This window comes from Stenotrophomonas sp. P5_A8, assembly GCF_056400545.1.
In genome coordinates, this window is the sequence record NZ_JBFULB010000005.1 from 1 (window position 1) to 41,238 (window position 41,238).

General features: G+C 66.9%; 42 protein-coding genes and 1 riboswitch. Of the genes, 18 read left to right on the forward strand and 24 right to left on the reverse strand.

Going from position 1 to position 41,238, the window contains the following annotated elements:
• Positions 1–785, forward strand: a 785-nt coding sequence (locus tag AC1DQP_RS00630; protein ID WP_478050942.1) for an autotransporter outer membrane beta-barrel domain-containing protein, incomplete at its 5' end; no start/stop codon positions are given.
• A gap of 249 nt (positions 786–1,034) precedes the next feature.
• On the forward strand, positions 1,035–3,419 hold the full coding sequence (locus AC1DQP_RS00635; protein WP_478050943.1) for an autotransporter family protein: 2,385 nt from the start codon (positions 1,035–1,037) through the stop codon (positions 3,417–3,419).
• 211 nt (positions 3,420–3,630) lie between these two features.
• Here the strand turns inward: AC1DQP_RS00635 and AC1DQP_RS00640 are convergent, their stop codons facing one another.
• On the reverse strand, positions 3,631–3,993 hold the full coding sequence (locus AC1DQP_RS00640) for a DUF805 domain-containing protein (RefSeq protein ID WP_478050951.1): 363 nt from the start codon (positions 3,991–3,993) through the stop codon (positions 3,631–3,633).
• Positions 3,994–4,331: 338 nt separating this feature from the next.
• Positions 4,332–5,300 carry a phage portal protein gene (locus AC1DQP_RS00645; RefSeq protein WP_478050952.1) on the reverse strand — a complete coding sequence of 323 codons (969 nt, stop codon included), beginning with the start codon at positions 5,298–5,300 and terminating at the stop codon, positions 4,332–4,334.
• A gap of 225 nt (positions 5,301–5,525) precedes the next feature.
• On the opposite strand from AC1DQP_RS00645, the gene AC1DQP_RS00650 reads away from it, so the two are divergent.
• The 4 genes from AC1DQP_RS00650 (at position 5,526) to AC1DQP_RS00665 (ending at position 6,485) form a co-directional block, all read left to right on the forward strand.
• Positions 5,526–5,738 carry a hypothetical protein gene (locus tag AC1DQP_RS00650; RefSeq protein ID WP_457321551.1) on the forward strand — a complete coding sequence of 71 codons (213 nt, stop codon included), beginning with the start codon at positions 5,526–5,528 and terminating at the stop codon, positions 5,736–5,738.
• Entirely contained in the window at positions 5,731–5,922 is a 192-nt protein-coding gene (locus tag AC1DQP_RS00655; RefSeq protein ID WP_457321553.1) for a hypothetical protein, read from the forward strand. Before AC1DQP_RS00650 ends, AC1DQP_RS00655 begins: the two co-directional genes overlap by 8 nt.
• A gap of 72 nt (positions 5,923–5,994) precedes the next feature.
• Positions 5,995–6,267: a hypothetical protein gene (locus AC1DQP_RS00660; protein WP_457321555.1), complete on the forward strand. Its 273-nt coding sequence runs from the start codon at positions 5,995–5,997 to the stop codon at positions 6,265–6,267.
• Positions 6,264–6,485, forward strand: coding sequence for a hypothetical protein (locus AC1DQP_RS00665; RefSeq protein ID WP_478050944.1), 222 nt, complete (start codon positions 6,264–6,266; stop codon positions 6,483–6,485). The genes AC1DQP_RS00660 and AC1DQP_RS00665 overlap by 4 nt, the downstream gene beginning before the upstream one ends.
• A gap of 274 nt (positions 6,486–6,759) precedes the next feature.
• On the opposite strand, the gene AC1DQP_RS00670 is transcribed toward AC1DQP_RS00665, so the two are convergent.
• The 4 genes from AC1DQP_RS00670 to AC1DQP_RS00685 all read right to left on the reverse strand — a co-directional run bounded on the left by AC1DQP_RS00670 (position 6,760) and on the right by AC1DQP_RS00685 (position 10,338).
• Positions 6,760–7,329: an XVIPCD domain-containing protein gene (locus AC1DQP_RS00670; protein ID WP_457319025.1), complete on the reverse strand. Its 570-nt coding sequence runs from the start codon at positions 7,327–7,329 to the stop codon at positions 6,760–6,762.
• Positions 7,230–9,146 (reverse strand): peptidoglycan-binding domain-containing protein, encoded by a 1,917-nt coding sequence (locus AC1DQP_RS00675; protein ID WP_457319015.1) that lies wholly within the window; start codon positions 9,144–9,146, stop codon positions 7,230–7,232. Before AC1DQP_RS00675 ends, AC1DQP_RS00670 begins: the two co-directional genes overlap by 100 nt.
• 53 nt (positions 9,147–9,199) lie before the next feature.
• Positions 9,200–9,799, reverse strand: coding sequence for a lysozyme inhibitor LprI family protein (locus AC1DQP_RS00680; protein WP_457319016.1), 600 nt, complete (start codon positions 9,797–9,799; stop codon positions 9,200–9,202).
• A 182-nt stretch (positions 9,800–9,981) separates the two neighbouring features.
• Positions 9,982–10,338 carry a lysozyme inhibitor LprI family protein gene (locus AC1DQP_RS00685; protein WP_478050945.1) on the reverse strand — a complete coding sequence of 119 codons (357 nt, stop codon included), beginning with the start codon at positions 10,336–10,338 and terminating at the stop codon, positions 9,982–9,984.
• Between the two features lie 584 nt (positions 10,339–10,922).
• On the opposite strand from AC1DQP_RS00685, the gene AC1DQP_RS00690 reads away from it, so the two are divergent.
• From AC1DQP_RS00690 to AC1DQP_RS00700, 3 genes are all read left to right on the forward strand, one after another.
• Positions 10,923–11,297, forward strand: coding sequence for a hypothetical protein (locus tag AC1DQP_RS00690; protein ID WP_457319018.1), 375 nt, complete (start codon positions 10,923–10,925; stop codon positions 11,295–11,297).
• Between the two features lie 78 nt (positions 11,298–11,375).
• Positions 11,376–12,335, forward strand: a complete 960-nt coding sequence (locus AC1DQP_RS00695) for a cation diffusion facilitator family transporter (RefSeq protein ID WP_457319019.1) — start codon at positions 11,376–11,378, stop codon at positions 12,333–12,335.
• Positions 12,336–12,493: 158 nt separating this feature from the next.
• Positions 12,494–12,949 (forward strand): hypothetical protein, encoded by a 456-nt coding sequence (locus tag AC1DQP_RS00700; RefSeq protein ID WP_457319020.1) that lies wholly within the window; start codon positions 12,494–12,496, stop codon positions 12,947–12,949.
• Positions 12,950–13,021: 72 nt separating this feature from the next.
• Here the strand turns inward: AC1DQP_RS00700 and AC1DQP_RS00705 are convergent, their stop codons facing one another.
• Positions 13,022–13,849, reverse strand: a complete 828-nt coding sequence (locus AC1DQP_RS00705) for a cupin domain-containing protein (protein ID WP_457319021.1) — start codon at positions 13,847–13,849, stop codon at positions 13,022–13,024.
• Positions 13,850–13,961: 112 nt separating this feature from the next.
• On the opposite strand from AC1DQP_RS00705, the gene AC1DQP_RS00710 reads away from it, so the two are divergent.
• The 3 genes from AC1DQP_RS00710 to AC1DQP_RS00720 all read left to right on the forward strand — a co-directional run bounded on the left by AC1DQP_RS00710 (position 13,962) and on the right by AC1DQP_RS00720 (position 16,781).
• Positions 13,962–14,387, forward strand: a complete 426-nt coding sequence (locus AC1DQP_RS00710; RefSeq protein ID WP_306175506.1) for an organic hydroperoxide resistance protein — start codon at positions 13,962–13,964, stop codon at positions 14,385–14,387.
• Positions 14,388–14,533: 146 nt separating this feature from the next.
• Entirely contained in the window at positions 14,534–14,968 is a 435-nt protein-coding gene (locus AC1DQP_RS00715; protein WP_478050946.1) for a lysozyme inhibitor LprI family protein, read from the forward strand.
• Between the two features lie 40 nt (positions 14,969–15,008).
• A complete protein-coding gene (locus AC1DQP_RS00720) occupies positions 15,009–16,781 on the forward strand; it encodes a peptidoglycan-binding protein (RefSeq protein ID WP_457319023.1) in 1,773 nt (590 codons plus the stop codon).
• 219 nt (positions 16,782–17,000) lie between these two features.
• Here AC1DQP_RS00720 and mmsB read toward each other — a convergent pair whose 3' ends face one another.
• The 5 genes from mmsB to AC1DQP_RS00745 are packed head-to-tail and all read right to left on the reverse strand — an operon-like array spanning position 17,001 to position 22,545.
• A complete protein-coding gene (mmsB, locus tag AC1DQP_RS00725; protein ID WP_478050947.1) occupies positions 17,001–17,891 on the reverse strand; it encodes a 3-hydroxyisobutyrate dehydrogenase in 891 nt (296 codons plus the stop codon).
• Positions 17,888–19,063 (reverse strand): enoyl-CoA hydratase/isomerase family protein, encoded by a 1,176-nt coding sequence (locus AC1DQP_RS00730; RefSeq protein ID WP_478050948.1) that lies wholly within the window; start codon positions 19,061–19,063, stop codon positions 17,888–17,890. Before AC1DQP_RS00730 ends, mmsB begins: the two co-directional genes overlap by 4 nt.
• The gene (locus AC1DQP_RS00735) at positions 19,060–19,857 is read right to left on the reverse strand and encodes an enoyl-CoA hydratase (RefSeq protein ID WP_457321617.1); all 798 of its coding nucleotides are present in this window, start codon (positions 19,855–19,857) and stop codon (positions 19,060–19,062) included. The genes AC1DQP_RS00730 and AC1DQP_RS00735 overlap by 4 nt, the downstream gene beginning before the upstream one ends.
• Positions 19,854–21,020 (reverse strand): acyl-CoA dehydrogenase family protein, encoded by a 1,167-nt coding sequence (locus AC1DQP_RS00740; protein WP_256775215.1) that lies wholly within the window; start codon positions 21,018–21,020, stop codon positions 19,854–19,856. Before AC1DQP_RS00740 ends, AC1DQP_RS00735 begins: the two co-directional genes overlap by 4 nt.
• A 19-nt stretch (positions 21,021–21,039) precedes the next feature.
• Complete coding sequence (locus AC1DQP_RS00745; RefSeq protein WP_457318241.1) at positions 21,040–22,545, reverse strand: CoA-acylating methylmalonate-semialdehyde dehydrogenase; 1,506 nt, start codon at positions 22,543–22,545, stop codon at positions 21,040–21,042.
• A 111-nt stretch (positions 22,546–22,656) separates the two neighbouring features.
• Between AC1DQP_RS00745 and AC1DQP_RS00750 the strand changes: the two genes are divergently transcribed.
• The gene (locus AC1DQP_RS00750) at positions 22,657–24,027 is read left to right on the forward strand and encodes a helix-turn-helix domain-containing protein (RefSeq protein WP_457318242.1); all 1,371 of its coding nucleotides are present in this window, start codon (positions 22,657–22,659) and stop codon (positions 24,025–24,027) included.
• Positions 24,028–24,245: 218 nt separating this feature from the next.
• Here AC1DQP_RS00750 and AC1DQP_RS00755 read toward each other — a convergent pair whose 3' ends face one another.
• From AC1DQP_RS00755 to AC1DQP_RS00810, 12 genes are all read right to left on the reverse strand, one after another.
• Positions 24,246–26,171 (reverse strand): patatin-like phospholipase family protein, encoded by a 1,926-nt coding sequence (locus AC1DQP_RS00755; protein WP_478050949.1) that lies wholly within the window; start codon positions 26,169–26,171, stop codon positions 24,246–24,248.
• A gap of 142 nt (positions 26,172–26,313) precedes the next feature.
• Complete coding sequence (locus tag AC1DQP_RS00760) at positions 26,314–26,853, reverse strand: lipocalin family protein (RefSeq protein WP_256775219.1); 540 nt, start codon at positions 26,851–26,853, stop codon at positions 26,314–26,316.
• Between the two features lie 28 nt (positions 26,854–26,881).
• Complete coding sequence (locus AC1DQP_RS00765) at positions 26,882–27,955, reverse strand: cyclopropane-fatty-acyl-phospholipid synthase family protein (protein WP_457318244.1); 1,074 nt, start codon at positions 27,953–27,955, stop codon at positions 26,882–26,884.
• On the reverse strand, positions 27,952–28,749 hold the full coding sequence (locus AC1DQP_RS00770; protein WP_256775221.1) for a DUF1295 domain-containing protein: 798 nt from the start codon (positions 28,747–28,749) through the stop codon (positions 27,952–27,954). The genes AC1DQP_RS00765 and AC1DQP_RS00770 overlap by 4 nt, the downstream gene beginning before the upstream one ends.
• Entirely contained in the window at positions 28,746–29,303 is a 558-nt protein-coding gene (locus AC1DQP_RS00775; protein WP_457318245.1) for a DUF2878 domain-containing protein, read from the reverse strand. The genes AC1DQP_RS00770 and AC1DQP_RS00775 overlap by 4 nt, the downstream gene beginning before the upstream one ends.
• Before the next feature lies 1 nt (position 29,304).
• Positions 29,305–30,561, reverse strand: coding sequence for an SAM-dependent methyltransferase (locus tag AC1DQP_RS00780; protein WP_256775223.1), 1,257 nt, complete (start codon positions 30,559–30,561; stop codon positions 29,305–29,307).
• Entirely contained in the window at positions 30,558–31,325 is a 768-nt protein-coding gene (locus AC1DQP_RS00785) for a DUF1365 domain-containing protein (protein ID WP_457318246.1), read from the reverse strand. The genes AC1DQP_RS00780 and AC1DQP_RS00785 overlap by 4 nt, the downstream gene beginning before the upstream one ends.
• Positions 31,322–32,602 (reverse strand): NAD(P)/FAD-dependent oxidoreductase, encoded by a 1,281-nt coding sequence (locus AC1DQP_RS00790; RefSeq protein ID WP_457318247.1) that lies wholly within the window; start codon positions 32,600–32,602, stop codon positions 31,322–31,324. Before AC1DQP_RS00790 ends, AC1DQP_RS00785 begins: the two co-directional genes overlap by 4 nt.
• A gap of 1 nt (position 32,603) precedes the next feature.
• On the reverse strand, positions 32,604–33,563 hold the full coding sequence (locus AC1DQP_RS00795; protein ID WP_457318248.1) for an acyl-CoA desaturase: 960 nt from the start codon (positions 33,561–33,563) through the stop codon (positions 32,604–32,606).
• An 82-nt stretch (positions 33,564–33,645) separates the two neighbouring features.
• The gene (locus tag AC1DQP_RS00800) at positions 33,646–34,431 is read right to left on the reverse strand and encodes an anti-sigma factor (RefSeq protein ID WP_457318249.1); all 786 of its coding nucleotides are present in this window, start codon (positions 34,429–34,431) and stop codon (positions 33,646–33,648) included.
• Positions 34,428–34,997: a sigma-70 family RNA polymerase sigma factor gene (locus tag AC1DQP_RS00805; RefSeq protein ID WP_256775228.1), complete on the reverse strand. Its 570-nt coding sequence runs from the start codon at positions 34,995–34,997 to the stop codon at positions 34,428–34,430. Before AC1DQP_RS00805 ends, AC1DQP_RS00800 begins: the two co-directional genes overlap by 4 nt.
• 70 nt (positions 34,998–35,067) lie before the next feature.
• Positions 35,068–35,847: a hypothetical protein gene (locus tag AC1DQP_RS00810; protein WP_457318250.1), complete on the reverse strand. Its 780-nt coding sequence runs from the start codon at positions 35,845–35,847 to the stop codon at positions 35,068–35,070.
• A 365-nt stretch (positions 35,848–36,212) separates the two neighbouring features.
• Between AC1DQP_RS00810 and AC1DQP_RS00815 the strand changes: the two genes are divergently transcribed.
• The 5 genes from AC1DQP_RS00815 to pncA all read left to right on the forward strand — a co-directional run bounded on the left by AC1DQP_RS00815 (position 36,213) and on the right by pncA (position 41,082).
• A complete protein-coding gene (locus tag AC1DQP_RS00815; protein WP_457318251.1) occupies positions 36,213–36,494 on the forward strand; it encodes a type II toxin-antitoxin system RelE/ParE family toxin in 282 nt (93 codons plus the stop codon).
• A gap of 11 nt (positions 36,495–36,505) precedes the next feature.
• Entirely contained in the window at positions 36,506–36,802 is a 297-nt protein-coding gene (locus tag AC1DQP_RS00820) for a HigA family addiction module antitoxin (RefSeq protein ID WP_457318252.1), read from the forward strand.
• 92 nt (positions 36,803–36,894) lie between these two features.
• Positions 36,895–37,129, forward strand: a riboswitch (cobalamin riboswitch).
• Positions 37,130–37,343: 214 nt separating this feature from the next.
• Complete coding sequence (gene metE, locus AC1DQP_RS00825) at positions 37,344–39,638, forward strand: 5-methyltetrahydropteroyltriglutamate--homocysteine S-methyltransferase (RefSeq protein WP_457318253.1); 2,295 nt, start codon at positions 37,344–37,346, stop codon at positions 39,636–39,638.
• Positions 39,639–39,708: 70 nt separating this feature from the next.
• Complete coding sequence (locus tag AC1DQP_RS00830) at positions 39,709–40,395, forward strand: epoxyqueuosine reductase QueH (RefSeq protein ID WP_478050950.1); 687 nt, start codon at positions 39,709–39,711, stop codon at positions 40,393–40,395.
• Positions 40,396–40,452: 57 nt separating this feature from the next.
• Entirely contained in the window at positions 40,453–41,082 is a 630-nt protein-coding gene (gene pncA / locus AC1DQP_RS00835) for a bifunctional nicotinamidase/pyrazinamidase (RefSeq protein WP_457318279.1), read from the forward strand.
• The last annotated feature ends 156 nt before the right edge of the window (positions 41,083–41,238 follow it).

Genomic DNA, 41,238 nt, shown 5'->3' on the forward strand with positions numbered 1-41,238 from the left:
GTTTCGATGCGGTCGGCCGCCAGCTTGATGTGCACGGCAATAGCCAGTCCCTGAGCGTTGGCGCGGATGTGTGGCGCAATGACGCCGGCAGCGGCGCGGGCGTGATGCTGTCCAGCGGCAATGCCACCAGCACCTCCACCAACCCGCTGAGCGGCTACTACGCCCGTGGCAAGGTCAAGGGCGAAGCACTGGGCGTCTACGGCACCTGGCGTGCAGGCAACGGAGTGGACCCGTATGCCGGCTTCTACCTGGACGGTTCGGTCCAGCGCGCCCAGTTCCGTAATCGCGTTGAAGGCTTGGCACTTGCTACCGAGCGGTACGACAGTCGCGGCTGGCAAGGCGCCATCGAAACCGGCTACGCCTTCCGCGTGGGCGGTGCAGAAAGCGGCGGGATTTTCCTGGAACCGCAGTTGCAGGTCGGCTACAACCGCTGGGACGATCTGCGCCACACCGAGGCCAACGGCACGGTGGTGACCACGCAGGACGCCGATGGTTTGTATGGCCGCGTCGGCCTGCGTCTGTCCGGGGTGACCCGATGGGGCGACGGCGGGACCGCTGTGCAGCCCTACATCGCGGCCAACTGGCTGCACACCCGCGCCGAGTCGCAGGTGTGGATGGACGACGAGCGCGTTGATGCGCGTATCCCCCGTAGCCGTGCGGAAGTCAGCGCGGGTGCCTCGCTGAAGTTTGCCAATGGGTTTGGCGCCTGGGCGGGGTTGGCCCGGCAGCAGGCCAGTGGTTACCACCAGACGAGTGCGCTGTTGGGCATGAGCTACGGCTGGTAAGAATCTGCAACTGCTGATGCAATGCGGCGCCGCCCATAGACGGCGCCGTTGTTTTCGCCTGGTCGGAGATCGCTTTCAGTGGTATCAATCGATTGATCTCAACCGAGCACCCCGGGGCGATTGCAACTAGTTGTATGGATCATATTTTCCGTCAGGTGCAACATCTCGGCGCGCCGAGATGTTGCGACCATTTCCAGAAGACAGCTTCGGCTTTGGCCTTCGGCATCATTCCCCTGATGGAACTTCATGATGAACAGACTTTCCACGCGACAACCTGCAAAGTTCAATACGCTGTGGGCATGTGTACTTCTTAGCCTGGCTGGTCCTGGCGTGGCAGCCACGCTCGGCCCCGGACAGCGAGCCGAAGTCAACGCAGGGGACACCCCTGAGAGCTGGCTGCTGAGCGGCGCAGAGCTTGTCGTCGGCGCAGGCGCCAGTACGTTGGCCGTCAACGCAGATGCAAACTCCAGCGTCACGTTCAGCCAATCCACCGCCTTTATCCCAGCGTCGGGTTCACCCATGGGAATCCGGGTGGTTGGAGGATCGAATCTCCAGATGGCGGACGCAATGGTCCGTAGCGACTCTGGGCGTGCGCTTAGCCTCAATTATTCGGCTGGCTCTGGCGCCAACGGCGGCGGAGTAGCACGTATCCTGCGTAGCAGTCTATTTGGCACGGGTATAGGCGCCGTAGTTTCCGGTGGCACCACGCTCGAGCTGGACGCCAGCAGCGTTGATGGCAGTGCCATATCAGCCAGCGATCCGTTTGACGCTGGCACAGGTCTTTGGATTTCGGGCGGCGCAAGTGTGCTTGCACGCAATGGCAGCGTAATTATCGGCGATACATACGGCATTGCCGGCCAATTCGATGTCCGCTTCACTCCTGAAGACCCCGCTGAAGTTGTCATTGATGGATCTACTGTCGAAGGCCGAACTGGCGCAGCCATCTATATCGATGCAGATGGAAGCCTTGATCCATTCCTCGCAGCATTTACTATTCGCAATGGCGCCCATCTCCGTGGTGGCGACGGCAACATAGTGCTGATCAACGGCGATGAGGCCGTGGTGAGACTGACTGTCGATAGCAGTCAGCTGGAAGGCAACATCGACAATGCGGGAGCCAGTCTTATCGACGTCTCTCTCGTCAACGGAGCAGCGTTGACGGGTGCGACGCGCGATGTCACCTCCATGGCGTTGGAGAACGCACGCTGGCAATTGAGCGACAATAGTTCCACCGGCACGCTCTCGCTGGGGGCCGGTGCCGAGATAGCACTCGGCGACGGCAGCGCGTTCCATACCTTGAACGTCAGCGGCAACTACAGCGGCAACGGCGGCACGCTTCTGTTCAATACAGTCTTGGCTGGCGACGACGCTGTCTCGGACAAACTCGTTATCGGCGGCGACACCAGCGGCCAGACTAACGTGCGCGTCAATAACGTGGGCGGCGCCGGCGCACAGACGGTCAATGGCATCGAACTGATCACGGTGGCCGGCGCCTCCAATGGCCAGTTTGACCTGGCCGGCCGCGCGGTGGGTGGTCAGTACGACTACTTCCTCTTCAAGGATGCGGGTAACTGGTACTTGCGATCTCAACTGCCGACTGCCCCGGACCCCTGCGATGCCGACCCGACACTGCCCGGTTGCGGCGGTGGCGTTGATCCGGTCGATCCGGTCGATCCGGTCGATCCCGTGGATCCGGTCGARCCGCCGGTACCTGTGCTGCGCCCGGAAGGTGGCGCCTACCTGGCCAATCTGCAGGCAACGCAGACGTTGTTCCGCCTGGGCTATCACGACCGTCACGCCGGCCAGAACAGCGGCCGCGCCTGGGCACGGGTCGATGGGTCACGCACCGGTTTCGATGCGGTCAGCCGCCAGCTTGATGTGCACGGCAATAGCCAGTCCCTGAGCGTTGGCGCGGATGTGTGGCGCAATGACGCCGGCAGCGGCGCGGGCGTGATGCTGTCCAGCGGCAATGCCACCAGCACCTCCACCAACCCGCTGAGCGGTTACTACGCCCGTGGCAAGGTCAAGGGCGAAGCACTGGGCGTTTACGGAACGTGGCGTGCAGGCAACGGAGTGGACCCGTATGCCGGCTTCTACCTGGACGGTTCGTTGCAGCGCGCCCAGTTCCGCAATCGCGTTGAAGGCGTGGCACTTGCTACCGAGCGGTACGACAGTCGCGGCTGGCAAGGCGCCATCGAAACCGGCTACGCCTTCCGCGTGGGTGGCTCGCAGAACGGTGGGATCTTCCTGGAGCCGCAGCTGCAGGTGGGCTACAACCGGTGGGATGACCTGCGCCACACTGAGGCCAATGGCACGGTGGTGACCACGCAGGATGCCGATGGTCTGTACGGCCGAGTGGGCCTGCGCCTGTCCGGGGTGACCCGATGGGGCGGTGGTGGCACGGATGTACAGCCCTATATCGCGGCCAACTGGCTGCGCACCCGCGCCGAGTCGCAGGTGTGGATGGACGACGAGCGCGTGGACGCGCGTATTCCCCGAAGCCGTGCGGAAGTCAGCGCGGGTGCCTCGCTGAAGTTTGCCAACGGGTTCGGGGCCTGGGCCGGGTTGGCCAGGCAACAGGCCAGCGGCTATCACCAGACCAGTGCGCAGTTGGGCATGAGCTACAGCTGGTAATGCATAAAGAAAGAGCCACCCTTGAGGTGGCTCTTTGCGTTAACACTGACTASCTATCACACGACAAGAAACAGCACTTCGTCGCTTCAGTCATACCGCCTTCAACCTGACAAGTCCCTACAGTGAGGCCGCCCTTAGAGCCGCTAATTTCCGAGAATCCTTCCATATACAAGGCAGCCAAACGAAGTCAGGGACTAACAGGGCGCAGCATTCAAATCACGCCAGGCTCTGGCCCAAACCGATTTCCCCCAACCGTACCGGGGATACACATCCAAAACAGTATTACCAGTCCACCAAACGGAACGAAGTGGAGCAACAAGAGCCAAGCCCCTTGATCCAAATCATGAAGGCGACGAACATTCACTGCCAATAGGGGGATGGCGAATAGCAGGTATACCAATATCTTCAGTGCGATACAGGCCCAGACCACAGGCTCCGGCGCAAGCGCAGAACAAATTATGCTAAAGGCCTCAAGTGCCAATGCAATTAAGAGAAAAAATAGATGGAACAACCAATACTCTTTAAGCCCGGAGCGCCCCGAGAACTTCGCGTAATACTCAAACGGACGCAACATTGGGGAAATGATACTTTTGATCAACTACTCTAATCCTCATGGGTATATTCGACTTCTAAGACGCCATATGACACGCCCTGTCGTAGTCTTGGATGCATCGGGCGCATCGTCCATACAACAAGTTGCAAAGTCGATGCACCCTCTCGCGTAACAACACCAACTGATCAGCGCCAGGGCATTGCAACCAAGCATGCCAATCTTCTCGCTCCAGCCAACATGCTTGGCGGATCTCTCACAACTCCGTGCAGAGGAACCTGCTCCCGCGCCAGCAGCCTATCGCCGCTCTTCCTCTCTTCCTTGTCCGAATTGCGGACTGCCTTGACGCTAATTGGCCGCGTTCATCCCGCCGCTACCCCCAAATCGAACGGATCAAACCGGATCACGTCCTCGCCCAGCCACTCATTGATCGCGGTCATGCGCGTCTGCAGCGGGGCCAGCTCCATGGCCGCCCACACCGTCGCCGCGTCGCGGATAGAGCCAAAACCACCGCTGTTTTGCGGCACGATGCCCAGCAGTTGCGGCGGCACGCGCAGTGCCGCGAGCATGTCGTCGCGGGTAATGCTCTTGATGCCGGCGAATTCGTCCCTCGCGGCAACCTCGCTGACCGGGATCAGCTGCAGGCCATCCTTCTTCCCGTTCGGCGAATGCACGAACAGGTTGCGGAAGTTGCCGGGGCCGCGTGACTGGCGCAGTGCTTCGCGCAGATTCTGCACGTCCCCGTCCTCGGCCTGCGGATCGGTCAGGTAAAGGATGAACCCGGCGTGTGAGCCGTTGTTGTAATACTTGCGCCGGAACAGCGTGGCCGATTCGTTGAGCAACGCCGACTGTACCGCCGACATCCATTCCGGCAACCCGTAGATCTCCTGGTCAGGGTCAGCCTCGCGCAGCTGGAACACCTCGCCGTGGGTGAACTCGTGCTCGATGCCGCCAACACGGACCTGAAAGAACTCCACGGCCTCGACGCCACGGCGCATGTATTGAGCCAGCGGTACCGCCAAGGCGTGCGCGGCCCCGGACACTGCGCGCCGCCGCTCGACGTAGGCCATGCCGAAGGTGGTGTAGTCCATGGCCAGCTGCGCGAACGCTTCCCGACTGAGCAGCTTGTGGGGCCGGTAGGTTCGGACCAACATGTTGCGCTTGAACGTCAGACCGCTCTGCAGGTAGGGGTTGGCACGGGTGGTGCGGGACAAGCCGTGCAGGTCGACTGGCGGCTCGTAGTAGCGCCCGCTCTGCCAGCATTCCAGATAGTCGAGGATGCCCCGCGATTCCAGTACGGGCGTGGCGTCACCGAAGGTAAACGCCTCGATATTGGCCGGCGCTCGGCGCGCTTGAGGTCTTCCTTACCGCCGCAGCTGTCGTGCAGCTGGCTGAGCTTCTGCTGATCCTGCTGGGCCCCGCCGCCGGCGGCGCCCTGCTGCACCACCTCTGGATAACCCGGCCGGCGCGTCAGCGTCACAGCGGCCTGGCCGTTGGCCAGATCCCGCAACGGCTGCGCAGGCGCTCGCGAATGGCTGTGCGCCGGGGAGCGGCCCATGCTTGAACTGATGCTGCGCGACATGCGCCGACGTTGCCCGGATTGTGAGTCGACTGGATGCCTCGACTTCACCGACGTTCCACCATGCGTTCGCACCTACGTGAAGGATGACGCCGAGTACAACGACCACTTTGGCGCCAGCCGCGACTACGAGTGCAGGAACTGCGGTGCAGCCTTCACCCTGACCGATTGGGAGGAAGCCCGTGGCTGACCTTGATACCGCCCGCCGCTTCCTCGCGGGCGAATACGATTCCGCAGGATTGCCACACGTCGCTGCGTCGATCCTGGCCGGCGTCAGCCCGCTCGGCAAGGGTGTCTACATCGCGGCCATCGCCGCTGCACTCGCGGCCGACTGCCCTGCTTGTGCACATCCAAAGGAGGCCGCCCATGACTGAGCGCCCGATGATCGCAGTCTGGTTCTCCTGCGGCGCAGCGAGCGCCGTGGCGGCCAGGCTGAGGGAGGCAGCATGACACAGCAGCAGCAGACAGCACCTCGGGCGCTACCCCCGTGTCCGGCGGGGCATGCGGCGCGTTACATCTTGGACGGGCGGCGTTTGGAGGCGAGAGGTGGCCACTTCATCGAATGCCGATGCAGCAAGACGCTGAAATGCGCGACCTTCGATCTGGCGTGGGCACATTGGCACAAGATGCATGGCCTGCAGCCCAGGTTCGATGCATTGCCCGTCGTCGGCAGCAACGTGGTGCAGCTGGGCTTGCGTCTTGCCGGCGGTGACGCATGAGGCCGCACGGCTTCGGCACGTTCTGGCTGCTGTACGGACAGTTCGGCGCCACCATGACCCTCGAACAGCTGCGGGCGACCTACTTCCCGATGGCCAAACCCAAGACCATGGCCAACAAGCACACCGCCGGCCTGCTGCCGCCGCGCACAGGTGACGTGTACGACACGCGGGACGTGGCCAGCTGGTGGGATGGGCAGCGCAAAGCGACCGCCGCCTGACCCAATAAGAAAGGCCGCCCATGGGCGGCCCTTCTTCGATTGCAGCTGCGGTCAGCGCCATAATTGTGCCAGACGCCCCGAAACCCTTGACATATCTACCTGTCGATCCGGTCCATCATCGGGGCGACGGACAGGCGCAGGGAGGCGGCGTAACGGGCGGTGGCGGACGTCATCGGGCGGCGTATCGGGGAAAGACCGGCATTGCCAGTGAGATCAATAGTTTACACCGCCGGCCTGAACAACACGGCCGGCGGCGTGGTCGCCCGCGGCGACGCTACTGTCCGCGTGCCCGGCTCTGCGCCTGCTCCTGTTCCTGTGCCTGCTGGCCGAACTGCTTGTCCAGATCCTCCACCTGCCGCGTGCTGGCTTCCACCGGCTGCGACACGGCCTGGGTGCGATCCACGAAGGTCCGCACCGAGGCCGGGTCGCCCACCGTGCCCTGCACCGCGAACAAGCCGCTGCCATCGGGCCGAGCAACCACGTGGTCGATCTGGCGCATGCCCGTGACCTTGCTTTCGTAGGCGAGCTGGCCGGCGGCGCGTTCGGTTTCCTGCGGGTTGGCGAACAGCGGCGCCAGACCTGCAGCGACCCGCTGCTGCTCCAGCACCTGCAGCTTTTCCAGCGCCTGCCCGAAGCGCGCATGCTCGGGATGGGACGGATCGCGCAGGCTCGGCGGCGCCGGCGGCGGTGCAATCGGGTCTGCCTTGGCCGGGGTCGCAGGCGTGGTCGGCTGGGCCCCCGCCCTTACCGCCGCCGGCGCGTCCAGCTGCGCCAGTGTCTTGCGGCCGACCTTGCCGTCATCGTCCAGGCCATTGGCAGACTGGAACTGTTTGACCGCCGCCAGGTGTCCTTGCCGAAGACACCATCGGCCGCCAGCGGCTTGCCGTCTGCGCCCTGATACCCCAGCGACGACAGCTTCCCCTGCAACGCCTTGACCTCGTCGCCGCGCTCGCCCTGGATCAGCACGCCATCGGCCATCGGGGTGGTCCGCGCGGCGTGCGCGGCCTGTGCTGCCTGCGGCCCCTGTGCGTGAACGGTGCCGCCCAAGGTGATGCGGTCGTTGAGCACATCGCCCAGATAGCGGCGGAACTGGTCCGGCTCCAGCTCGATATGCGCATGCACCGCACCCGGCGTGCCGGCATCGGACTGGCGGATCAACGGCGCACCGTACTCCACGAAGTCGCCGGTCTTGTACGGCGTGGTACCGCGCGCGCCATGCAGCACCTGGCCCACCAGTTCGCGCTGCGGGTCGCCCGGGGGATGGCTCCAGATGCTGATGGAGTTCCACTTGTCCGCGTTGACCTGGACGTAGCCGGCGACCGGGTTGGGGATCATCACGCGGCGGACGCCGTCCGGGTCGGTCAGGATCAGATCCTTGTGGACCAGCGGGATGCCATTTCTATCACCACGGGTACGAACAGTTTCCAGTTCGCCTTCCACGATCTGCGACGGGCGGTCGGCCTTGCTGGCGTTGCCGGTCCGCACCGCTTCGCTGTTGGCGTTGGGGTGGTGGATCTTCATCTCGCGATATGCCGCCTCACCCGACATGCCGTGGGCAATGACCCGGTTGGCGGTGACGTTGCCGAACGGTTCCACGAGGGTGATGCGGTCGCCCCCGGGCGCGGCGGCCGTCCTGGCGCCGCCGTGCTCGGCGCCAGGACTGGGCTGTCGCTGCGGCGGGACGGCCTCACTGCGTGGCGGCGTGGCCGCCGGCTCACGCACCGCGCCGGCCAGTGCGGCAAGCGTGGCACGCCCGGCTTTTCCATCCTCCTGCAGTCCCTGCGCTTTCTGGAACTCACGCACTGCGTGCTGTGTATTGGCGCCGAAATTGCCGTCAGGGTTCAACGCCTGCCCGTCCTTGCCGGTGTAGCCGGCCTGGACCAGCTTCTGCTGCAACGCCTGGACCTCGGCGCCCCGCTCGCCCTGCACCAGCATCCCATCGGCCATCGCTGCACGGCCGCCACGCGCTGCGGACGGACGATGCGCCGGCTCGCCGAAGGCCTGCTCGTAGCTCTTGCCCTGGTAATTCTGCGGCGCGTGGTTGACATGGTCGTAGCGAGCCAGGGAGACCAGCTCGGCCTTCTCATTGAGCGCGCGGTCGCGCAACGCGTCCCATTGTTTCGGGGAACTCTCGAAATGCCTTTGCACGTTGGCGTGCTTGTAATCCTGCACGGCACGCACGATCTGCTCATCGGTCAGCGCAGCGAGGTTGAAGTCTTTTCCATGCGCTTCGGCAAGCCCCTTCCGGAAAACCGGCAGGGTGAGTCCCCGATACTGCACCGATGTACTCCACAGCGCGTCCTGCACCGCCGGACCGCGCCCGGAGAGGTCCACGCCGGCCTTCTGCAGGCGGCTCATCTGAACGTCGTAATACTTGTGCTGGATGAAGTCGTGCTGGTCCTGTGCAAAGCCCGCAGGGTCGGCCTTGGCGACCTCTTTCCAGCGCTCGGTGAAAGCCGGTGTACCCGGCTGCAGACCCGCAAATCGGTTGCCGTAGCGGGAGCTCGCCACATACTCCGCCGCGCCGCCCACGTTGGTGGCGTACTGGTAGCTGCCGTACGACACGCCACCATGATCGCCTGCCCCGGTGGACACATGACCAGGACCACGGCCGCTGGTTTCAAAATGCGCGGAGGTCTGGCCGCGGTGCCAGTGTTCCATCCTTTGCTTTGCCTCAGTCACGACATCCATTTGCGGCACTCCTTCGCTGGGGTTTACTTCGACGTGATGGACGTGAGCTCATCGGCGCGGTTGGCCATGCGGTTGAGCCGGCACGATTGCGCATCCAGCATCTGACCCTGCCCCTCTTCTTCGGGGTTCCAGGTGCAATAGCGATCGGTGTCGTCCATGTAGGCCGCCTGCGCGTCCATCAGCGCATCCTTCTCCTTGCCATCCGGACCTTCCACGATCTTGGCGAACGCGGCGCGCAGACGGCTGCGCTGATAGGCGAACTCTTCATCGCCACACGCCTGCAACGCAGGCGTAGCACCTCCGCTGGCATCCACGCAGGTGTCGTACGACGGGCGGAGATTTGCCTTCCGGTAGGAATCATCGGGGCGGCGCGGCGACACGTCGTCGTCCATGGCAGCAGCGGCCGTGCTTTCAACCTCAGGGGCCTGCTGCGGGGCGGGCCGGTGCACCTCGGCAGGTCCGGACGTGGCAGCGCCGGGCGATGCGACCGCTCCTGCCGGCGTGGCCTGACCGGAATCGGATGCGTGACACGCAACCAGCCCGATGCTCAGGACCAGGGCCGTCCAGCGACGCCCGCCGACGATGGCGCGGTGACACTCAGAACCTTTGCGCAACATCTGCATTTTGTGCTTCTCCTTTTGAGTGCCAGACGGCGCCGGCACGACTGTCTACTGTCGTGTTTCCATTCTGCGCAGCTTCCTGTTGCGACGCTGCGATCCGGGGCCAGCGGGTTGCCGATTGCCCGCCGCGACACTGCTTCGGCCCAGGACCTCACCGGCGCGTCCCGAGTCTGCGTTGCGAGGGATCACCTCAACGTGAGCGCTTCCAGTTGATCGGCGCGATTGGCGGTACGGTTGATCCGGCACGACTGTGCATCCAGCATCTGGCCTTGGCCGTCTTCGGCCGGGTTCCAGCTGCAGTGACGTTTCGTATCGAGCATGTAGGCGGCCTGGTCGTCCATCACCTCATCCTTGAACCGACCATCCGGACCGTCGGCGATCTTGCCAAATGCCTCGACCATGCGGTGCTCCTGCCAGGCAAGCTCCTCATCGCCACACGCCTGCAACGCGGGCGTCACCGCATCGCTGGCATCCACGCACGCGCTGTAGTGCGGGCGCAGGTTGGCGCGGCGGTAGGAGTCGTCGGGGACATCGGGGCCCATATCCTCTGCCTCCATGGCGAGGTCGGCGGCGGACAGTCCATGGGATGGCTGCCCTGCGGCCTGCGCCTGTTGGGCGGCGGATGTCGGCACTGCCGCGGGCACCGGCGCGGCCGCGCTGGAGGAGGCAGCGGGGCCGGTCGGCGTGCCCTCGCCGGCGTGGGGGGCCTGGCAGGCAGCGAGGGAAAAGCCCAACGCCAAGGTCATCCAACGTCCCTTCCCGGAGCCGATGAATGGGATGTCCCTACGATTGCGCTCTGCATGCATTACCAACCTCTCCTTGTTGATGGCCGCATGGCCTGCCACATCAGCGAAACGCCGGACTGGCGTCCTGCCAGCGGCGACGCAGACGCGTCGTCGGAGCGATTGTAAATCACCCACGGCGAACGGGCTGACTTGGGCGCGCGGCCGCTGGCGGGCCCGCGCGAATCAGACGTGCCTGATGGATCGAGTGGGCGCATGCGGCTCCTAATCATCGGCTCGACGGATGAAAGGGACCCTGCATGCTCAGGATGTTGGTGATGGGAGGGGATGAGCGCAGGCGACAGGGCATTGCCCGATCCATTGGACGGCGCGGTCCCATCCGCGTGGAGCTCGCCGGACGCCTGGAATGCGGCATCGGCCTGCTGGAGTGGCGACGCTACGATCTTGTGGGCGCGTTCGCCGAGCGCCAGTTGGGGGCGCGCTTTGCCGAGGCCTGTGTGTTGCAGCAGATCGCGCCGCAGCTGGTGATCTTCGGGCAGTGGCTGCAGGGCGCGCGGCTCAGCGTTGAGAGCGACATGCGACGGGCCGGGCTGCCGCCGCCGATCTTCGTGCAGGGCACGGTCAATGAAGATGATCCGTCGGCGTTCTGGAAGTCGCTGGTCGGCAGTATCCTGCGCGGCAATGGCACGGGCGAGGTGCAGACGGCGCCATGCCGCGCGCCCCGTGCAGCAGGGGCGCGCGCCGAGGCCGGCGAATGACCTGGTCGCAGTAGTCTTCACCGCCGACCAGCGCAACAGCGGACAATGGGCCATCGCAGCCCCACGCCCAGAACACCCATGACTGCCCTGCTTCGCCCCCACACCTTCGACCCCACCACCGAGCAGGGCGTGCTGCGCCTGTCCATCGCCGCCTCGCTGACGATGGCCGCCGCGGCGGTGGGGTTCGGCCTGCTGGCCAACTCCTCGCTGATCATCTTCGATGGCATCTACGGGCTGATCGATGTGGTGATGACCTGGTTGTCGCTGCTGGTGGTACGCCTGATCAGCCTCTCCACGAACGTGGATGCCTTGCAGTCGCGCTTGAACCAGCGCTTCACCATGGGCTTCTGGCACCTGGAGCCGATCGTGCTGGGCGTAAGCGGCACGCTGATGATCGGGGCGGCGCTGTATGCAGCGGTCAATGCGGTGGATGCGCTGATGTCCGGCGGGCGCGAGATCGCGCTGGGGCCGGCGATCCTCTTCGCAGTGATCTCGATCGTCGCCGAAACCGGATTGGCGCTGTTCGTGCGCCGCGCGAACCGGTCCATCGGCTCGGAGTTCATCGCACTCGATGCGAAGAACTGGGTGGTGGCCGCGAGCATGTCCGCCGCCTACCTGGTCGCCTTCGTCGGTGGCTGGCTGCTGGGCGGAACACCGTGGGCGTGGCTGGTGCCGTACATCGATCCGGCGATCCTGCTGGTGGTCTGCCTGTTCGTGATGGTGGCCCCGCTGGGCACGGTGCGCCAGGCGCTGAAGGACATCCTGCTGATCACGCCGCTGGACCTGCAGGCGCACGTGGATGCAGTGGCGCGCGCCATCGTGGCCCGGCACGGTTTCCTCGAGTACCGCAGCTACGTGGCCAAGGTCGGGCGTGGCGAGCAGATCGAGCTGTTCTTCGTCGTGCGCGCCGATGACCCGCCGCGTGCGCTGATCGAGTGGGACCGGTTGCGCGATGAAATCGGCGAGGCGCTGGGTGAGGAGTCCACCGATCGGTGGCTGACGATCATGTTCACCACGGATCGGGAGTGGGCGATCTGACGCGCAGCCACCCGATAGGATCGGCAAAGGTGAGCCGGCTGCACGATCGAGACTCGGAATTGGGCGAAACGACGTCGCTGTCGTAGCTTCTTGATGCCGCCAGTTTTGCGCGGCGAAACACATTGAATTTTCGATGTGACGAAAAAGGAGCAGGCCCAATGAGAAAACAACTGCCCTTACTGCTTGCCATGTGCCTCACCACTGCCGGGATCGCGTCACTGTCATCGGCAGCGTCTGCATCGGGAACGACCGTCATGGTGATCAGTCACATCTACCAGGCAGAACAGGTCGAGGGCGCCAGAATTCTGGACTGGATCGCGGCCCGATCCCCGGATCGTGTGCCGATAGGCCGGAATGGTGTTGTCACTGTCGAACGGATGAGTCACTTCATCGGTGCGATACGTAGCGCATCGGACACCCCCTTGCCTCCCGGCGGTCTTCCCGAAACCGGTCATCCCGGCGGGCAACACAAAGTGGAGAACACGCTGCCTGATGGCACGCGCCAGAGCTGGAGCTACCGATGGGTGGAACCATCAAGCGGCCACGGCGGTCGCTGGGACCTGACTGGCTACACGTACCGGATGGGCCACGATTTCCCAACGGACCCGCGTTAACAGGCGTCGATGCGATAGACCGGCGGAACCTCGTCGGTTTATCCGCTGCGGTACTAAGCGGCGTACAGGTCTTCAAGCGTACAGAGCCTGCTTCCACTGCCGCGGTGAATGCCCGGTCTGCGCCTTGAACGCGCGCGACAACGCCGCCTCGCTGCCGTAGCCGACGTCCACGGCGATGCGCTTGAGCGGCTGCCCCTTGCGCAAGGCCTGCTGCACCAGCCGCGTGCGCCAGCCCTGCAGATACTGGCCCGGGGTACTGCCGATGGTGTCGCGGAAGCTGTCGGCGAAGGCGCTGCGCGACATGCCGGCGCGATGGGCGAGCGATTCCAGCGTCCAGTCATCGGCCGGGGCCTCGTGCATGGCCACCAGTGCGTGGCGCAGGCGCGGATGGGCCATGCCGGCGAGCAGTCCGACACGCAGTTGGCCGCTTTCCATCAGCGCGCGCAGGATCTGGATCAGCACCACTTCGAACAGACGGTCGAGCAGGGCCTGGCGGCCACAGCGCTGGGCGAAGGCTTCTTCGAACAGCAGCGACAGTACCGGCTGCCCACCGTACAACGCGTCCAGTGGCAGGCAGATCACCGCAGGCAGCGCGGCAGCGACGGGATTGTTGCCGCCGCCTTCGAACTGCAGATGCGCGCAGGCGAAATCGGCGCCGCGCCGGGCGTCGGTGACGAAGCGGTGGGCGAGCGGGCGCGGGTACAGCAGTACGCTGGGCCGGTCGATCTGCAGCACGCTGCCGTCGGCATGCTCCAGACGCACCTGTCCGTCGCGGATGAGGTGCAGCTGGCCGCGTTCGCCGTCGGCGGCCAGGTCGTTGATGCCGCACAACGGGCCGGCGTGGAAGACCTCGGCGCTGACCGCAAAGCGGCTGAGCAGGGATTGCAGGCGATCGACCATGCTGGACTCTTGATCAAGTTTGGTAGACGAAATGTAACCCACCGTACCCAAGGATGGGTCAAAGTACCCCTGCCAACTGGCTCACCCCCCGTCCATCCCGCAGGAGATTCCCATGTCCATCGAAACCATTCTGTACACCGCCACTGCCACCGCCACCGGCGGCCGTGAAGGCCACGCCACCTCCTCCGACAACGTGCTGGACGTGCAGCTGTCCACCCCGCGCGAGCTGGGCGGCGCCGGCGGCCCGGGCACCAACCCGGAACAGCTGTTCGCCGCCGGCTATTCGGCCTGCTTCCTGGGCGCGCTGAAGTACGTGGCTGGCCAGGCCAAGGTCGCCCTGCCGGCCGAAACCACGATCACCGGCAAGGTGGGCATCGGGCAGATTCCGACCGGCTTCGGCATCCAGGCCGAGCTGCAGATCAACGTGCCGGGCCTGCCGCGCGAGCAGGTCGAAGAACTGGTGCAGAAGGCCCACATCGTGTGCCCGTACTCCAACGCGACCCGCGGCAACATCGATGTGACCYTGACCGTGCTCTGAGCGCGGCACAAGCGGTTCTGATCGGCCTGCGGCGGGCCGGGCGATGCCCGGTCCGCCGCAGTGGTTTTCGCCGTCAATCATGTGACGGCAGCCGTCAGACAGGCTTCGTATACTCGGCCACCAACGATGGAATGGTGGAGCACTACATGCTGGCCCAGTACACCCGTATTCCCCTGCGCGCCCTGCTGCTGGCAGGCCTAGTGGCCAGTGCCACCGCGACCGCTGCAACCGCGGCGGCCCCCGCCGCCTCCAAGGGCGTCAGCGCGACCTACACCAGCTGCGAACAACGCGCCCACGGTGCGATCGAACAGGCTGCGTGCATCTCCCAGGAGAAGACCCGCCAGGACCAGCGCCTGAACCGGGTCTACAAGCAGTTGCAGGCACGCCTCGATGCGCCGCGCAAAGCCAAGCTGGTCGCCGCGCAGCGCGCCTGGCTGACCTCGCGCGATCTCGATGGCCGCCTGGAAGCGGTGCTGTATGACGATTCGCAGCCCGGCAACCTCCAGGGCAGCCAGACCGACATGCTGCGCCTGAGCGCACGCGCCGACCAGTTGCAGCGGTACCTCGATCTGCTCGACTGATCGCAGGCGCCTCCTCTCCTACGACACAAGGATGTATGTCATGCCCACCAACATCGACACGCACAATCTGGATGCCACCTCCGGCGCGGTGTATTTCTCCGTCGGGCGTGGCACCGAAGGCGGACCGGCTTCCTACCACCTGGCCATTGCCGGCATCACCCAGGGCCTGCGCGAGCCGGACTGGGGCGTGGTCGGCAGCGTGGCGCAGAACAGCGGCTACAGCCTGGGCGCGATCCAGGTCGACTTCGGCCAGCGTGGCCGATGGCCGGTGGGCGCGATCGAAAGCCGCCCGCTGCAGGCCGGCGAGCAGACCTACGTGGATGCGGTGATCGACCAGGCGCAGGCCTATGCGAAGAGCCACAACCTGCCCTTCACCGAGGACCGCGCCGACCTGCGTGCGGACCTGCTCAGCCATGGCAATGGCCTGCAGGGTCGCAGTTCGATCCGCTTCCTCGATGAAGGCACCCGCGACAGCATCAACGCGTGGGCCGGGTCGAACGAAGGCAAGCAGTGGATCCACAGCCACATCGATTATCCGCAGGTGCGCAACGCGACCAAGACCGCGATGGACATCGTGGATGCGCATGGCAGCCAGATTACCGAGGCGCACCGCTTCGAGGCGATCAGCCTGCTGGCCAAGACCGCCAACCAGCTCCCCAGCCAGCTGCCGCGACTGCAGAAGGTGCTCGAGGACGGCGGCGACTACCAGGCGCTGCGCGACGAAGCCAGCGACATCCGTTCCCGCTACCGCTACTACGACGGGCCCAAGGCCGCCGACATCGCGGTGGGTTACGAAGATGCCTACGCGACCAACAAGGACGCGATGGATCGGGCGCACACCAAGGTGAGCAGCCCGGACTATTCGCCCGGTGGCGAGGGCCGCGATCCGGACATCCGCACCGCGCTGGAGCACATCCAGCCGGCCAGGCCCGCTGCGGCGTCGCAGGTGCTCAAGGAAGGGTCGCAGGGCAAGCAGGTGGGCAAGCTGGAAGCCAATCTATCGGTGCTGGGCTATACCGATGCCGAGGGCAAGGCACTGAACGCGGACAAGCGTTTCGATGCCGATACGCGCCAGGCGGTGGAAGCGTTCCAGCGCGCGCACGGGCTGGAGCCGGTGGATGGCAAGGCCGGCCCGGCAACGCTGGCGGCGATCGACCGTGAGGCGCGCCAGCTGCAGACCGAGCTGGCCGCGCAGGGTCATACCGACGCCAAGGGACGGCCGCTCGGCGTCGATGGTCACCTGGGCGCGGGCACCCGCGAAGCCGTGACGTCCTACCAGACCGCGCATGGTCTGGAGGCCACGGGCGTGGTCGATGCGGCCACCCGCGCGGCGATGGCCACGCCGGCCGCGCCACAGCGCGATGGCGCGCAAGTACCTGCTGCGGCACCCACCCAGCCTGAAGGCACTGGCGTGCGCCCGTTGTCCGATCCGGGCAATCCGCAGCACGTGCTGTACATGGAAACGCTGATGCGCGTGCATGAAGCCGAAGCGGCACGCGGCATTCCCTCCGGCCAGCACAGCGAACGCCTGGCCGGCGCGCTGACCGTGGAAGCGGTACGCGCCGGGCAGCACACCATCGACCGGGTGGAGTTCAACCAGGACGGTTCGATGGCGCGCACGGTGCAGGCCAATGCGATGCGCGACGAATCGGCGTTGAACCGCAACGGGGCGCCGGTGCCGACCGCCGAGGCGGTGAACCAGTCCCTGCAGGACAGCAGCGAGCGTGCGCAGGTCGCCGGTGACCAGCAGCGCGAGCAGCGCCAGATCGACCAGCAGACCCAGCAGCACGGTCCGCGCACCGCGATGGCCTGAACCGCCTGCAACAAAAATGGGCGGCTACCTGGCGTTGAAGCCGGGAAACCGCCCATCCCACCGCGGTGGATCCCGGGGCACTGCCACGGGATGCGTCTGGTTCCGGGGCACCGACCGATGGCCGATTCCCAGGGGATTCCCCGGTGGTGCCGGCCGCTGGCCGGCTCCACGCATACTTCAGGGTTCACGAGGTTGCCGCCCAACGGCCGGCACCACCCGTTATTTTTCGTTCGCGATCAGCTGCACGACGCTGGAGAAATCCAGCTTGCCGCGGCCGGCCTGGTGGTTCATCGAATACAGGTTGCGGGCCAGTTCGCCCAGCGGGATGGAGGCACCGACGCTCATCGCCGCTTCCACCGCCAGGCCCATGTCCTTGAGCATCAGGTCACTGCCGAAACCGCCGCTGTAGCCGCGCGATGCCGGTGCGTTTTCGAGTACACCCGGCCACGGGTTGCACACTTCGGTGGCCCAGCTGCGGCCGGTGCTGACCGCCATCATCTGCGAGAGCACCTTCGGGTCCAGCCCGTGGGCCACGCCGAGGGCGATCGATTCGCCGGTCACGGCCATGATCACGCCAAGGGCCATGTTGTTGCACAGCTTGGCGACCTGGCCGGCACCGCTGGCACCAACGTGGAAGATGTTCTTGCCCATCGCCTGCAGCAACGGGCGCGCGCGCTCGAGCGCATCGGCTTCGCCACCGACGATGAAGGTAAGGGTGCCGGCCTGGGCGCCGGCGGTGCCGCCGGAGACCGGCGCGTCCAGCATCTGCAGGCCACGCGCGGCAGCGGCCTCGGCGACCTTGCGCGCGGTGGCCGGGGCGATCGTGCTGCAGTCGATGACCAGCGCGCCGCCGGGGATGTCGGCGAGCAGGCCATCATCACCGAGGTAGACACCTTCGACATGGCGGCTGGCCGGCAGCATTGAGATCACGATCTCGGCGTCGGTCAGCGTATCCAGCGCGGAGTGCGCGGCGGCGGCGCCGGCGTCGACCGCCGCCTGCACGGCGGCAGGCACCAGGTCGAACACGCGCACGGCGTGGCCAGCCTTGGCCAGGTTGGCGGCCATCGGGCCACCCATGTTGCCCAACCCGATGAATGCAATACGGCTCATGCGAGGCTCCTTTCAGGAACGGTGGTACCGAGGTCGGCGAGCGGATGCGCGGCGTCAGACCAGGGGGATGCGAAGAAGGTCTGGGCCCACGGCGCGGTGGCGTCAGCCAGGGCGCGTGGCTGCCACTGCGGGTTGCGGTCCTTGTCGATCAACAGGGCGCGGATGCCTTCGGCGAAATCGCCGTGGGCGGCGGCATGCAGGGCGGCGATGTACTCGAGGCGATAGACCTCGGCCAGCGACAGGCCCTCGGCCAGGCGCTGCAGCTCGAAGGCAAGCCGGGCCGAGCCGGGCGCACCGGCGGCGAGCATGGCCTGTGCGGTTTTCAGCCAGGCGTCCTCGGTCTCCAACGCGAGGACCGCATCGACGATGGCAACCACATCGTCGCCGTCACACAGCGCATCGATGGCGGCCGCGTTGCGCAGCAGCGGGCCGGTGGCCGCGTCGCTGGCATGCTGCTGCAGCAGTGCGCTGAGCTGGTCGTGGTTACGCTTGGCCTCGGTGCTCCAATGCACCTCGGCGAGGGCGGCGAGCACGGCCTCGCGCTGCGCCTCGGCGATGTGGATATCGGCCAGGCCGGCATAGATGGCATCGCCGGCATTGAGCGGTGCGCCAGTCAACGCCAGGAACAAGCCGCCCCGGCCCGGCACGCGCGGCAGCAACCAGCTGCCGCCCACGTCGGGGAACAGGCCCACGGTGATCTCAGGGAACGCCAGCCTGGAGCGCTCGCTGACCACGCGGTGGCTGGCGCCGGACATCAGTCCGATGYCACCGCCCATGACGATGCCATGGCCCCAGCACAGGATCGGCTTGGGATAGGTGTGGATGGCGTAATCGACGCGATACTCGACGTCGAAGAATTCGGCGGCATAGACGTTGTCGCGGATGTCGGTGCTGCCGCTGGCGCGGTAGTCGACCATGCTGCGATACAGGCTGTGCAGGTCACCGCCGGCGCAGAAGGCTTTCTCGCCCGCGCCCTGCAACACCACCAACGCGATGCCGTCATCGTTGGCCCAGGCCTGCAGCCGCTCGCGCAGCAGGTGCGCCATCGGCAACGAGAAGCCATTGAGCGTGCGCGGGGCATTGAGCGTGGCGATGCCGATGCGCGTGCCATTGTCGGCAGCGCGCTCTTCGAACAGCACCGGTGCTTCGTCGCTGGCGTCGGCGCTGCTCATGCGTTCTTCCACTGCGCGGCGCGCTTTTCCAGGAAGGCGCTCACGCCCTCGACCTGGTCGGCGCTGTCGAACAGATCGACGAAGGCTTCGCGCTCGGCCACCAGCGCCGAGCCATGGGTGCCGGTGCGGGTGGCCTGCACCAGGGTCTTGCAGGCGGCGATGCTGGTCGGGCTCTGCTTGCCGGCCTTGTGCGCCCACTCCAGCGCCAGCGCCTTGGCGGCACCCTTGCCGACCTTCTCTTCGACCAGGCCGATGCGCAGCGCGGTGTCTGCATCGATGCGCTCGCCGAGCAGGATCATGCGCTTGGCCCAGCCTTCGCCGACCAGGCGCGGCAGGTTCTGGGTGCCGCCGGCGCACGGCAGCAGGCCGACGGTGGCCTCCGGCAATGCAACCTGGGCGTGTTCTTCGATGATGCGCAGGTCGCAGGCCAGCGCACATTCCAGGCCGCCGCCCATCGCATAGCCGTTGATCGCGGCGATGGACACGCCACGGAAACCGGACAAGGCTTCAAAGGCTTCACCGAAGCGGCGTGCGGCTTCGCGTGCGGCAGCCTTGTCGCCTGACGCGAACTGCTTCAGGTCGGCACCGGCCGAGAAGAACTTCTCGCCGTCACCGGTGATCACCAGGGCGTAGATGGCCTTGTCGGCATTGAGCGCACCAACCAGGTCGCGCAGCGCGGACAAGCTGTGCACGGTCCAGGTGTGGGCCGGCGGCTTGTTGAGCGTGATGACCGCGACGTGGCCGTCGGCCTCGACCTTCAGGCCGACATGTTCATGCGTACGCCAATCCATCATCGCAGTTCCTCTTCGGTGTTGAGCAGGTGGCGGGCCACGATCACCCGCATGATCTCGTTGGTGCCTTCCAGGATCTGGTGCACGCGCGAATCGCGCAGCAGACGTTCGATCGGGTATTCGCGGATATAGCCGTAGCCACCGTGGATCTGCAGCGCCTCGTTGCAGATGTTGAAACCGGCATCGGTAGCGAAACGTTTGGCCATGGCGCACCACACGTTGGCATCGCTGGCCCCGGCATCGAGCTTGCGCGCGGCGGTGTGCACCATCTGGCGCGCGGCGACCAGTTCGATGGCCATGTCGGCCAGCTTGAACTGCAATGCCTGGAACTCGGCCAGCGCCTTGCCGAACTGGCGGCGCTCGCCCATGTAGCGGCGCGCCGCATCCAGTGCGCCCTGGGCCGCACCCAGCGAGCAGGCGGCGATGTTGATCCGCCCGCCATCCAGACCCTTCATGGCCAGCTTGAAGCCGCCACCCTCCTCTCCCAACAGGTGGCTGACCGGGACGCGCACGTTCTCGAAGGTGATGCCGCGGGTGGGCTGGCTGTTCCAGCCCATCTTCTCTTCCTTGCGGCCGTAGCTGATGCCCGGCAGGTCGGCCGGCACCGCGATCGCGCTGATGCCACCTGCGCCGGCACCGCCGGTGCGCGCCATCACCACCAGCAGTTCGGTGGCACCGGCGCCGGAGATGAAGGCCTTGGACCCATTCAACACGTAGTGGTCGCCATCGCGCACCGCGCTGGTCTTCAGCGAGGCTGCATCCGAGCCGGCACCTGGCTCGGTCAGGCAGTACGAAGCCAGCTTGGTGCCGGACGAGAGGTCTGCACCCCACTCCGCACGCAGGCTCTCCTGGCCCCACTTGGCCACCATCCACGACGCCATGTTGTGGATGCTGACATAGGCCGCCGTGGACGGATCCACGTTGGCGAGCTCCTCGATGACGACGGCGGCATCCAGACGGCTCAAGCCGCTGCCACCTACCTCGGGGTCCATGTACAAACCGCAGAACCCGAGTTCCCCTGCCTTGGCGATCGCCTCGCGCGGAAAGATGCCCTCCGCATCCCATCGCGCGGCGTGCGGCGCCAGTTCGGCCTGGGCGAAGTCGCGCGCGGCTTCTCTATAGGCCTGCTGCGCTTCGTCGAGTTCCGTCGTCATCGAGTGGCTCATGGTCGAACTCCGTTGTTGCTTACTTCAGGCTGATGGTGGTGTTGACGCCATGACCCAGCGTCTCGTCATCGAACCAGCGCGAGGTGATCGTCTTGGTCTGGGTGTAGAACATCACCACCTGCTTGCCGTACGGGCCCAGGTCGCCGAGCTTGGACGCGCGCGAACCGGTGAACGAGAACAGCGGCACCGGCACCGGGATCGGCACGTTGATGCCGACCTGGCCGACGTCGATGTCTTCCTGGAACTTGCGCGCGGCCGCACCGGACTGGGTGAACAGCGCGGTGCCATTGCCGTTCGGGTTGGCGTTGATCAGTGCGATGGCGTCTTCCAGCGTCTCCGCTTCCAGGATCACCAGCACCGGCCCGAAGATTTCCTCGTCGTACACGCGCATGCCCGGGGTGACGCCGGCGAAGATGGTCGGGCCAACGAAGTTGCCCTTCTCGAAGCCGTCCACCTGCGGGTTGCGGCCGTCGAGCACCAGCTTGGCGCCCTGCTCCACGCCCGAGGCGATCAGGCCTTCGACGCGTTCACGCGCGGCGCAGGAAATCACCGGGCCGACATCGGTACCGCTGACGCTGCCCGCGCTGACCTTGAGCGTCTTCGCCTTGGCGACCAGGTCCGGCACCCACTCCCGCGCTTCGCCGACCAGCACCAGGGTGGAGGCGGCCATGCAGCGCTGACCGGCGGCCCCGAAGGCAGCGCCAACCATCGCGTTGAGGCTCTGTTCCTTGTTCGCGTCCGGCAGCACCACGGCGTGGTTCTTGGCGCCCATCATGCACTGCACGCGCTTGCCGGCCAGCGAGGCGCGGTTGTACACGTGGGTGCCGACGCGGGTGGAACCGACGAACGAGACGGCCTTGATATCCGGGTGGTCGCAGATCGCGTTGACCACGTCTTCGCCGCCGTGGACGACGTTGAGCACGCCCTTGGGAATGCCCGCCTCCAGCGCCAGTTCGACCAGGCGCATGGTGACCATCGGGTCCTGTTCGGACGGCTTGAGGATGAAGGTGTTGCCGGTGGCGATGGCCATCGGGAACATCCACAGCGGAATCATCGCCGGGAAGTTGAACGGGGTGATGCCCGCGCACACGCCCAGCGGCTGCAGCAGGGTGTAGGTGTCCACGCCGTTGGCCACGTTGTTGGCCAGTTCGCCGAGCTGCAGGTTGCCGATGGCGGCAGCGTGCTCGACCACTTCCAGGCCGCGGAACACATCGCCTTCGGCGTCCGGCACGGTCTTGCCCTGCTCGGCGCTGAGGATGTGGGCCAGCTCGCTCATGTTCTCGCGGATCAGCTGCTGGTACTTCAGGAAGATGCGCGCGCGGGTGCCGATCGGGGTCTTGCGCCAGGTCTTGAAGGCTTCTTTGGCAGAGGCCACGGCGGCATCGACTTCACCGGGGGTGGCGAACGGCACCTGGGCCAGCACGTCCTGGGTGGCCGGGTTGACCACGTTCTGCCAATGCGAGCTGGTCGATTCGATGAACTGGCCATCGATCAACATGCGGATACGGGGCGCTGCAACAGTCATGGACAATCCCGGCGGGTCGAAAGTTGTTGGCATTATTCACAGTGCCACCCTCGATTTCCGGCCTGTATGCGCTTAATCTGGCCAATGCCCGCTACGATTCTTGTGAATTCTGTGAATAGCCAGCCCGTCCAACGCCAGATCGGCCTGCGCCTGCTCAAGCTGCGCGAGCAGCGCGGCTACAGCCAGATCGCGCTGGCGCGGGCATTGGGGTTGTCGGCCAGTTACCTGAACCAGATCGAGCGTAACAAGCGCCCGCTCACCCCCGCGGTGCAGGCCAGGCTGCGTGAGGTATTGGGCGACGTTACCGACCTGTTCGACGTAGATGAGCCCGGCGCGCTGCAGGAGGCGCTCGGCGAGACGCTGCGCGACCTGGGCCTGGACGATGTAAGCAGCACCGAGCTGCGCGCGATGGCCGGCAACCTGCCACAGGTGAGCCGCGCCCTGCTCGACCTGCACCGCCGGCACCTGATGCTGCGCGAGCATGCCGCCGCGCTGGAGTTCCAGCTGGGCGATGTGCATGCCGGGCAGGCGTTACCGGCCGGGGACCAGGTGCGCGACTTCTTCAACCGCATGCACAACCACATCCCCGAGCTGGACGACCTGGCCGAGCAGTTGTTCGGCGAGTGGGGGCTGGTGGCCGGGCATGTCGCCCCCCGCCTGCGCCAGCTGCTGGCCGACCGCCACGGCGTGCTGGCCGAAGTGGCGCCGCTGCAGGCCGGGCGCGAGAAGCGGGTCTACGATGGCGGCAGCCGCACGCTGTGGCTGCCGGACTATCTGGAACCGGGCCAGCAGGCGTTCCAGATGGCGGCCGAGCTGGCGTTGCTGGGCTATGCAGCGCAGATCGATGCGGTGATCGCGCGCGCGGGCTTCCGCGACGCCGAGCAGATCGCGCAGGCGCGGATCGGCATGTCCAACTACTTCGCGGGTGCACTGGTGATGCCGTATGCGCAGTTCCTGCGCGCCGCCGAGCACAGCGCCTACGACATCGATGCGCTGGCCCATCGCTTCGGCGTGGGCTTCGAGGCCGTCTGCCATCGCTTGAGCACGCTGGCGCGACGCAGCGCACCCGGCCTGCCGTTCTTCTTCATCCGCGTGGACCGCGCCGGCAATGTCTCCAAGCGGCATTCGGCCACCGATTTCCACTTCTCACAGGTGGGCGGCTCGTGCCCGCTGTGGATCGTCTACGAGGCGTTCAACCAGCCCGGCCGGGTGCTGACCCAGACCGCGCGCATGCCCGACGGGCGCCGCCACTTCTGGCTGGCGCGGCAGGTAAGCAGCGGTCCGATCGGGCATGGGCAGCCGCGCAAGACCTTCGCCGTGGCGCTGGGCTGCGATCTGCAGCATGCCGAGCGGCTGATCTATTCGCGCGGCCTGGACATCCAGAGCCCGGGCAACTCGGTGTCGATCGGGCCGGGCTGCCGGGTGTGCCCGCGCGAAGATTGCATGCAACGCGCCTTCGCGCAGCTGCCCGGCCGCAGGTAGAGTCGACCGTTGGCCGACTTGCATCCAGCGCCAGGAAGGCTCGACCCACCGTAGAGTCGACCGTTGGTCGACTACCCTCCGACGCCAGGAAGGTTCGACCCCACCGTAGAGTCGACCGTTGGTCGACTACCCTCCGACGCCAGGAAGGTTCGACCCCGGTGCGAAGAGCAGCCGACCAACGGTCGGTTTTACCGGATCGGGAAGCGCGCTGTCCCGGCTCAATAAATCGGCGTGACCTTCATCTGCGGCAGCGGGCGCGGGGCGCCTTCGGTGAGGTCCGGGCCGAGGTCTTCCCAGTGCTGGCCCTGCTCGACCATGTGCCGCCACAACCGCTGCGATTCACGCCGTTTGTCCTCCGAGGTCAGCCGGTACGACGGCGGGGGCGGTTCGCCGAGGGCCACGGTCTGGTAGGCGTCGGTCCAGGCCGCCACACGCTGGTCGGGGTCGTCGGTGCGCGCGATTTCCAGCGTGTAGCGCTGGTAGGCCGAGGCCAGGTTGCGCCAGCGGATCCAGTAGTGGTTCTGGAAGGAGAACCCGCAGAAGCGTTCACCGGCCACGCTGCCCTTGGCGGCGATGCGGCCAAGCACATCCTGCGGCATGTCCAGGTTCATGCCGCCTTCGTCGCCGTGCAGCGATACGTGCACGATGCGGTCGCGGTAACCGGGCGCGCGGGCCTGCAGCACGTCGCGCCAGTTCTGCATGGTCGACACGATGGAAAACAGGAAGCCGGCCATCTCCGCCGCGGCGAGCGGCTGGGCGATGGCATGGTAGCTGCGCTGCCAGCCCTGGCGGTTTTCGGTGGGCAGGAACACCGCCTGTTCGATCGGGTCCTTGCCCATGTCCAGCACGCTGACCGCGTCGGCATGGCGCGGATACACCAGGTTGATGCCGAAGGTGGGCCAGCGTGGCAACGCGGCGTCGAACAGGTGGATGGGGAAGTTGCTGCTGATGCCGCCATCGGAGAACCAGCACACGCGGAAGGCGGTGATCGCCGGGCCGCAGTTCTGCCCGCCGCGGGTCAGCCCTTCCATGCTCTCGGCGACGGTACTCTTTTCGCGTCTCGTTGCTGTCTCCACCGCGGGCTCACAACGCCGCTCGCGTCGCGCCGGCTCATGCAACGGCACCGCGCTGATCAGCAGCGGGAAGCTCAGGCTCATGCGCGTGGCCACCAGCACCGGCAGCCGGTCCCCATCCACCAGGCGGTAATAGTCGCGCCCGTCGATGTGCTCGGGCGCGCCGGCCTGTGCCATCAGCCAGTCCACCACGCTGGCCGGGAACAGCTGGGCGAACTCCTCGCGCACGAACCAGAAGTGCGCGGCACTGAACGGCAGCGTGCGCGGCTCGGTATGCGAGATGCAGGTGGTGATCATCTTCAGGCTGATCGCCTGCTCGGCAGCGGGTTCGCCGAGGTAGCGTGGCGCCTGGTGCAGGTCGCCAAAGGTCAGCGGTTGTCCCAGGGGTTTGCCCGACAGCGTCTGCAGGCGCTCGTGCAGCCAGTCGGTCAGCGCGGGCGTGGCAGCGCCGGCCTGGGTGCTGCCATCGCACAGGCCGAGCAGGTTGCGCCGCGCCACCCGTGCCACCCGCAGCGCCGACGCCAGCACGCCGGCGCCGTACGCGCACAGCAGCGACGGCAGCAACGTGGCCAGTACCCCGTCCACGCCGGCGGCCAGCCAGCCGATACCGAGCAGGACGACCAGGGAGGCCAGCAGTTCGAGCGGTGCGATCGCGAACACCGCCGCGAGCAGGCAGGCGATCTTGCGCGGCAGGCTGGATTTGCCGGTGAGCATCACCAGCAGCCGGTAGGCGGTGCGCGCGCCGGGGGCTGGCTGGAACAGGCTGTAGATGAAGCCGCGCGTGGACAGTTGCGCCGATACCGCCGCCAGCCCGGGGAAGCCCACCTCATCGGCCACCGCCTCGCCGCTGTGGCGACGACGGTCGCCACACGCCGCGGCCGCGGCAACGGCCGCGGCGATCGCCCCGGCCGAGGTGCCGCCGATGTTCTTGAAGCGGTACTGGCGGGCCAGCGACAGCACCGCGTTGGGATACACGATGCCGCTGGTGATGCCGCCCTTCATGACCAGATCGCAGTACTTGTCCGCCACGTCGCGCCCTCTGTCCACCCACCGCGCGCCCTGCCCGCGCATGCCCCCGTCCGTGGGCCTCCGGCGCCTCCGTGCTGCTGCAGTGTGGCGCCCGCGTGTGCCCGCACGGTGACGGGATGTTCAAGCGGGGCCAGGGGGACAGTATCGCCGACGGTCTTCTCAGGGCCTGAGAACGGCGCCGCCGTTACGGCTGCTTCACGCCGCCGGACTGCGGTACCCGCCGCAGCTTGGACAGGTCGTAGCCGAGCGCGGCGATACGGGCGGTGGCCTTGTTGTAGTCGGCGTCGGACATCTTCGGCGTGCGCGACATCAGCCACACGTAATCGCGCTTGCTGCGTCCGACGATGGTCTGCTGGTAGTCCGCGTCCAGGTAGACGATCACGTACTCGGCCTTGATCGGCCAGATGAACTGCATGCCCCACTCGGCCCCGTTCGTGCCCGGCTTCACCGTGCCAACCGGATGCATGGTCTTGACCGGTGCATCGAAGCTGCCCTTGCGGTAGCGGAAGGTAGTCTGGATGCGACCGTCCGGGCGCAGTGCATACGACTCGACCGCATCGAAGGCGTTGCGCTCGGGTCGGCTGGGGATATGCGCGATGACGTACCAGTCGCCCATGAAGCGCGGTACGTCCACTTCGGCCACCGGTGGGATGGGACGGGTGTTGCCGCCGCAGCCTAGCATCAGGCTGGCCAGCAGCAGCGGAACGACGGCACGGATCGACATGGCGATTTCCTCGGGGGACGTGGGATGTTCACGGGCGGGCGAACAGGTAATGGGCCACTTGCCACTGCTGGCCATTCTGGTAACCGAACAGTTCGGCACAGGCCATCCAGAACATGCGCCAGCGCTGCGCCCACAGCGCTGCCGACGGCGCGCCGTAGCATTGGCGCATGACCTCCAGCACGGCATCGCGCTCGCGATCCTGGTTGGCCAGCCAATGGTTGGCGGTGCGTTCGTAATGGGTACCGTCGAGCAGCCAGCGCTGCTGAAGGTGCAGGTGCTGCTGGAAGCACAGCAGGGTATCGGCGGCCGGCATCAGGCCACCGGTGAAGAAATGGCGGCCCATCCAGTTGTCTTCGCCGTCGGTCTCGAAGGGGTACATCAGCGTGCGATGCACGAAGATGTGCACGAACAGCTTGCCCTCCGGACGCAGCCAGCCGTGGATGCGCTGCAGCAGCTGCTGGTAGTTGCGCATGTGCTCGAACATTTCGATGGAGACGCAGCGGTCGAACGTCCCTGCGCCCAGCGTGAGGTGGTTGACGTCGCGGGTGAGCACGGTGACGTTGACCAGGCCGCGCAGGCGGCACTGCGCCTGGATGTGCTCGCGCTGGCTGTTGGAGTTGGACACGGCGGTGATGCGCGCATTCGGATAGTGCTCGGCCATCCACAGCGTCAGCGAGCCCCAGCCGCAGCCCAACTCCAGGATGTCCTGGCCATCGGCAAGCTGCGCGCGTTGCCCGTACAGCGCCAGCATCGCCTCTTCCGCTTCGTCCAGGGTCTCGGTGCCGGTGGGGTAGTAACAGCTGCTGTACTTGAAGCGCTTGCCCAGGCACAGCTCGAAGAAGCGCGCCGGCACTTCGTAGTGCTGGCGGTTGGCGGCATCCACGTGCAGCGCCACCGCGCTGTGCGAGAGCCCGGCGATGCGCTCGGCGAAACGCTGCGACTGTGCCTCCTGGCCACCGGCCAGTTCCTCGCGCAGGCGCTGCTCGCATTGGCGGCGGATACCCAGGCGCAGCAGCGCGTCTGGCAGCAGGCCGCGCTCGGCCAGGCCGGTCAGGCCTGCGGCGTGGTCGGGCGCGGGCAGGTAGTCACTGGCGGCATTCACGGGGACGGCTCCTTGCGGGGGTGCGATGTGCGGGAGGGAAACCAGGGGAACAGCATCGGCGTGGTGCGCTGGTACTCGCGGTAGTCCTCACCGCGCGTCCGCAGCGCCTGCGCCTCGGTGAACGGAATGCCGCTCACCCAGCGCAGGAACACGTACATCACCAGCGGGCCGGACCACGCCAGCCACCACAGCGGCGACTGCACCGCCAGCAGCACGTAGGTGAACCAGTGCAGCCATTCGAAGAAGTAGTTGGGATGGCGCGAGTAGCGCCACAGGCCGTCGCGGCAGGTCTTGCCCTTGTTGGCCGGATTGGCACGGAAGCGCGCCAGCTGGCGGTCGGCGATGGCTTCGCCACCGACACTGAGCAGCCAGACCGCCACCGCGCCGATGATCCAGCCGATCCCATCGCGCTGCGGGTTGTGGGTGACCGCCACGAACGGCAGCGCGAACAGCACGATCAACAGCGCCTGGAACTGGAAGAAGCCGAAAATCTTGCCTTGGTGGCCATTCCAGTGCTTGCGCAGGTGCTGGTAGCGCCCATCCTCGGGTTCGCTGCGTACGCGGTGCCACAGATGCAGGGCCAGCCGCGATCCCCACAGCCCGCCCAGCACCGCCAGGGTGATGCGCGGCGCGGCGGCACCGTCGCCAAGCAGGGCCAGCAGCAGCGCCGAGGCGCCCACGCCTTTGGCCCAGAGCACATCGACCACGCCGATGTTCTGGTGGCGACGCTGCCACCACCACCCCCAGCTCATGATCACCGCGGCATACAGCCACACCCACCACAACAGCTTCATGCGTGTTCTCCCGATCCATCAGTAAGGGGGCGCGAGGGCGTGCGCTGCCAGTGGCGCGCGCAGGCCGCCAACAAGGGCAACGCCATCGACCAGCCGATGCCGAGCAGGACCACGCCGCGCCAGTGCGGTTCACTGAAGCTCACCGATGCCCAGCCACGGGCGGCGGACAGGTACGCCAGCGGTGCCAGCAGCAGACCGACCAGGGCGGCGATGCGCAGGTGCCGCTGCAGCACGGCAAAGGACACCGTCAGGGTCATCGCGAACGCGGCCCACAGTGCCAGGATCCACACCGGCGCCAGCCAGGCCGGATCGTTGCCGGCGGCGTACCGCACCCAGCCCGAGCCGGCAGCCACGCCATCCACCAGCAGCCCGCACAGCAGGGCCACGCCGAGCAGCCGGATCTCGACACCGGGCTGCGGCGACAGCGCCAGCTGGCTGCCCACGTACACCGCCGCCGCCAGCAGCGCCGGCCAGCGCAGGCCGTGCCCCGCGCCGATCACCGCACACAGCCACACCAGCTGGTTGCCGATCACGTTGGCCCAGAAGCGCAGCATCTCAGGCGGCCGTTCCGGCCAGCGGCGGGCGATGGCCCGGGCGCGCCATCAGCAGGTGCGAGACGCCGATCGAACGTTCCAGGAAGCCGCCTTCGCAGTAGGCCAGGTAGAACTCCCACATCCGGATGAAACGCTCATCGAAGCCCTGCGCCCGCACCGCCGGCAGCTGCGCCAGAAAGCGCTGCCGCCAGTCGCGCAGGGTCAGCGCGTAGGACTGGCCAAAGTCGTGCTGGCCGATCAACTGCAGATCGCTGCTGCGGGTCTTGGCGGCGATGATCGCGTTGATCGAGGGAATGAAGCTGCCGGGGAACACGAAGCGCTTGATGTAGTCCACGCTGCGCCGCGCCTGTTCGTAGCGCTGGTCTTCGATGGTGATGGCCTGCAGCAGGGCCAGCCCGTCCGGCTTGAGCAGGCGGGTGAGCGTGCCGAAGTAGGTGTCCAGGTACTGCGCGCCGATCGCCTCGATCATCTCGATGGAGACCAGCTTGTCGTATTGGCCTTCCAGGTCGCGGTAGTCCTTGAGCAGCAGCGTCACCTTGTCCTGCAGGCCGGCCGCTTCGACGCGCTTTTTGGCCAACGTGTACTGCTCCACCGAGATGGTGGTGGTGGTGACGTGGCAGCCGATCTCGGCGGCGGCGTACAGCGCGAAGCCGCCCCAGCCGGTACCGATCTCGACCACGTGGTCCTCGGCGGTGAGCTGCAGCTGCTCGCAGATGCGCGCCAGCTTGCGTCGCGAGGCGACCTCCAGCGGGTCGCTGGGCGCGGCATACAGGGCCGAGGAGTACATCAGGTCGCTGGACAGGAACAGCGAGAAGAACGGATTGCCCAGGTCGTAGTGCGCGGCGATGTTGCGGCGGCTGCCTTCGCGGGTGTTGCGGCGCAGCCGGTTCCAGCCTTTGAGCAGCCAGCCGCCCACGCGCGCCACGCCACGCTCCATGCCATCGAGCAGGTCGCGGTTGCGCACCAGCAACTGCACCAGCGCGACCAGGTCGCTGCACCGCCAGTCGCCACGGATGTAGGCCTCGCCGGCACCGACGCTGCCCTGCGCGGCCACCGCGCGGTAGAACGCCGGATCGTCCACCCACACGGTGACGCGCAACGGCGCGGCGGGATCGCCCAGCAGCACGTCGCCGGCCGCATCGCGCAGCTGCAGGCAGCCATCGTGCAGCGGGGCGAGCTGGGCCAGCAGGCGCGTGCGCAGGAAGCGCTCCAGCGCGCTGGGCATCGGCAGCGCGGCAGGCCGGGTCATGTCGTTCATGGGCGTTTTCCAGCAAGCGAAGGGTGGTCGTGGACGGGGTTGCGCTTGAGCCACAGCCGCAGGGCCTGCCAATGGATGGCCGCCACCACCTGCAGGGTCATCAGCGGATAGCGCAGCAGCACGCCGGCCAGGCCGGCACCGGTAAGGGGACGCCGCTGCAGCACCAGGTCGGCGTCGAACTGGCGCGTCCCCTCGCGCCAGACCTGCATGTGCACGTGCAGGTCATCGCCCGGGGCGGTAAAGCGCCAGCGGTAGCGGCAGTCCATCTGCATGAACGGGGACACGTGGAACTGCTTGTCGAATTCCCAGGCCAGCGCGCGGCCCTGGGCATCGGCACTGGTCACCGGCAGCACGTAGGCGTGCCGCTCTTTCCACGGCGTGTTGGTGATTTCGGCAACGATGCACTCCAGCGTGATGCCGTCGGCGGCGTAGCAGTAGTAGAAGCTGACCGGGTTGAACACATGGCCGGCGTAGCGCAGGTGGGTGAGCAGGCGGATCGGCCCCGATGGCGCGCGGCCCAATGCCTCGGTGATGCGCGCACGGACTGCATCGGCCAGTGGCTGATCGGGATCGCCGAGATAGTCGCTGCGGCGGAACTCGGCCACGTTGCGGCGACCCACCGACCACAGCCAGCGCCGTTGGAACACGGTGTCCAGCTCATCCAGGTCGAGCAGCAGCTGCGCCACCGGATAGCCGAAGGCGTGCGCGTGCGGCGCGTGCCGGCGATGGCGCATCCGACCGCGATACAGCGCACTGGCGGTCATGCCGGCAGGGCCTGCGACAGCGGCCAATACGACTCGGCATCGAGCGTCTGCAGCGCATCGACCACGCGCCGCGCACTGCGGATGCCGTCTTCGTGGAAGCCCCAGCCCCAGTACGCGCCGGCAAACCAGGTGCGGCGCCGTCCCTGGATCTCGGCCCAGCGCTGCTGCGCACGCACCATGGCATGGTCGTGCACCGGATGGGCGTACTGCAGCTGGCGCAGCACCTTGCTCGGGTCGATCGCCGCGGTGCGGTTCAAGGTGACCACCAGCGGCGTGGGCGTATCGATGCCCTGCAGCTGGTTCATCAGGTAACTGACCGTGCACGGCGCCAGCGGGCTGGCCGGCACATGCGCGTTCCACGCCGCCCACGCCTTGCGGTTGCGGGGCAGCAGGCTTGCATCGGTATGCAGGACGACCTCGTTGGGCTGGTAGCGGATCGCGCCGAGCACGCTGCGTTCGGCCGCGTCCGCATCGGAGAGCAGCGCCAGCGCCTGGTCGCTGTGGCAGGCCAGCACCATCTGGTCGAACCCCTCCAGCCCGGCCGCACTGTGCACGCGCACGCCATGTTCGTGACGCTCCACCCCGAACACCCGGCAATCCAGCCGCTCGCGGACCTGCCAGCGCCGGCGCATCGCCTCGATGTAGCGCGACGACCCGCCCTGCACCACCCGCCACGGCGCCCGGCCGCTGACCTGCAGCATCTGGTGGTTGGCCATGAACTGCACCAGGTAGCGCGCGGGGAACGCGGTGAGGCTGGCGGTCGGCGAGGACCACAGCGCAGAGGCCATCGGCAGCAGGTGCTCATCGATGAACGCACGGCCGTACTTGCCGGCGCTCAGGTAGTCGCCGAGCGACGGGCCCTCGTCGTCACCGAGCAGCAGCGCGGGCGCCTCGCGATAGAAGCGGCGCAGGTCGGCCAGCATGCCCCAGAAGCGCGGCGAGACCAGGTTGCGGCGTTGGCAGAACAGTCCGTCCAGCGAGGTGGCGTTGTATTCCAGCCCACTGCGCTCGCTATGCACCGAAAAACTCATCGTGGTCGGCTGCGAGGCGACGTTGAGCTCATCGAACAACGCGCTCAACAGCGGGTAGTGCAGCGGGTTGAACACGATGAAACCGGTGTCCACCGCCTGCGTGCGGCCGTCCACGTGTACCTGATGGGTGTGCGTGTGGCCGCCGAGATAGTCGTTGGCCTCGAACAGCGTCACTTCGTGCTGCTGGCCCAGCCACCAGGCACTGGCAAGGCCGGCGATGCCCGATCCGATGACTGCGATGCGCATGTCAGTGCTCCGCCTTGGTCAGCACCCAGGCCGGAACCGGCTTGAGATCGCGCACCAGGCCAAGCGCGGCCATCAGCCGCAGGCCGTACCAGGTGACGTCCACTTCCCACCAGTAGAAACCCTGGCGTGCGGTGCCCGGGAAGAAATGGTGGTTGTTGTGCCAGCCTTCGCCGAAGGTCAGCAGCGCCAGCCACAGGTTGTTGCGGCTGTCGTCGCCGGTGGCAAAGCGCTGCCGGCCGAACCGGTGCGCCAGTGAGTTGATCGTCACCGTGGCGTGGAACAGCACGATGGTGGAAATGAAGAAGCCCCACACCAGCATCTGTCCGCCACTGGTGCCCCACGAGGGCGCGATGTGTTCCAGCAGCGTGCCCAGGCCGAACAACGCGGCCGCCAACGCGACCGGCACCAGGGTGTCGAAGCGGTCCAGCCAGCGCAGTTCGGGATACTTGGCCAGGTCCGGGATGCGGTCCCAGTCGGTGCGGAACCCTTCAGTGGTGAGGAACCAGCCCATGTGGCTCCACCAGAAGCCATGCACCGAGGGCGAATGCGGATCGGCGGCGGTATCGGTGTGGCGATGGTGGTTGCGATGGTGCGCGGCCCACCACAGCGGCCCCCGCTGCACGCTGGCGGCACCGATCAGCGCGAACACGAACTGCACCACGCGCGAGGTGCGGAAGGTGCGGTGCGAGAAGTAGCGATGGTAGAAGGCGGTGATCGCGAACATGCGCACGGCGTACAGCGCCACCGCCACAGCGACCGCTACCCACGACACGCCCACCCAGATGACGGCGAAGCAGGCCAGGTGCATTGCCGCGAACGGGATCGCGCGCAGCCAGTCCACGCGCGTGGCCGCCTCGGCTGCCACCGGCGTGTCGGCACTGGTATCGAACCAGCGCCGCACGGTGGCCCAAGGGCCACGTCGGGGCTTGCGTGCTGCAGCAGTGGCGGGTCCGGCCGACATTTCGCGCATCTCCTGGCGTTCTTGTCAGGAGATACGGGAATCAGGGCCATCCGGATGCACGAATCCGGAAATAAATCGCGTTTTACAGCGTGGCGATGTCGCCTTTGGCAACAATCGGCCCGGTCGGGACACCCTGCGGCGCACCGCCGGCCGGCTCCAACGTGACCGCGAGCACAGATCCGTTCACCAGCGCATCACGCAGTGCATCGGGCACCGTCACGGTGTGGGCGCGGTTGATGGACACCAGGCCCAGCGAGCGTGGCGTGCCGCCGGCGGGAATCAGCCACAGCTCGGGCGCGCGTCCGGCCGCATCGGCGGCCGTCGGCACCGGCACCATCAGCACCTTGCCCTGGGCCTTGTCCACCGACGCGAGCCAGCCGGGGCTGCCATCGTCATGCAGCAACGGGGTGACCGGTCGGGTCGCCTGCTGCGGTTCGGCGGGTGTCGGCGGCGCGGTCGGTGTGACCGCCACCGGCGTGGTCACCGGCGTCACCGGCTCCAGGTCGCGACGGCTGAATACCGCCACCAGCGCCACCACGGCCGCCAACGCGGTCATGCCCTGCCAGAATCCGGTGCGCTGCCACGCACGTGGTGCATTCGTCGATACCGACGACCAGCCCAGCGAGGTGCGGATGCGCGGCCACAGATGCGCCGGGACCACTTCACTGCCCATCGCGTCCAGCATCGGGGCCAGGCGGTGTTCCCACTGCGTCACCAGCCGGGCAAATCCGGGGTCGCTGGCGATGCGACGTTCCACGTCCGCCCGCTGGTCCGCGTCGAGCACGCCGAGCACGTACTCGCCGGCCAGGATGTCGGCACTGGGCGGCTGGCCGTCGTCAGGCAGATCGTGGCCGTCGCGGAGGTTCATTGTTCCAGGCACACCCGCAGTTGGCCCAGGCCGCGGCGGATCCAGCTCTTCACCGAGCCCAGCGGCGAGCCGATCCGGCGCGCCAGTTCCTCATAGCTGGCGCCCTCCAGGAACGCCAACCGGATCAGCGAGCGCCGACGCGGTTCCAGCGTGTCCAGGCAGCCGTCCAAGCGCTGTCGATCGGAGGCCTGTTCGGCCACCTGCGCCGGTTGCGGGGCGAAATCGGGAATTTCATCGGCCACCGACAGATCATCCAGCGGACGTGGGGGCGCCGCGCGCAGGCGGTCGATCGCGCGGTTGCGCGCCATCATCGACAACCAGGTCATGGCCCCCGCCTTGGCACGATCAAACTGCGCAGCCTTGTGCCAGACACGGGTAAATACGTCCTGCAGCACCTCTTCGGCATCGCTGCGGTCGCGCAGCACGTGCAGGCAGATCGCGAACAGGCGCCCCGACGCCAACTGGTAGACCGACTCGAATGCCTGGCGATCGCCAGCGGCGACCCGGCCGAGCAGGTCATCAAGGCGCCGCGCGGCGCCGGATTCGGCAGTGTCCAGCTCAGGCATCGCAGGCTCAATGTCGGCAGGGGGACAGAGTGCATCGTCGTCGCTGCGGACGCGCTCTGCAAGGGGGCGTTCAACCGCTGCATGTGCGCACCAGCGGCTGTTGGCGTGCCGCGCCCAGTTCTGCGGCGGTCGCAGCGACCGGCGCCTCGGGGAACTCCACCCGCACCTGCGGGTAGCGGCCGCGCTCATCACGCACGTTGCCGGTGCCGCTGAACTGCAGCAGGCGCGGACTGTTGCGGGCATACACCAGGTTCACCGCCGGCACCGCAAAGCCGAACCAGGCATCCAGGCGCATCTGCAGCTGTTCGGCCGGTTGACCCTGCCAGCTCACCGCCGCACTGCGCTGCAGCTTCAGCGGGACCAGCCGCTGGCGACTGGGCAGCAGGAACTGGAAGGCCACCGGGCGCCCGGCCTGCAGGGCCTCCCAGTGGCCGAGCACGGCCGCGTCGAAACCGGCATCGACCACCGCATCGGACGGAATCGCGATGGCACGGCTGACCCGCTCGGCGCTTGCACCTTCCCGCACGTACACGGTGCGCCCGGCGGCACTGCCTTGCAGACCCTCCTGGTAGCCGTTGCGGGCATCCTCGAAGGCGAAGTCCGGGGTCTGCGCGTTGCCTTGCGGGGTCATCCACTTGCGCGCGAAGGCGCGCCCGTCGGCGCAGCGGTACAGCACCAGCCGCGCGCGTGCAGACGGCGGCCCCTGCAACCAGTGGGTCTCGCGATACAGCAGGCGGCCATCGGCCGGCGCGTAGGCGCGGCCTTCCTGGCGTTGCACCTGCTGCGCGGCGGCGGGCAGCACCGGGCACAGCAGCAGCAACAGCAACGAGGGCATCGGGGGACGGCGCATGCGTGGCTCCACGTGGGGGTCGTGGGCAGATACGCAGCCAGCGGCGCGGCGGATGCAGTGGGACCTGGCGCGTAAGCAGGTTCCCTGGGTTTGCAAAAACGATGCGGTGGTGACGAAAACAGACGGCTTCAGCAGGGCGGCGCCTGCGCGGAAACCCCGAGCCCGACGAACCCGCAGGATCGATACCTGAAATCGATGACTCGCGCCGCGCTGACGTGACCGCATGCGCATTCGCGTACGCAAATCTCCGAGAGCATCAAGAGCGAGGCCTGTCTGATAAACCGGCGTGCGAAGGAATGGATCCAAATAGTCTCGATTGACGATACTACTGCCGAGCGATATCATGAAAATCACGGAAATTCGTCATGCCCATCGTCTCTTTCCGGTGCATCACTACCAAGAGCGTGTTCATCGGTAGGCGCATCCGGAAATTCCAGGATATCCAACGCGTTGCACTGCGGAAGCTCGCCATGCTGGATGCCGCCGTTCGGCTTGATGACCTGCGCATTCCACCAGCCAATCGACTGGAGCCACTGCGTGCCAATCGTGCGGGTCAGCACGGCATTCGGGTCAACGACCAGTACCGACTGTGCTTCACATGGACCGATGCAGGCCCTGCCGACGTAGAGCTTTGCGACTACCACTGAGGACTGCCTACATGCGTTCGATTCCCTATCCGCACCCGGGTGAAATCCTGCAGGAGGAGTTCCTCACCCCGTTCGGCATGACGGCCTACCGCCTGGCCAAGTCCATCGATGTGAAGCAGACCCGCATCGGCGAGATCATCGCGGGCCGGCGCAGCATCACCGCCGACACGGCATTGCGACTGGCGCGCTTCTTCGGCACCAGCGATGCCTTCTGGCTCAACCTGCAGATGGCCCACGACGCGGCCACGGCCAGGGACGAACTGGCCGACGTCCTGGCGCGCATCGAGCCTTACCACCACGCGGCCTGAGCGGCGCTCGCTGCCGACGACATCGCATCGTCCGTGACGTCCCCCTGCATCACTCCCGTCCTGACGCCCCTTGACCACCGCCCGCCTTCGGCCTACCTTGTGCGGGCCGAAGGTATCCATCGCTTCATGCAGATGAAGGGATGGATTTAAACGGGAATCCGGTGAAGGCGCCTCGCGCGCCCATTCCGGAGCTGCCCCGCAGCGGTGAATGGAAACGAATCCTGCCAACAGCACTGGGCCTGACCGCCTGGGAAGCGGCAGGTAGTAGGTAGGCGCAGCGCGCCTGTGTCCATCAGCCCGAATACCGGCCCCGGCCGGGGGACACGACCGTCCCCTGATTCGACCTGGAACGTCCGCGGGGAGGTTGCCGGGGCCTGCCGCCATGCCGTCCGCGTGGCGCTGCCCCCGTGCGTCCGCTCCACGACATCCGGTTCGCCCGCGGGGGCGAAGGTCGCTGGCGGGGCGGGCACGGCAGCAATGGCGTGGTCGGCGCGCGGTTCCTTCGTTCCTCAATGCCGCTACTGCAATGAGGACACGTTCCATGACCACCGTTACCAACCTGGGGTTTCCCCGCATCGGCGCCAAGCGCGAACTGAAGCGGGCGCTTGAACAGTACTGGGCCGGCGAACGCTCGGCCGATGCACTGCAGGCCACCGCTCGCGAGCTGCGTGCGCGCCACTGGCAACTGCAGCGCGAGGCCGGCGTGGATGTGCCGCCGAGCAACGATTTCAGCTTTTACGACCAGGTGCTGGACACCGCCTTCCTGTTCGACGCGATCCCCGCCCGCTACCGCGCGCTGGCCGACGCCGAGCCGCTGGCCGGGTACTTCGCCCTGGCCCGCGGCGTGCAGCGCGATGGCCATGACCTGCACGCCCTGGAAATGACCAAGTGGTTCGATACCAACTACCACTACCTGGTGCCCGAGCTGCAGGCCGGCCAGGGCTTCGCGCTGCGCAGCGACAAGCCGCTGGCCGAGTATCGCGAGGCCAAGGCGCTGGGCATCGAGACGCGACCGGTGCTGCTGGGACCGGTCAGTTTCCTGCTGCTGTCCAAGACCGTGGACGGCAGCCCGGCGCTGGACCTGCTGGATGCGCTGCTGCCGGTGTATGCCGAGGTGCTGGCCGGGCTGAAAGCGGCGGGCGCGCAGTGGGTGCAGCTGGACGAGCCGGTGTTGGTGCAAGACCTGGACGACAGCGCGCGCGCCGCGTTCGAACACGCGTATGCGGTGCTGTCCGGCGTACCACGCCCGAAGGTACTGCTGGCCACGTACTTCGGCGCGCTCGAGGACAACCTTGGTCTGGCCGCCGCGCTGCCAGTGGACGGCCTGCACGTGGACCTGGTGCGCGCGCCGGAACAACTGGACGCCGTGCTCAAGGTGCTGCCGGCCGAGCGCGTGCTCTCGGCCGGCCTGGTCAACGGCCGCAACATCTGGCGCACCCACCTGGACAACGCGCTGGTACTGGCCCGCTACGCACATGGCCACCTGGGCGACCGGCTGTGGCTGGCACCGTCGTGCTCGCTGTTGCACAGCCCGGTCGACCTCGACCTGGAGACCAAGCTGGATGACGAGCTGCGCGGCTGGCTGGCGTTCTCCAAGCAGAAGCTGCAGGAACTGCGTCTTCTGGCCGATGCGCTGGACGCCAAACCGCACGCCGAGGCCGGGCTGGCCGCGTCGCGCGCACGCATCGAGTCGCGTCGGCAGTCGCCGCGCGTGCACAAGTCAGTCGTCGCTGCACGCCTGGCCGGCCTGACCGCCGCCGATGCGCAGCGCCACAGCGCGTACCCGCAGCGGCACCTTGCGCAGGCCGGCGCACTGAAGCTGCCACGCTTCCCGACCACCACGATCGGCTCGTTCCCGCAAACCCTGGACGTGCGCGAGGCACGTGCCCGCAACAAGTCCGGCAAGCTCTCCGATACCGACTACGATGCGTTCCTGGCCACCCAGACCGAACACTGCGTACGCGTCCAGGAGCAGATCGGGCTGGACGTGCTGGTGCACGGCGAGTTCGAGCGCAACGACATGGTGGAGTACTTCGGCGAGCAGCTCGATGGTTTCGCGTTCACCAAGAACGGCTGGGTGCAGAGCTATGGCTCGCGCTGCGTCAAGCCGCCGGTGATCTTCGGCGACGTCACTCGCCCGCAACCGATGACGGTGCGCTGGTCGCAGTACGCGCAGTCGCTGACCGACCGCCCGATGAAAGGCATGCTGACCGGGCCGGTGACGGTGCTGCAGTGGTCGTTCGTGCGCGATGACCAGTCGCGCGCCGATACCTGCCGGCAGATCGCGCTGGCGCTGCGCGATGAGGTGTTGGACCTGGAAGCGGCTGGGATCGGCGTGATCCAGATTGACGAGCCGGCGATCCGCGAAGGCCTGCCGTTGCGCCGCGCGCAATGGCGCGAGTACCTGGACTGGGCGGTGGAAGCGTTCCGGATCAGTGCCAGCGGGGTGCGCGATGCCACCCAGATCCACACCCACATGTGCTATTCCGAGTTCAACGACATCATCCATTCGGTGGCGGCGATGGATGCCGACGTGATCTCCATCGAGACCTCGCGCTCGCGCATGGAGTTGCTGGATGCGTTCGTGCGCTTCCAGTACCCCAACGAGATCGGGCCGGGCGTGTACGACATCCACTCCCCGCGCGTGCCGGACAAGGAAGAGATGGTAGCGCTGCTGCGCAAGGCGGCCGAAGTGCTGCGGCCCGAGCAGATCTGGGTCAATCCGGACTGCGGGCTGAAGACCCGCGGCTGGAAGGAGACCCGTGCCGCGCTGGAAGCGCTGGTGGCCGCCGCACGCCAACTGCGCGCGGAACACGCCGACGCCAACGCTGCCTGATCCACCGCCTGTAGATGACCCCAAGGGCCGCACCGCCGCCGTTGCCGGCGGTGCGGTCGACGAGAACCGCATGACCATGCCCACCGTTACCCCGCTCGACCGCCCCACCCTGTCCCTGCCCGATGGTCACACCCGGTTGTTGCTGCATTCGTGCTGCGCGCCATGCTCGGGCGAAGTCATGGAGGCCATCACCGCCTCCGGGATCGACTACACGATCTTCTTCTACAACCCCAACATCCATCCGGCGCGCGAATACGAGCTGCGCAAGCAGGAGAACATCCGCTTCGCCGAGAAGCACGGCGTGCCGTTCGTGGACGCCGACTACGACACCGACCACTGGTTCGCGCGCGCCCGCGGCATGGAGAATGCGCCCGAGCGCGGCATCCGCTGCACGATGTGCTTCGACATGCGTTTCGTGCGTACTGCGCTGCATGCGCATGAACATGGCTTTGCGGTGATCAGCAGTTCGCTGGGCATCTCGCGCTGGAAGGACATGAACCAGATCAATGACTGCGGCCATCGCGCCGCCGCGCATTATCCGGGCATCCAGTACTGGGACTACAACTGGCGCAAGGGAGGCGGCGCTGCGCGCATGGTGGAGATCAGCAAGCGCGAACAGTTCTATCAGCAGGAGTACTGCGGCTGCGTGTACTCGCTGCGCGATGCCAACCGCCACCGCCGCGAAAACGGCCGTGAGCGCATCAAAATCGGCCTGCTGTATTACGGGCAGGACAACGACGCGCCCAAGGGCGATTGACGCGCGCGCGCGGGGCCGCCACGCTGGTTGCCCCGCTTTCGTTGTGTTGGATCTGCCATGACCGCCGCCCCTCCCGCCGATGTGGCCCTGCTGGTGATCGACCTGCAGCCAGACTTCATGCCCGGCGGCGCGCTGGCCTGCGAGCAGGGCGACACGCTGGTGGCACCGATTGCCGCCTTGCTGGCCCAGCGCCGCTACCGCACCGTGGTGGCAACCCAGGACTGGCACCCGGCCGACCATGCGTCCTTTGCCAGCCAGCATCCGGGACATCTTCCGTTCGAAGCGATCCTGCTGCATGCGCAGCCGCAGACGCTGTGGCCCGATCACTGCGTGCAGGGCAGCGCCGGCGCGGCGTTGCACGCGGGCGTGGACTGGACCGTGGCCGACCTGATCCTGCGCAAGGGCACGCGCCAGCAGGTGGACTCGTACAGTGCCTTCCGCGAGAACCATGGACCCGACGGCACGCGCCCGGCCACCGGGCTGGCAGGCTGGCTGCATGAGCGCGGTATCCGCGAGGTGCATGTGTGCGGGCTGGCGCGCGATTACTGCGTGCTGTGGAGTGCACAGGACGCAGTGAAATCCGGGTTCCGGGTGAAGTTCCTGTGGGACCTGACCCGGCCGGTGACCGAGGCGAACGACGGCATGGTGCGCGAGGCGTTGGCGAAGGCGAAGATCGCGGTTGTTTGACGGCCGACCTCCGGGCGCCGGCCGCAACGGCGTACCGACCAACGGTCGGTGCCTCCGGTAGTGCCGGCCGCTGGCCGGCTCCCGATACCGTTTGGAGCGTGCGAGTAGTGCCGGCCGCTGGCCGGCTCCCGATACCGTTTGGAGCGTGCGAAGAGC

Excerpts from the sequence above, each read along its gene's own strand:
- AC1DQP_RS00805 (WP_256775228.1), bottom strand. The coding sequence starts at position 34,997 with ATGCCTGAGCTGGACACTGCCGAATCCGGCGCCGCGCGGCGCCTTGAT.
- AC1DQP_RS00680 (WP_457319016.1), bottom strand. The coding sequence starts at position 9,799 with ATGCAGATGTTGCGCAAAGGTTCTGAGTGTCACCGCGCCATCGTCGGC.
- AC1DQP_RS00790 (WP_457318247.1), bottom strand. The coding sequence starts at position 32,602 with ATGCGCATCGCAGTCATCGGATCGGGCATCGCCGGCCTTGCCAGTGCC.
- AC1DQP_RS00820 (WP_457318252.1), top strand. The coding sequence starts at position 36,506 with ATGCGTTCGATTCCCTATCCGCACCCGGGTGAAATCCTGCAGGAGGAG.
- AC1DQP_RS00740 (WP_256775215.1), bottom strand. The coding sequence starts at position 21,020 with ATGAGCCACTCGATGACGACGGAACTCGACGAAGCGCAGCAGGCCTAT.
- AC1DQP_RS00735 (WP_457321617.1), bottom strand. The coding sequence starts at position 19,857 with ATGATGGATTGGCGTACGCATGAACATGTCGGCCTGAAGGTCGAGGCC.
- AC1DQP_RS00640 (WP_478050951.1), bottom strand. The coding sequence starts at position 3,993 with ATGTTGCGTCCGTTTGAGTATTACGCGAAGTTCTCGGGGCGCTCCGGG.
- AC1DQP_RS00795 (WP_457318248.1), bottom strand. The coding sequence starts at position 33,563 with ATGTCGGCCGGACCCGCCACTGCTGCAGCACGCAAGCCCCGACGTGGC.
- metE (WP_457318253.1), top strand. The coding sequence starts at position 37,344 with ATGACCACCGTTACCAACCTGGGGTTTCCCCGCATCGGCGCCAAGCGC.
- AC1DQP_RS00675 (WP_457319015.1), bottom strand. The coding sequence starts at position 9,146 with ATGGAACACTGGCACCGCGGCCAGACCTCCGCGCATTTTGAAACCAGC.
- AC1DQP_RS00775 (WP_457318245.1), bottom strand. The coding sequence starts at position 29,303 with ATGCTGCGCTTCTGGGCCAACGTGATCGGCAACCAGCTGGTGTGGCTG.
- AC1DQP_RS00715 (WP_478050946.1), top strand. The coding sequence starts at position 14,534 with ATGCTGGCCCAGTACACCCGTATTCCCCTGCGCGCCCTGCTGCTGGCA.
- AC1DQP_RS00745 (WP_457318241.1), bottom strand. The coding sequence starts at position 22,545 with ATGACTGTTGCAGCGCCCCGTATCCGCATGTTGATCGATGGCCAGTTC.
- AC1DQP_RS00695 (WP_457319019.1), top strand. The coding sequence starts at position 11,376 with ATGACTGCCCTGCTTCGCCCCCACACCTTCGACCCCACCACCGAGCAG.
- AC1DQP_RS00815 (WP_457318251.1), top strand. The coding sequence starts at position 36,213 with ATGCCCATCGTCTCTTTCCGGTGCATCACTACCAAGAGCGTGTTCATC.
- AC1DQP_RS00755 (WP_478050949.1), bottom strand. The coding sequence starts at position 26,171 with ATGCGCGGGCAGGGCGCGCGGTGGGTGGACAGAGGGCGCGACGTGGCG.
- mmsB (WP_478050947.1), bottom strand. The coding sequence starts at position 17,891 with ATGAGCCGTATTGCATTCATCGGGTTGGGCAACATGGGTGGCCCGATG.
- AC1DQP_RS00685 (WP_478050945.1), bottom strand. The coding sequence starts at position 10,338 with ATGGGCCCCGATGTCCCCGACGACTCCTACCGCCGCGCCAACCTGCGC.
- AC1DQP_RS00780 (WP_256775223.1), bottom strand. The coding sequence starts at position 30,561 with ATGAACGACATGACCCGGCCTGCCGCGCTGCCGATGCCCAGCGCGCTG.
- AC1DQP_RS00650 (WP_457321551.1), top strand. The coding sequence starts at position 5,526 with ATGCTTGAACTGATGCTGCGCGACATGCGCCGACGTTGCCCGGATTGT.
- pncA (WP_457318279.1), top strand. The coding sequence starts at position 40,453 with ATGACCGCCGCCCCTCCCGCCGATGTGGCCCTGCTGGTGATCGACCTG.
- AC1DQP_RS00660 (WP_457321555.1), top strand. The coding sequence starts at position 5,995 with ATGACACAGCAGCAGCAGACAGCACCTCGGGCGCTACCCCCGTGTCCG.
- AC1DQP_RS00770 (WP_256775221.1), bottom strand. The coding sequence starts at position 28,749 with ATGAAGCTGTTGTGGTGGGTGTGGCTGTATGCCGCGGTGATCATGAGC.
- AC1DQP_RS00665 (WP_478050944.1), top strand. The coding sequence starts at position 6,264 with ATGAGGCCGCACGGCTTCGGCACGTTCTGGCTGCTGTACGGACAGTTC.
- AC1DQP_RS00720 (WP_457319023.1), top strand. The coding sequence starts at position 15,009 with ATGCCCACCAACATCGACACGCACAATCTGGATGCCACCTCCGGCGCG.
- AC1DQP_RS00785 (WP_457318246.1), bottom strand. The coding sequence starts at position 31,325 with ATGACCGCCAGTGCGCTGTATCGCGGTCGGATGCGCCATCGCCGGCAC.
- AC1DQP_RS00830 (WP_478050950.1), top strand. The coding sequence starts at position 39,709 with ATGACCATGCCCACCGTTACCCCGCTCGACCGCCCCACCCTGTCCCTG.
- AC1DQP_RS00760 (WP_256775219.1), bottom strand. The coding sequence starts at position 26,853 with ATGTCGATCCGTGCCGTCGTTCCGCTGCTGCTGGCCAGCCTGATGCTA.
- AC1DQP_RS00700 (WP_457319020.1), top strand. The coding sequence starts at position 12,494 with ATGAGAAAACAACTGCCCTTACTGCTTGCCATGTGCCTCACCACTGCC.
- AC1DQP_RS00800 (WP_457318249.1), bottom strand. The coding sequence starts at position 34,431 with ATGAACCTCCGCGACGGCCACGATCTGCCTGACGACGGCCAGCCGCCC.
- AC1DQP_RS00810 (WP_457318250.1), bottom strand. The coding sequence starts at position 35,847 with ATGCGCCGTCCCCCGATGCCCTCGTTGCTGTTGCTGCTGCTGTGCCCG.
- AC1DQP_RS00705 (WP_457319021.1), bottom strand. The coding sequence starts at position 13,849 with ATGGTCGATCGCCTGCAATCCCTGCTCAGCCGCTTTGCGGTCAGCGCC.